We start from the raw sequence: 56,376 nt of genomic DNA on the forward strand, positions 1-56,376 counted from the left end.
CAAAGAGGGCAGACTTAGAAGCAAACTTCTTCGTCGCCAGCGGCGCACCGCCCTCGTTCGTGGGCCGTATATAGTCGGACCTCCCTCGACGCGTCAACACCGATTTCGAACTTTTTTGAATTTTTTGCGACGAATTTTCCGGCTGCGTTTTTCGGTAGCCGACTGCCCTTGCGGCAGCCCTTAGGTCATCCACAACGAGGCCCTATTGCCGCCGCATTGAGGCGTGAAACCAGCCCATATAAGGAAGGCGCGCGCGTATGTGTGAGGCGCCCCCACGACAGACGACAAGAGCGCCGTGCGCAGAACGCATGATTGGGGATATCGGCCCCGGCATGCCGTTTCGTTGACTTCAACCGCCGTGACAGGCAAATGTCATGGCCGCAACGAGAACGACAAGCCGTTCGCCCGGGGAAGAAGCAGCCTTTCTGGATGCCAGACACGGAAGATGTCATAGCCGAACTCGGCAACGAGCCGCCGCTGATCGCGGACGGCCGCAGCGGTCCGCCGGACCGCCGCGAGGTCTCGGCCCGCTGGCTGTCGGGCACATTCCTTACCGGCGTTACATCGAGCGTGTTGATGGGCGTGGCGTTGTTCGCCGCCCTTGACGGGCGCCAGCAACTGGCGACCCCGCCGGAAATCGCCGAGCTCATCGGTCTTGCCAGCGGCGGCGACGATTCCGGCGAGCAGGCAAAGACCACAAGGCTGGTAGCACCCCGCCAGATCGCCCGCGCAAAGGACCGGCGGCGCATGGAAGTGTCGATGGTCACCAAGGTCGGCGACCGCGACGTTATCCACACCATGCCCTTCGTGCAGATCAAGATGGCCTTGGCCGCCGGCCACACCACCAACCGCCCCTACCCGCCGTTCGACCCGATGCAGGTGTTCGGCGACGACAGCGACGACAATGCGCAGCCGGCAACAGCCACCGCGGTCGCCGGGCAGATCTACGGCGCCAAAGTCGAAAGCGAGATGAGCCTGAAGACGGTCGATTTCCCGATCGAGACGGCATCCTTCGACGAAAAGAGCGATCTTTCCGCCGACGAGGTTGAAAAGGTAGTGCGGGACGCCGGCAACGGCTTGAGCGACGGCGCCGTCCAGGTGGCCGCGCTGCACTATATCGATCCGCAGCGATTCGGCGATGCCTTCGCCGAATCGATGGCCGGCTCCTATGACGTGAAGATCACGCAGGAAAATGTTTCGGTGGCGCCGCGCGCCACGCCCGACGATCAGACGCCGGCCTTCGCCGAGGAAATCATTCCCTTCACCAAGGATACCGATATCGCCGAGGCCTATGCCGATTCGGGCTACACCGGCGACGACGCCACCGGCATGGCGGAGGCGATCGGCAAGCTCTTGAACGCCCCGGCGCTGAAGGCCGGAACGGTGCTGCGCGTTGGCCTCGAGGTGCGCGGCGACATAGCCAAGGTCGTGCGCACCAGCGTCTACGACAAGACGACGCACATCGTCACCATAGCGCTCGACGACCGTGGCCAGTATGTGCCGGCGCAGGAGCCGGAGGCCAATCCCGAGCTTTTGACGGCGTTCGACGATTCGCAGCCCATTGTGGTGCGCGGCAACCTGCCAAATGTCTATGACGGCATCTACCGCGCCGCCTATTCCTACGGCATGTCGAAAGCGATGACGCAGAAGCTGATCAAGCTTCTCGCCTCCGACGTCGACTTCCAGTCGCGGATTTCACCGGCCGACCGCCTCGAGGTCCTGTTCTCGCAGCCTGATGGCGACGACCAGACCTCCGACGATTCCGAGCTTCTTTATGTATCGGCGACCTTCGGCGGCCAGACGCGCAATTTCTACCGCTTCCAGATGCAGGACGGCGGCACTGACTATTTCGACGAAAATGGTTCGAGCGCCGAGCAGTTCCTGCTGCGCAATCCGCTGCCCGCCGGCAAATTCCGTTCCGGCTTCGGCGCGCGCCGGCATCCGATTCTGGGCTATGTGCGCATGCATACCGGCGTCGACTGGGCGGCGCCCATCGGCACGCCGATCATCGCCGCCGGCAACGGCGTCGTCGAAAAGGTCGGCTGGGCCGGCGGCTACGGCAAGCAGATCATCATCCGCCACGCCAATGGCTACGAGACCTCATACAATCACCAGAGCGCTTTCGCCAAAGGCATCGAGCCGGGAGTGCGCGTGCGCCAGGGCCAGACGATCGGCTATCTCGGCCAGACCGGCCTCGCCACCGGGCCGCATCTTCACTACGAGCTGATCGTCAATGGCACCAAGGTCGACCCGATGCGTGTGCGTCTGCCGGTCGGCAAGGTGCTGAAAGGCGACGATCTCGTTGCCTTCAAGCGCGAGCGCGAGCGCATCGACGATCTCCTGAAGCAGGAAGACGGCAACTCGCTGAAGGTCGCCAGCGCCAAGACTGATTCGCAGCTTCCGAACTAGGCGTGGACTCATAGGCGCGTAGCCAAATGGCGCGTAGCCAAATCCGAATGGCTGCGAGGCTTGATGAACGCAAGGCAGTTGGCCGCGAGTTTGTCATATCGCGTGGCGACCGCCGACATTGCTTGATCCGGTTGAAGAACCGCTCGACCAGATTGCGTGCCCGGTAAAGATAGGGGCCAAAGCAGATGGGGTTCTTTGCGGTTGCGTTTTGGTGGAATGTTGGCCATGCCCCGCGCTCCCCGGCAAATTCTCTGATCCAATCTGCATCGTCTCCACGATCAGCGAGCAACAGAGCCCCTGATTTCAGATCAGATAGCAGCTCGGTGACGAGCCGGTTATCATGAGCCTCACCGGTCGTCGGTTCGAGGCGAACGGGCAATCCGCCAGTGTCGACGCACTTAGCCCTTTGTGGCGGGTACAGGCGGCACCGGCAGAATGATTTCGGAGGCGACCTTCCAGTCCTTCCCGACGCGAAGCCAATTGATGATCATTAGAAACGGTCTGGCTGTTCCGTCCTGCCCCGCATAAGAGACCGCGATGTTCATCGGCACATAGGACTCTGCGACGTCGCGCGTCAGGCCGACAACCTTGAGCTTCGAATAATCCGGCTCGAGCACGACCGGACCGGAGCTACCGATATCATGCAGCTTTTGATCAACCGCCTCGTTGCCCCAAAAGCCGGCCCAGTTTCCCTCGGATTGGATCGCGCTCTTAGCCACCAATAAAGTCGAGGGCGATTGCCAGAACATCCCATGCAGAGCCTTGAAATCGTGGTTGTTGGCCAGTTCCATCAGCCTGCCGAACCTCGATTTTATCGCACTGAGGGTCGCAGCATCCAACGGCTCTTTCCTGACGGCGGGAGCTGCTGCGACGGCTCCGATAGAAAAAGCTGAGGCAGCGAGGGCGACAAGAAGTGTCTTGTACATGCGGGAATTTCCCTTCCAACGTCTGGCTCGCGTCATGATAACGCCCTTCGCGTTCCGCGATTGATATGACTTACCCGCTTCGATCGACCGAAGACGTCCTCAGGACGATTTAGCTCGCGCATTCGCGCAGCAAGGCTATGATTTTCGTATCGAGAGCTCGAGCGACGGCAAGAGCTTCCGAACTGCCATAATGCAGCAGATAACCCTCCGTTTTGTCATAAGAGACGTGCACCCCGTCGGTACGCTCATCAATAAGCACTGTGACTGGAGCGTAGGATCCAGCCTCGGGCACGTGCTTGACCATTTCTTTCATGATGAGTGGATTGCCGACCACAAACCGCATGATGTTAGGCGTCTTGGATCCGGTTTCGCGACGCAGAATATCGCCCAGGTCGAATTGCGCGAAGAGCATAAGGTCCGTTCGGCCGAGGCTGCGTTGTACAACGCGCTCCAAATCCGGGAAGGAATTGGTCGCTCTCGTCTCTTTGAAAAATTCGACTATGTCAGGCTGTCCGACCGCGGACTTGAAGGCGGCCACAACAACGTCGAATGGTTTTGAGCTCGTGAGGCTGAAACGTTCCACCTCGACTTTGGCGATTGTCATTTTATCCTCTGTAACAACTCTCATTGATAAGGGTGCGTCTGATGGCGTCGGAACGCGCCTGGATCATGCAGTCGCGGGCTGCGCTTCTAGGAAGGTCCGGACGTGGCTGACGAACATCTCGTGGTGCTGAAACAGGGAGCCGTGCCCTGAATCGGGATAGAGGATTAGCTGCGCGTTGCTGAGTTGCTTGAACATTGCGTAGGCGTTGCTCGCGGGCAGCATGGTGTCGCGGCTGCCGCTGACCACAAGAGTGGGCTGGCGGATGGCGCGCAGAACGGCGTGCCCGGGATCAGGCGTGGCGCACCAGGTGATCAGAGCCTTGGCCTGCGGATCGGTGACCGCGCTGCCGTTGTCGGTGTCCCGATCGTCCTGACGCACCTTCGTCCTCTTCAGAAAAGCCAAGCCGGAGGACTGGCTGGCGGGTGAGTTCGTGAAGAACAGCGGCAGACGGGGGTCCGGCGCATCGGTTCGGGAAAACGCGTCCTGCAGAACCGCTAACAGGTGTTCCTCTCCGCCTTTCGGCGCAGTACCGACGAGTATGAGCTTGCGGACCAGTTGTCCGTGCTCGGCGGCGATCTGCTGAGCGACGCAGCCGCCGAGAGAAAAGCCGAGCAGGTCCACTTCGAAGAGACCGAGCAAGTCGACGAAATCGACAGCGTCTCGCGCCATCGCCGCGACGTTGTCGGGCGTTTGACCGGTCGAGCGGCCGACCCCTGCATCGTCAAACGCGATCACGGGGCGATCAGCGGCCAGAGCGTTGACGACGGCGGGATCCCACGCATCGATGTTGCCCGAGAAGTGCTGCAGAAGAATCAGCGGAGTTCCGGTCGCGGGGCCGAGACGGCGATAAGCGAAGCGAATTCCGTTGCCTTCGATGTAACGGGTCGGCGCCGTTTCGAGTGTGGCGGCGTCCTGGCCTGTGATGTCGAGTTGAGTCATGTCATCCTCCGGATGCTTGGCATAAAATGATCGAGTGAGGGATCGTCGTAGCGCCGCGACCGAGGCCTTCTCCAGGATGTCGCCGGCGCTTCGCCGCGTTTGCGCCATCGCGGTCCGAGGCGTTCCAGATTCCTCTGAGCGAGCGTGCACGCTCCCGGCGCGGAAGCGCCGGGAGCGGTATCGTCACTTCGCGAGCGTTGCCTTTGCGATGACCTCGGCGACTTCCTTCGCATGGACGACGAGCGAGGCATGGCTGCCGGCGACTTCCGTCGTCTGAGCCTTCATCCTGGCTGCGAACGACTTCTGGGCATCGGGCGCGATGACCTTGTCCTTCGTCGTGATGACATCGAACGTCGGCTTGTCACGCCAGGCTGCAATGGTCACGGGAGCCTCGAACGCAGCGAGACTCAATGGTATCTGCGCGTTGGCCAGGTGCTCGGCGATCTCGGGCGGAAGATCAGCCGCGACCGCCGATGGAAACACCTTCGGGTCAATGTACAAATTGCCCTTCGCGTCGGGATGGATCGCGTTGCCGCCTTCAGTCGGCGGGCCGGCTTTTGACAGCGATGCCAGGGATTCGCCGACATCGGGCGCGAAGGCGGAGACGTAGACCAGCGCCGAAATCTTGGGATCGTCGCCGGCTTGCGTGATCACCACGCCGCCCCAGGAGTGGCCGACCAGAACGGTCTTGCCGGCCTGCTTCGCGAGCGCCTGTTTGGTGGCATCGACGTCGGCGTTGAGCGAGGTGAGCGGATTTTCGACAAGCGTGACGTTGTAGCCTTTTTTCGTGAGGATATCGGCGACGGGCTGCCAGCTCGTCTGGTCCACGAAAGCGCCGTGCACGAGCACGATGTTGTGGGCTGCTCCCTTGGGCAGTTCGGCAGAATTGGCTGAACCGACCAATGTCGATCCGGCCAGGAGTGCGGCGGCTGAGAAGAGGATATTTCGCATTGAATGGTCCTTTGCGTATCGGACGGAATGAGGTCCGTAGGGGAATGGGCAGGCGTTTCCACAAGGTCGCGGTTCCTCCATCTGCCGTTGGCGAGATGGTTGCCGCACGTGACGTCGGCCCGCCGCGGCATGAAGTAATCTGCAGGCATTCCGGACGGTAGGGATCAATCGTCCGCATGTTGTGTCCGATCGTCCACCGGTCTAATCTGGGCCGCATGGATATCCTTGCCCAGGTGCTCGATCGTGTTCGTCTCGGCGGGACGCTGCTGTATCACTTCGAGCTCGGCCATCCCTGGAATCTGGAGCTGCCGGCGCGCCCTTACGCTTTGTTTCACTATCTCAGCCGGGGCTCGGCGACGCTTGCGCTCGAACAGGGAGAGGAAATCCAGATGACCGAGGGCGATTTCGTCGTCATCACACGCGGCGAGCCCCATGTGTTCTATTCGGATCGCCGGGCCGAGCCTTTGCGGATCGTGGATATCGATCGAGCGTCGTCGCGGTTTGGCGTCATTCGTCACGGCAGCCGCGCAAAGCCGCTCTCGACCATGATCTGCGGCAATTTCACGGTATCCCGGCCGATGTTCGGCAGCGTGCTGGAGCTGCTTCCGCCCGTGCTCCTGCTGAAGCCGACGGCGGACGGTGGCTGGCTCGAAGCCATCCTGCGCCGCATGGTCAGCGAGTCCGCGCTCGAGCTTCCCGGCCAACGCGTCGCGCTTTCACGACTGACGGAAGTGCTCTTTGTCGAGGCGCTCCGAAGCTGGATCGCGTCCCTCGGTCCCGGACAGGGCGGCTGGCTCGGGGCTATATCTGATCGGCATATCGGACCGGCGCTCAAGCTGATTCACGAAAGCCCGGAGCGGCCCTGGACCCTGAGCGACCTTGGCCGCCGCGTCGGGCTCGGCCGCTCGGCATTTGCGGCGCGTTTTACGAAGCTCGTCGGCCAGTCCATGCAACGTTATGTGATCGAACGCCGGATGGCGGAGGCGGCGTTCCTGCTAGAAACCAGCGATGAGTCCATCGCACGGATTGCGAACCGGGTCGGCTACGAGACAGCGGCGGCGTTTTCGAAGCTGTTTCATCGATATAACGAACAGTCTCCAGGCCGTTACCGGGCCGCTCGACGCGCCGGCGGAGGCCGCGCGCGGTCGGACGAAGTACAAGTATCCGATTGACCTCGAACAAGCGCCTTCGCCATGTCTGCAACTTGCCGACATTGTTGCAAAAGTCGAAAATCGAACGACCCTAAAAATCTCGCGAGGTCGGTTGTTGGACCTGCCCGCTGCTGCATCGCTTTTCAGGCTACCACGAAGATCCGTGAGCGATTTTAGGTGAAACGATACGGTCCCTCATATCGTCGCGCGGCTCTGGGATTTTTCCTTCGCCACCCCAAAAAAGACTTTTGCAACAATATCTGCCCTGAGCGGCTCTTCGTCTCAGATGCTGTGATGACAGCCGGATAGCGGATATGGGTCAAGCCGCGCTCGCGAGCCTCGATTTTATGAGTACACACCCTAATCCGCTGCCTGCTGGGGCCAGGGCGATGCCTGCCCGGATGCGGTGAACCAGGCGATGACCGACGATAAAACGCAAAGCAGCGCCGTGACCGCGGCGACCACAGCAAAAGCCCAATCGCTTGCCGCAATCCTCGCCGCATCGACATTGGCAGCGAGCCCGGACGCCGGCGGTTCGCCAAAGCCGGGAATTCCGGAGACGCCGCCGGTCATCCGCGCATAGACGATTGCAGCCAGCGATCCCATCGCCGCCACCGCGATCAGGCCGCCAACGCGAGAGACGGCATTGTTGATGCCGGACGCCGCACCCGTGTCCTTGTCCTCGACCGATGTCATGACTGCCGTCGACAGCGGCGACACGACCAGCGCCATGCCGAGCCCCATCAGCCCCATCAGCGGAAAGATGCCGGTCCAGAAATTGTGGATCCCGGCATAGGTGAGCAGCGCGAGGCCGCCAAAGCCGATGGCCACGACAAGGCTGCCGCCGGCGATCGGCAGGCGCGGCCCGATCCGGTCCGACCATTGCCCGACCGGTCCTGACAGCAACGCGATCAATACCGATAGCGGCAGGAAGATGAAACCGGCCTCGGCCGAACTCAGCCCCCAGCCGGCGATCAGCAGCATCGGCAGGTAGAACAGATTGGCCGACAGCGCGAAATAAAGGAAGAACGTCGCCAGGTTGGCGCCGGCGAAAGCCTTGATGCCAAACAGGCTGAGATCGATCATCGGCTCGCGCTGCCAGCGCTCATAGAGGACGAAGACGACAAGCAGGACCGCCCCGGCGACGATCGCCGGGACCGGTATCAGCCCGCCGCCCTCGGCGTTCATCGCCGTCAGCCCGTAGGCCAGCGCTCCGAAAGCGAGCGTCGCCAGCCCGGCGCCGCCGAGATCGAGGCTGCGCTTTTCGGTCGGCTGGTCGGCCGGGACCTTGGCCAAAAGCAGATAGATGGAAACCAGCCCGAGCGGCAGGTTGATGGCGAAGATCGCACGCCAGATGCCGTTGCCGAAGGCCGACAGCACAAAGCCGCCCAGCACCGGGCCAAGCGCCGTCGTCAGCGCCGAGGCCGCCGCCCAGATGCCGATCGCCCGGCCGCGCTCCTTTTTCGGATAGGATTTGGCGATGATGGCAAGGCTGCCCGGCACCATGATCGCCGCACCGATGCCCTGGATGGCGCGGAAGGCGATCAGCACGGTGGGATTGGGCGCCAGGGCGCAGGCAAGCGACGCGGCGACGAACAGCGCGATCCCGGTCACGAAGGCACGCCGCAGGCCAAACCGGTCGCCGGCAGCACCGCCCGCCAGAATCAGCGCCGAAAGCGTCAGCGCATAGGCGTTGGAGATCCACTGCGCCTGCGCCAGGCTGGCGCCGAGATCGACGCGTAACGCGGGCATTGCAATCGCCAGGACCGAACCGTCGATGAAGCCGAGCGCCGAAGCCAGGATCGCCGCGATCAGCACATACCGGCGTTGAGATTGCGGACAGAACGTGCCGTTCTGAGCGGATCCGGTCAGCGGGATAGCGGCAGCTTCGCCTGGAGATTTCATGACAGCCTGCTTAAACCTCCAATGCTTCCGCAACAACCGGCCAGCACCTTGCAGTGTTTGAACCCAGTTTCGAGCTGGCCGCATGGGCAGGGTGACATCTGCCCGGATGCAAACGGCACATGGCATGTTAACGTTCCGCAGAGAGCCGCCAGGCAAAGGGGACGCCCGCATGAAACGACCGCTTGAACCGTCGGCCGAATCGCGCGGACGCATCGTCGGCATCACCGACGGCGTCTTCGCCATCGCGCTTACGCTCATCGTGCTGGAGATCAGGGTGCCATCGCATGAGGCGGTCCATTCCGAAGGCGAATTGCTTTCGGCAATCCTGGCGCTGGCGCCGCGCTTCCTGACCTACGCGCTGAGCTTCTTGACGCTGACCATCTTCTGGTTCGGCCAGCAGGCGCAGCATGGGCTGATCGCAAAGTCGGACCGGCGGCTGGCGACGCTGAACCTCTGCTTTCTAGCCTTCATCGCGCTATTGCCGTTCTCCACCGACCTTCTGGCCGATTTCCTCGAATTCAGGCTTGCGGTACTTGTCTACTGGCTGAACCTTTTGATGCTCGGCCTCACCTTGCTTGCCAGCTGGCGTTACGCCGAGAAAAACGGCTTCCTGGCCGAAGGCGTCGATGCGCAAACGACGCGTACTGTCTACCTGCGCATCGTCAAGGCGCAGATCCTATGGACGATCGGCGCGGCGCTCTGTCTCATCAGCCCGCTGCTCAGCGTCGGCTTCATCCTGGTTGTGCAGCTCGTCTACGTCACCGCGCCACGCAGCTCACTGCTGCGCCACATAGTCGGCTGACGAGCCGCCGACGAACTCAACCGTGACGCCCGGCGACACCAGTTTGGCAAGCTCTCGCGCATCCCAATTGGTCAGGCGCACGCAGCCATGGCTCTCGGTCTTGCCGATCTTGGAGGGATCGGGCGTGCCGTGGATGCCGTAGGTCGGCTTATCGAGCGCGATCCACACCGAGCCGACCGGACCGTTCGGCCCCGGCGGGATCGTGAGAATCTTGTCGTTCTGGCCCTGCTTGAAATTGATGTTCGGGTTGTAGGTGTAGTTCGGATCGAGCGCGACGCGCGAGACTGCGTGAATGCCGGTCGGCGAAGGCGTGTCGGCCGAGCCGATGGTCGCCGGATAGGCCGCGACCAGCTTGCCGCCCGCATCATAGGCGTAGACTTCCTTCTTGGTCTTGTCGGCGACAATGCGCGCCACCGACGTCGACACCAGCTTGCCGAAATTGGCGACCTTGATCATCGTGCCGGGGCGATTGAAGTCGACCCCTTTGTTGATCGACTTCAGATAGGTCTCGTCCATGTGGAAGCGCTCGGCCAGCGCCTCGGTGACCGAGGTGTAGCACATGCAGTCGAGCCTGGCCTTCTGGCTGTAGTCCTCGGGGATCGAGGCGAGATAGTGGCCGGCCGCATCCTCCGGCGTGATCGTGTAGGAGGCAAGGGCGTCGCCGCCGGACTGGGCAAGCGCCGCCTGGATGCCGACTTGATCGGTCGATTTCAAACTGGTGCCGTTGATCTCGTTGTAGGCGGCCAGCGCCTTGTCGACATTCGAGCCGAAGCGCCCGTCGATCACGCCCGGCGAGGCGCCGCCGCGGTCGAGCAGCACCTGCAGCGCGGCGACGTCCTGGCGCACCCCGAGCGACAGCGATGGATCGACGGTGGCCTTGCCGCCGGTGTCCGGCGACGGCTGGGCGTCGGGATTGGTCTGCAGCACTTCGCCCTGGCCCGGCTGCTCCGGGTCGATCGACGCCTCGTTCAGCGGCTGGCGCTTGATGGTGTTGGACTTCGGCGCCTCCGGATAGGTGGTCGCATAGCCTTCATCGTTGTTGGGCGCCGGCGGATAGGCATCGACGGAATTGTCGTCGTTGGGGTCGTATTCATCGACCGGTGGCGGGATGACGCGGCCGTTCTCCTCCAGCTGCCGGCGGCGGAAGCGGGCCATGTCCTCGGGATTGTCGAGATAGTAGCGGTCGTCGTCCTCGGCCGGCGCGCGGCCGAGTTCCTGCATGCGCATCTGCCGGCGAAGCGCGCGGCGATCGAGCCTGCTGCCTGGCGGCTGGATGGCGATGACCTTGCCGGTATCTGCATCGACCAGGACGCGGTTGCCCCTGGCGTCGTAGTAGATGTCGATATTGCCTTCCTGAGCCAGCATCAGCGCGCCGCGCTCGGTCGGGCGCGCGCTTTGCGCGCCATCAACGCTCGGCGTGGCGTACGCACTGGAAGACACCAGCCCGGCCGCGAGTGCCGAAAGGGAAAAGATCAAGCGCAGCATGCGGGTCAAGCTCTCCGGTCGACTGGGCTTCTGGCGGGCGAACCCTTCGCCAGCAAACCAGTTACCCAAGTTAAGGTTCCAACATGAACCGGGCATGAAGATGGCGGTTTTCCGGTGCCTTGAGGAATATCAGCTGATGCGTGTCGCGCAAAAGTGTGCAGCGGTTTTGCGATAACGACATGCATGAAAACAAAGCCTTAAAAGCGCGTCGCCTGAATCCGCTTCAGCGCGACGCGCTTTAGCCTTTGGCAAGCCCCAATTCGTTACGTGCCTGTCTGGTCAGCTTGAGGACGACCAGGCGATGGCTCTCGCGCAGATAGTCCTCGAGCGCCGCATCATCCATGCTTTGGCTTGTCTGACGCTGGATCCATTTCATGCCGCGCGAAGCAAGATAAGGCGCCGGCCGGCAGCCCGGCTGATCCTTCAGCACGTCATAGGCCATCTCGGAACATTTGAAGGTGACGAAAAGCTGGCCGCCCTCGTTCCAGCCGCCAATGGCAAACACCTTGCCGCCGACCTTCCAGACATGGGCCCCGCCCCACTGGACCACATGCGTCGCAGCGGGCAGCGAGGCGCAGAAGCCGTTATAGTCGTCGAGCTTCATCGAGTTCTTCCCAGCCGTTCGAATCGGCAGCCGATTATGCGCGGTCGCCGGGAATAACAAAGCGCGCCGCACCAGTCCGATGCGACGCGCCCTTTCGTTTCAACTTGCCCGGGGTCAGGCGGCGGCTTCCGTCGCTACCACCGTCGGCTTCGAGCGGAAGTTCAACCGGTCGGAACCCGCGGTGACCTTGACGGTCGAACCGTCGAGGATCTCGCCGAGCAGGATCTTCTCCGCCAGCGGGTCCTGCAGCTCCTTCTGCATCACCCGCTTCAGCGGCCTGGCGCCATATGCCGGATCGTAGCCCTTCGAGGCCAGCCACTCGATCGCGTCGTGATCGAGCGACAGCACGATCTTGCGGTCGACGAGCAGGTTCTCCAGCCGCTTGAGCTGGATCTCGACGATGCGGTCCATGTCCTGCCGGCGCAGGCGGTGGAACAGGATCACCTCGTCGACGCGGTTGAGGAACTCCGGCCGGAACGAGGCCTTCACCACGGCCATCACCTCGTCGCGCACGGCATCGACATCCTGGTCGTCGCTGAGATTGACCAGATATTCGGCGCCGAGGTTGGACGTCATGATGATCAGCGTGTTGCGGAAGTCGACCGTGCGGCCCTGGCCATCGGTCAGCCTTCCGTCGTCGAGCACCTGCAGCAGCACGTTGAACACGTCCGGATGCGCCTTCTCGATCTCGTCGAACAGCACGACCTGATAGGGCCGGCGCCGCACCGCTTCGGTCAGCGCGCCGCCTTCCTCATAGCCGACATAGCCGGGAGGCGCACCGATCAGCCGGGCGACGGAGTGCTTTTCCATGAACTCCGACATGTCGATGCGCACCAGCGCCGTCTCGTCGTCGAACAGGAAGCTGGCCAGCGCCTTGGTGAGCTCGGTCTTGCCGACACCGGTCGGTCCGAGGAACATGAACGAGCCGATCGGCCGGTTCGGATCCTGCAGCCCGGCGCGGGCGCGGCGCACGGCCTTGGACACCGCCTGCACGGCTTCGCCCTGGCCCACGACGCGCTTGCCGATCTCGTCTTCCATGCGCAAGAGCTTCTCGCGCTGCCCTTCCAGCATCTTGTCGACCGGAATGCCGGTCCAGCGCGACACGACATGCGCGACATGGTCGGGTGTGACCACCTCTTCCACCATGCCGGTCTTGCCGTCCTGCGACTCGGCTTCCTTGAGCTTCTTCTCGAGCTCCGGGATCTTGCCATAGGCAAGCTCGCCGGCGCGCTGGAACTCGCCCTTGCGCTGCGCGATCGCCAGTTCGTTGCGCGTCTCGTCGAGCTGCTTCTTCAGGTCGGCGGCAAGGCCAAGCTTCTGCTTCTCGGCCTGCCACTTCGTGGTCAGTTCGCTCGATTCCTCCTCGAGGTCGGCGAGTTCCTTCTCCAGCCGGGCAAGCCGATCCTTCGAAGCCTCGTCCTTCTCGACCTTCAGCGCCTCGCGCTCGATCTTGAGCTGCATGATGCGGCGGTCGATCTCGTCCAGCGCCTCGGGCTTGGAATCGACCTGCATGCGCAGCCTGGACGCCGCCTCGTCAACCAGGTCGATTGCCTTGTCCGGCAGGAAGCGGTCGGCGATGTAGCGGTTGGAAAGCGTCGCCGCCGATACAAGCGCGGAATCGGAGATGCGCACCTTGTGGTGCTGCTCGTACTTCTCCTTCAGGCCGCGCAGGATCGAAACCGTGTCTTCCACCGTCGGCTCATCGACGAAGACGGGCTGGAAACGCCGGGCAAGCGCGGCATCCTTTTCGACATGCTTGCGGTATTCGTCGAGCGTGGTCGCGCCGACGCAGTGCAGTTCGCCGCGCGCCAGCGCGGGCTTCAACAGGTTCGACGCGTCCATCGCGCCATCCGCCTTGCCGGCGCCGACCAGCGTGTGCATCTCGTCGATGAACAGGATGATGTTGCCGTTGGCCGAGGTGACCTCGTTGAGCACGGCCTTCAGCCGCTCCTCGAACTCGCCGCGATATTTGGCGCCGGCAATCAGCGCGCCCATGTCGAGCGCCATCAACTGCTTGTCCTTCAGCGATTCCGGCACGTCGCCATTGACGATGCGCAGCGCCAGGCCCTCGGCGATCGCGGTCTTGCCGACGCCCGGCTCGCCGATCAGCACGGGGTTGTTCTTGGTGCGCCGCGACAGCACCTGGATGGTGCGGCGGATCTCGTCGTCGCGGCCGATGACCGGATCGAGCTTGCCGGCGCGGGCGTCGGCGGTCAGGTCGCGCGCGTATTTCTTCAGCGCGTCATAGCTCTGCTCGGCACTGGCCGAGTCGGCTGTGCGACCCTTGCGGATATCGTTGATGACCTGGTTAAGCGCCTGAGCGGTGACGCCCGCCTTGGACAGGATGTCGGCGGTCTTGGCCGACTTCTCCATGACCAGCGCTTGCAGCAGCCGCTCGACGGTGACGAAGCTGTCGCCGGCCTTCTTGGCGAGGTCCTCGGCGGTCGAAAACACCTTGGCAAGAGGCTGGGCCAGGTAGAGCTGGCCATTGCCGCCCTCGACCTTGGGCATGGCTTCGAGCGCCGCCTCGACGCCAAGCTTGACGTCGCGGACATTGCCGCCGGCGCGCTCGATCAGGGATGCGGCAAGGCCCTCGTCGTCGTCGACGAGCACCTTCAGCATATGTTCGGGCGTGAATTGCTGGTGGTTGCGCGAGAGCGCCATGGTCTGCGCGGACTGGATGAAGCCGCGCACGCGCTCCGAGTATTTCTCAAGATTCATTCTCTGTCTCCTTCCATCACCGGCCCGCCTTGCGGCACCGGATCAGATTGCGGTGACGGGCCCGCCCATAAGAGCCGAACCCTGTTTCCTGGCGAGATATGGTGCGCGGGCGGCAGGCTCTCAAGACGTCTGGCTAGCGCAATTCCAGGAAAAGTGTGATGCGGTTTTCCGTTCGGAATTGCGTAAAGCAAAAAAGAGAGAGCAGTTCGCCGTTTTCGTGAAACGGTGAAACGCTCTATCGGCACGCCATATTATTCCATCGCCCGCAAAAACAAAAACGGCGGAGAATGCTCTCCGCCGTTTGCAATATCCGAATGGCCTCTGGATCAGTTGTTCGCGTCGGCGGCAACGGGCTCGCCTGCTTCGCTGGCAACCGGCGCCGGCTCGCCGGCGGCAGGCTCGCTCGCCGGCCTTGCCTCTTCGGCCGGCCTGGCGCTGGCCTCGTCGCCATTGTTCATCGCGCTATGCGCTTCGGCTGACTTTTCGGCGCTCGAGCTTTCGGGGCTCGCACCTTCTGGCTGACCCTCCTGCTCGCCACTGCTCGCCTGGTCGGCATAACTGCCGCGCGGGCGGCGCGGCCGACGCGGCCGGCGACCGCCGCCATTGTCCATGGCGGCTTCGTTGAGCTCGGCCTGGGCGGCAAGGGCTGCCGGCGAAAAGCTGTCGAACTGCGGCGCCTGCTCGGCCTGTGAACCAGTCTCGCCGGCTGCCTCAGGCTGCGCCTCATTGCGGCGGTTCTGGTCGAACTGCTGGCCGCCCTGCTCGCCGCGCTGGCCGTTTTCGCCGCGCTGGCCGTTCTGGCCAAAGCCGCCGTTGCGGCGGTCGCGATTGCGGTCGCGGCCATTGTTGTCGCGCTGCCCCCCATCCCGCTGGCCACTGTCGCGGCGATTGTTGTTGTCGCGGCCGCTTTCCTGGTTGTAGGCGAGTTCGGCCGGCGTGCCTTCGATCACCGGCTGCGGTCCGGAGCCGTTCGCCGCGGCCGGCGCCTCGGCGCCATTGCCGCCGTTATTGTCGAACTCTTCGCGATCCTCGTCGAGATCGTCATCGAAGTCGTCGCGGTTCTGCTGGACATTCTGGATCGGCATCTGCGCCTGCGCGGCGGCAATGATGCGATTGTAGTGCTCGGCGTGCTGGAGATAGTTCTCCGCCATCACCCTGTCGCCGGAGCTTTGCGCGTCACGGGCGAGCGTGGCGTATTTCTCGGCGATCTGCTGAGCCGACCCGCGGATCTTCACGTCCGGGCCGTTGCTCTCGTAAGTGCGGGTCAGGGGATTCGGCCCCTTGCGGTTGTTGTTGTTGTTGCCACCGCCGCCATTGTTGTTGCGACCGCGCATGCGCCTGTTCTGCTGTTGTGGCCTCATTAGACTCTCTTCATAGTGAATTTTCGAAAAACTCTTCACGAACGGAGGCGCTCATGCAGCCAGCCGTTTCGTTTCTTCACCGGCGTTCGCCCGCATCAATTGCGTTGGCGCCACGTGCCATCCTGTTCCGGTTACATCACTTGCCAGATGATTCCCGCACGAAGCTTGGCGTCGTTTGCGCAAGAAGGCAGCTATTTCCAAGGAAAACCGAATCGCTGGGAGCACTGCCTGCTTCGTCTCATCCGGTTGAGCCGGACCCTAACTGCATTCCCCGGTGTTGCCAAGCGGTTTTTTCGCACTGCATCAGGGCTTTCAACGCTCGAACACCAGAACCCTGTCATTGCCGCCGAGGTCGCGATGTGTCCCGGTTAACACATAGCCGGCTGCCGCGAATATTCCGCTGACCTCGTTTTTCTGCGTGTAGCCGATCTCGACCGCTACCTTGGCTTGCGCTTCCAGAAATGCAGCCGCTTCGGCGGCGATGACCCTGTACGGGTCCAAACCGTCCGTGCCGCCATCAAGGGCCGGGCGCGGGTCGAAATCGCGGACCTCGTCCTGCAGATTTCCAATGTCTCCGCTGCGTATATAGGGAGGGTTCGAGGCAATTACATGGTAACGGCCCAAAACTTTTTCGAACCAGTTGGAATGCAAGGCTTTGAAGCGCTCGCCGAACCCCAGGTCCCGGGCGTTTCCGGCCGCGGTCGCCAATGCATCGGGCGAAATATCGACGCCTGTCGCAGTCGCGGCCGGAACGGCGCCGAGCAGGGCCAGCGCGATGGCGCCGGTGCCCGTGCCGAGATCGAGAATACGGCATTCCCCGAGCCTTTCGGCCGTTGCCCGGGCGAAGGGCAGGACGGCGTCGACCAGCGTCTCGGTGTCCGGCCGGGGCTCCAGCGTCTCCGGCGAAAGCGACAGGCGCAAACCGTAGAATTCGCGGTAGCCGAGGATACGGTGTACCGGCTCGCCTGCGATGCGACGCCTGAGGGCCGCTTCGATGGCCGAAAGCGCCGCGGAACCCACCTTTTGCTCCGCTTCGGCAATGGCCTGGGTGCGGGTCGTGCCGGAGAAATGCTCGACGATCAGCCGGGAATCGAGCGCCGGATCGGCAATGCCGGCGGCGGCCAGGCGCCTGCGCGCCGCCCTGAGCAGCGGCCCGAGCGCCGCGGGCAGTTGGTCAGCCATCGAGGCTCATATCGGCAAGCAGCTTCGACTGATGGTCGGCGATCAGCGCGTCGACCACCTCGTCGAGCTCGCCCATCATCACCCGGTCGAGCTTGTAGAGCGTGAGGTTGATGCGGTGGTCGGTGACGCGCCCTTGCGGGAAATTATAGGTGCGGATGCGCTCCGACCGGTCGCCCGAGCCGACCTGCGACTTTCGCGACGACGAGCGTTCCTCGTCGGCCCGGCTGCGCTCCAGGTCGTAGAGCCGCGCGCGCAGGATCTGCATGGCGCGTGCCCGGTTCTGGTGTTGCGACTTTTCCGCCTGCACCACCATGATGCCGGTCGGCAAATGGGTGATGCGAACCGCCGAATCGGTGGTGTTGACGTGCTGGCCGCCCGAACCCGAGGCCCGCATCGTGTCGATGCGGATATCCTCGGCCCGGATCTCGATATCGACCTCCTCGGCCTCCGGCAGCACCGCCACCGTAGCCGCCGAGGTGTGGATGCGTCCGCCGGCCTCGGTTTCCGGGACACGCTGGACGCGGTGCACGCCGGATTCGAACTTCAGATGCGCGAACACGCCCTTGCCCGACACCGAGGCGATGATTTCCTTATAGCCGCCGACCTCGCCGTCGCTCGCCGACACCGTCTCGAAGCGCCAGCCGCGCGAGGCGGCATAACGCTCATACATGCGGAACAGATCGCCGGCGAACAAGGCCGCCTCGTCGCCGCCGGTGCCGGCGCGGATTTCGAGGATGGCGTTCCTCTCGTCGGCCGCATCCTTGGGCAGAAGCAGTATCTGGATGTCCTTCTGCAGCGCTGCGATGCGGCTCTCGACTTCCGGCAGGTCCGCCTCGGCCAGCGCGCGCATATCGGCATCGGTCGCCTTGTCGGCAAGCATCGACTCGAGGTCCGCCTGTTCCTGCTCGGCGGCGCGCAACGCCCGGATCTTGCCCACCATCTCCTGGATGTCGGCATATTCCGAAGCCATCTTCACATATTGATCGGCGGCGGGACCGGCCGACATCTGCGCTTCGAGCATGTCGAAACGCTTGACGACTTGATCCATACGGTCGCGGGGCAGGTTGATCATGGTCTTGGAACTTCAATGAAATTCACGTCAGGGGCGGTCGAAAATAGCGAGTTTCGAGAACCGGAGCGGAATGTACATTTAGGTACATGAGCACCGGCCTGCGCCGGCCATAGCCTTAATTCAACTGCCACGCCACTCATGAATGCTTCGGCCAGCGAAGGCCGGAAGCGCAGAAAATCGCCATTTGCAGACCGCCCTCACGTGAATCTAGAGCGGAATCGAACGATCGTCGGCAAAGGCCTGCAGCAGCGCCCGCATCGGCGTCCCCTGGGCGGGCGCCATCAGATTGTCCCTGAAGAAGGCCTGCAGCTCCTGCAGCGGAAGTTCGGTCAGCATCGCCTTGACCGGGCCGATCGAGGCCGGCGACATCGAGATCGAACGGAAGCCGAGGCCGATCAGCGCCATCGCCGAGATCGGCTTGCCGGCCAGCTCGCCGCAAAGCGTCACCGGCGTGTGATTGCGGGCGCCGGCATCGGCGATCGTCTTCAGCACCCGCAGGAACGGCGCCGAAAGCGTGTCGAAGCGGTCGGCAAGCTGCGTATTGCCGCGGTCGACCGCCATGACGAACTGGAAGAGGTCGTTGGAGCCGACCGAGACGAAATCCACCGCCTTCATCAATTCGTCGAGCTGGAACAGGAGGGAGGGCACTTCCAGCATCGCGCCGAGCTTGAGGCTGGTGGGCAGGTGGTGCGCGAAGCGCGACAAATGCCGGACCTCGCGGTCGATGATCTCGCGCGCCTGCGCGACTTCCGACAGCTCGGTGACCATGGGCAGCATCAGCTTCAGCTCGCGGCCACCGCTGGCTTTGAGCAGCGCCCGGATCTGCGTCCTGAGCAGGCCAGGCCGATCGAGCGTCAGCCGGATCGCCCGCCAGCCCAGCGCCGGGTTCTCTTCCTGGATCGCGCCCTTGAAGTAAGGCAGCACCTTGTCGCCGCCGATGTCGATGGTGCGGAAAGTGACCGGTTTGCCGCGCGCGGCGTCGAGCACATCACGATAGAGCCGCTCCTGCGCCTCGGCGCGCGGGAAGGTCGAGGCAACCATGAACTGCAGCTCGGTGCGGAACAGGCCGATGCCGGCGGCGCCCGACTCGGTAAGCTGCGGCAGGTCGACGGCAAGGCCCGCATTCATCAGGAGATCGACCGGAATCCCGTCCCTGGTCAGCGACGGCTTCTTGCGCAGCTCACGGTAGACTTCCTGCCGTCGGGCCCGGAACCGGACCTTTTCGGCATAGGCGGCTTCCAGGTCGGATTGCGGCCTGAGATGGATGGTGCCTTCCTCGCCGTCGACGATGATGGCGTCGCCGTTTTCCGCCATGGAAACGGCGCCCTTCACCTGTCCGGCGACCGGAATGCCCATGGCGCGCGCGACGATCACGACATGGCTGGTGGCGGCGCCGTCCTCGAGCACCAGGCCGCGCAGCTTGTCGCGCGGATAGTCGAGCAGCTCGGCCGCGCCCATCGAGCGGGCGACGATGATGGCGTCCTTGGGCAGCGCGGCCGCGACATCCTCCGGCCCGCGCCCCATCAGCTGGCGCAACAGCCGGTTGGCGAGATCGTCGAAATCGCTCATCCGCTCGCGCAGATAGGGATCGGTCATGTGCAGCATGCGCGCGCGCATGTCGCTTTGAACCTTTTCGACCGCGGCTTCCGCCGTCAGGCCGTTGCGGATCGCCTCTTCCAGTCGACGCACCCAACCACTGTCATTGGCGAACATGCGGTAGGCTTCGAGCACCTCGCGGTGCTCGCCCTCGAAGGCGACCTCGCGCCGCTCCAGCATGTCGTCGATGGAGAGGCGCAGCGAGCCGAGCGAGGACTGCAGCCGGCGCACCTCCTCCTCGCTGTCCTCGTTGAACAGGTTGGTGACGACGATGCGCGGCTCGTGCAGCACGACATGGCCGAGACCGACGCCATCGTTGAAGGAGACGCCGGTGAAGCTCGCCGGGCGGCGTAGGTCGAGCTCCAGCCCCGGCTTGGTGAGGCGGGCAAGATCGCCGGTGGCGATCATCTCGGCGATCACCATCGCCGTCGTTTCAAGCGCTTCGACCTCGTCGTCGCGATAGTGGCGCATGGTCTTGTTCTGCACCACCAGCACGCCCAGCGTGCGCCCTGCCCTCAGCACCGGCACGCCGAGGAAGGAATTGTAGATCTCTTCGCCCGTCTCCGGCAGGTAGGCGAAGGCCGGATGTTCCTGCGCGTTGGAGAGATTGAGCGGCCGCGCGCTGGCGGCGATCGTGCCGACCAGGCCCTGTCCCAGCCTGAGCTGCGCCAGGTGGACGGCGTTCGGGTTCAGACCTTCGGTGGCGTAGAGTTCGAGCACCGAGTCGGCGCGCAGCACATAGAGCGAGCAGACTTCGGCGACCATGTTGGAGGCGATGTCGCGCACGATGCGGTCGAGCCGCTCCTGCGGCTCCAGCGGCTCTTGCATGAGCTCGCGAAGCCGTTTGAGCAGAACGCGCGGGCCACTGGCCGTATCACGCATCGCGGCTTGTTCTCCAATGGCCATCTCGCCCGCCGCAGTTTCTCCCGCGGCCGGCGTTCACGCAACAACTGACTCAGTTCTTGCTATTGCTTATCCAGACCGTAGACGGAATGCAAAGTGCGAACCGCCAGTTCCGTATAGGGACCGTCGATCAGTATCGAAATTTTGATCTCGGACGTGGTGATGGCGCGGATGTTGATCGCCTTGTCGGCCAGTGCCTTGAAGGCGGTGGCGGCGACGCCGGCGTGGCTCCTCATACCGATGCCGATGACCGAGACCTTCGACATGCCGGCTTCCGACTGCACGACGTCGTAGCCGACTTCCGGCTTCAGCTTCTCCAGCACCGCAAGCGCCTTGTCGACGTCGCCGGACGGCACGGTGAAGGTCATGTCGGTGAATTTGCCGTCCTCGGAAATGTTCTGGACGATCATGTCGACATTGATGTTGGCCTCGGCCAGCGGGCCGAAGATGCCGGCGGCGACGCCTGGACGGTCGCCGACGCGGCGCAGCGAAATCTGCGCTTCGTCCTTGGCGTAGGCAATTCCGGTGACGACCTGCTGTTCCACGATCTCTTCCTCGTCGCAAATGAGCGTTCCGGGCGGATTGAGCAAATCCCCCATTCCGGGCGCATCGGGATCGTCGAAGGACGACCGCACGAAGGTACGCACCCTGTGTACCATGGCAAGCTCGACCGAGCGCACCTGCAGCACCTTGGCGCCGAGCGAAGCCATTTCGAGCATTTCCTCGAACGAAATCTTGGCGAGACGCCGGGCTTTCGGCTCGATGCGAGGGTCGGTCGTGTAGACGCCGTCGACGTCGGTATAGATGTCGCATCGGTCGGCCTTGACCGCCGCGGCGATCGCCACGGCGCTGGTGTCGGAGCCGCCGCGGCCGAGCGTCGCGATGCGATTGTCCGGGCCAATGCCCTGGAAACCGGCGATGACCGCCACCTGGCCCTCGCCGAAGCGCTTGATCAGGAAGGCGCCGTCGATATCGAGGATGCGCGCCGCGCCATGGGCATTGTCGGTCTTGATCGGGATCTGCCAGCCCTGCCAGGATCGTGCATGAATGCCCATGTTCTGCAACGTGATCGCCAACAGGCCGGCCGTGACCTGCTCGCCCGAAGCGACAACGGCGTCATATTCGCGCGCGTCGTGCATGGGCGAGGCTTCGCGGGTCCAGCCGACCAACTCGTTGGTCTTGCCGGCCATGGCCGAGACCACCACGGCGACGTCGTGGCCGGCATCGACCTCGCGTTTGACATGGCGCGCCACATTGCGGATGCGGGCGATGTCGGCGACCGAGGTTCCGCCGAATTTCATCACGATACGCGCCATGGAAGCGAAATGCCTTTGACTCAAGCCGGCTCAAGGCCGGAACGGGAGGAAACGCCAGGGTGACCAAGCGCGGAAATGCGCGGCCTCCTTAGCCAAAACAGCAAGGCTTCGCAAGCGAGCGCACTTATAGCCGGCCCGGCACAACTCATCCTGACGGATTCCTGTCGCCGGTCATGCCACAAGACTGCCGAAACGGCCCGTTGGAGATTCTCATGTCCGAGACCCTGGAAATCGTCACCTTCCACCTGAAGCCCGGCAGCGAAGCCGGCTTTGTCTCCAACAATGGGGTCATGACGGATTGGCTTGCCCGGCAGCCGGGCTTCCTAAGCCGGCAGCTCGGCAGGTGCGAGGATGGAAGCTGGGTGGACGTCGTGCGCTGGCAGAGCCTGGAACAGGCCCGGGCGGCGGCGGACCGCATCATGGCCGAGATCGGCGCCAGCGAGGCGGTTCAGGCGATCGACCCGGCCAGCGTCGACATGAGGCACGCGGCGGTCGCGCTGTCGAAAATCTAATGCATGTCGCGCAAAAGTGTGCAGCGGTTTATAACGACATGCATGAAAACAAAGCCTTAAAGCGCGTCGCCTGAATCCGCTTCAGCGCGACGCGCTTTAGCCGGCCGAGGATGCGCAACGCAGCGCGATGGCCTTCCAAAGGCCTGGATAGTCGACAATGAAGCCGGACGGCGAGACGTCCAGCACCTGGTCGTAGCCGAATTTCGGCGCGGCATAGGCGTAGCGGCTGTCGTCGAGGCGACGGTAGGTCTGGTCCAGGCGCTCAAGCCTTAGCTCCGGAAAGGCCAGATAGGCCGCCGGGGCAGGCGCCCCAGCGCCGACGGCAAGGTCGAAGCGGCGGATCGCCAGCAGGTTCGTTGCCGGCGTGAAGCCGAGGTCGACATCGACAAGCCCGGCAACCTCCGCCTGCTCCGCGCCATTCAGCGTCCATCGGCCGTCGGCCAGCCGTTCGACCTCGTAGCGCAAGGTTTGCGTGCCGAGAAAGCCGTCGACGCTTGCGGAACGCGTGCGCCAGCCGGCATCGCAATCCGCCGCATAGGCAAGGCTGCAGGGCTGGCCGTCATGGAGGAAAAGGGCATGCCCCTTGAGCCGCCAACCGCTCTGGGTCGCACAAAGCAGGCAGGCATCGTGGCCTTCAAGATCGAGACGGCGCCAGAGGATAGAGGACGGCATGATCGCGCTCCTTTTCGAACAGTCTATGCCGTCCCATTCGCGCGAAGTCACAATCCCGTTTCACCATCGGTCCGACCAAGCTGCCACGTGCTGACAGCACGAGAGCTTGGCGGCAGCTGAAAAAACCTGCCTTGACATTCCCTCCCCCGCGCCCGACTTCCTAACGTCAGCGCCGCGCGTCCTTTGGGACGCAGGACACTGTAGCACTTTGACTTGTGCATGATCCTTTCCGAAAATCGATATCGATTTTCGGGGTCATGCGCTGGAGACCCGCCTATGCCAGAGCCCCGCCGATCGACCATCGATGCCGGAGAAGTCGAGCGCTTCTCCGCCCTTGCCGCCGAATGGTGGAACCCGAACGGCAAGTTCCGTCCGCTGCACAAGTTCAACCCGGTGCGGCTTGCCTATATCCGCGACCAGGTAGCGGCGCGTTTCGGCCGCGATCCGCGCGCGGCGCGGCCTTTCGATGGCCTGCGCTTCCTCGATATCGGCTGCGGTGGCGGTTTGCTGTGCGAGCCGATGGCCCGGCTTGGCGCCGAAGTGGTCGGCGCCGATGCTTCCGCGACCAACATCGAAGTGGCGAAGCTGCATGCGGCGGAGGCCGGCGTCAGCGTCGACTATCGCGCGACCACGGCCGAGGCGCTCGCCGATGCCGGCGAGGCCTTCGACGTCATCCTGAACATGGAGGTGGTCGAGCATGTCGCCGATGTCGACCTGTTCGTCGCCAAATGCGGCCAGATGGTCCGCCCCGGCGGCATCATGTTCGTCGCCACCATCAACCGCACGCTGAAAGCGCTTGGCCTTGCCATCATCGGCGCCGAATATGTGTTGCGCTGGCTGCCGCGCGGCACGCATCAGTTCGGCAAGCTGGTGCGGCCGGAGGAGTTGGCAAAGGCGCTGGGCGCGGCCGGTCTCACGGTGATCGACCGCACCGGCGTCATCTATCACCCGCTGGCCGACCGCTGGCAGCGCTCGAAGGACATGGACGTCAACTACATGGTGCTGGCCGAGAAAGCCTCGGTCTGATCAATGGGTCCTCAGGCTTCCAACGGCCGATAGCCACCGCGCCAATAGACCAGGGCCTGTCCGGCATCCTGCGTCCTCACCGCCTCGACCGAACCGATGACGATCGAATGCGTGCCGCGATCGATCATCTCGTCGAGGCTGCAGTCGAAAGCGGCCACCGCGTCGCAGAGCAGCGACGCGCCCGTCCTCAGCGTCGTCCATTCGGCGCCCTCGTAACGATCCTTGCCCTTGATGCCGCCGAAGCCGGAGAAGCGCTCGGCAACCTGCTGGTGCTGGGGCCCGAGCGAGTTGACGCCGAAATGCCGGTAGCGCTCGATGATCGGCCAGGTCGATGAGGAGCGGTTGACGCAGGCGATCACCTTCGGCGGCTCGGCCGACAGCGACACCACGGAAATGACCACGAGGCCGGTACGGTCGTCGCCGACGCCGGCGGTGATGACGCTGACATTGCCGACGATGAGTCGCATGGCGGCGCGGAAATCAGCGACGCTGACCGGACCTTCTGGCGTGGACTGACCTTCTGCCGTGGACATTGCCATCTCCTTGTCTAGGCCGCCGACTGCATCGCGGCCGGTGCGACGCGAATGCCTCTTTCTTCGAGAATAGGCAGGACCGTGTCGCGGAAATAGGGGAATTCCTCGACATAATCGACGAAGGACAAGGTCGAGCCGCGGAAGCCGGCATGGTGCAGTTGGGTGATGCCGTCGGCCACCTGCTCGGGCGTGCCGGTCAGCGGAAAACCGCCATGGCCCGCCGCCATGCGGTCGCGGATGAGCGCCAGAAGATCGTGCGGGAAGGATTGCGCGTGGGCGAATTGCAGCCGCACCAGATTGTCCACCGCCGCCCAATCGGCATTGGCGCGGCCGAAATGCTCGAGATAGTCGTTGGCTTGCTTTTCCGTCGGCCGGCACACGACATGGGCGAAGGTCAGCACATCGACGTCCCTGCCCGCCGCTTTGCCCTGCTCCTTCAGCGCCGCGAGCTCGTCCTTCGAGCGCGAGAGGTCGATCGCCGGCGTGAACAGGAAATCGGCGTTGCGGACGGCAAATTTCCGCCCCTCTTCCGAGCCGGCCGCGTTGAGGATCGGCAACGGCGATGAGGGACGCGGATCGCCGAGCACGTTCCTGAGCTTGAACCAGGTTCCGTCCCAGTCGAAGGCCTCCGTGCGGCTCCACAGGGCGCGCACGATGTCGAACCATTCCTGAGCGTAGCCGTAGCGGGTGGTGTGGTCGTCGGGCAGCGTCAGCCCAAGTGCCTCGTATTCCGGCTTGTTCCAGCCGGCGACGATGTTGAGGCCGATGCGGCCGCGGCTGATCTGGTCGATGGTGGCCAGTTGCTTGGCGACAACGACAGGATGGTTCGCCGCCGTATGGGTCGTGGCAAAGACGGTGATGTTGCCGGTGAGCGCCAGCAGCCCCGCTGCCCAGGTGATCGTCTCAAGCACGTTGCCATGAAAATTGGTTTCGCCGCCGTAACCGATCCAGCGCGCGATCGGCAGCATGAAGTCGATGCCGGCTTCATCGAGAAGGCGGGCGAGCTTGAGATTGTTGTCCCAGGAATTGTCCCAGCGCTCGGCGACCTTGGTGACGGTCATGCCGCCGGAACAGTTGGACGCGAAGGTGCCGAGAAAGAAAGGCTGTGTGCCAGGCGCGGACTTGTCGAGCATGCTCATGACGACGTTCTCCTCACATTTTTGATTATAATTTATGATAGAAAGTCTATCATTAATTCATGTGGACGCAATCGCGTGGATCGGCGCATCCTCGCGGCAAGGGAGAGGCTGATGAACGAGCGTCGCAAATCGCTGGAAACACAGGAAGAACTGCTCGACCGCGGCTGGCATCTGGCGCGCACGCCGCTCGAGATCGACGTCACCGAGGTCGAATATGCGCTGATGCGCTCCTACGAGGCATTCGGCCACTGGCAGGCGGAGTGCCTCGCCACCGTGATCGAGTTTTCGGCGAGCGGGCCGGAAAACGCGCTGCTCCACATCATCAGGATGAACGACCGGCCCAAAAGCGTCCGCGACCTCGCCCAGATGACCAATCGCGACGACATTCCCAACATCCAGTACAGCCTGCGCAAGCTGTTGAAGGGCAGGCTGATCACGCGCACCGGCAGCGGCAGGGCCGGCGTGACCTACGAGGTGACGCCGCTGGGGCATCGGGTGACGGAACGCTATGCCGATATCCGTTCGGTGCTGCTCATCGAAGCGGTGAAGCGCATTCCCGAGATGGCCGAGAAGCTCGAGGACGTCGCGCGCACGCTGGAGTTGATGACGGGCATCTATGAGCAGGCGGCGCGCGCCGCCGCCACCCATCGCCGCCGCCACCCGCGGCCGGAATCCTCCGGCAATGAGGATTAGCTCCGGGACGACGCCGGCTCGACCCGAACCGGCGCCGGCGCGCCGGCTTGGCTTTGCGCCTTGGTCGTGATGAAAACCCCGGCGGTGATGATGGCGGCGCCCAGCCAGGTCAGAAGCTGGTAATGCTCACCGAGGAAGAGCGTGCCGGCGAACAATCCAACGGCCGCCGCCACATAGCCGATCTGGCTGAGATAGACCGGCCCGCCGACCGCCTGCAGGCGGAAGAAGAAGGCAAACATCGCCGAGGCCGACACAACCTGACCGACGACGACGAGGGGCACGGCGCCGAGCGGGGCGAAGGCATGCGTGCCCAGAAGGCCGAGGATGCCAATGAGAAGCAGCGTGGCCGAGGCCAGGTGGCTGCCGACGGCAAGCTCGATCGGGCCGGTGTCTTGCGGCCAGTCGACGGTGCGGTAGATGTTGCCGGCGGCAAGGCTGACCGGGATGAGCAGTCCGATCGCAACCCAGAAATAATCGGCCGGCTGGCCGGCCTCGCCGCGCGTCAGCGCAACCATCGCCGCGCCAACGAAGCCGACGGCGATGCCGATGACGCCGAGCAGGTTGGGGCGCCTGACACCGAGCACGATCGAGAACACCAGCGTGATCACCGGCGACAGGGTGAACATGATGCCGGTGTAGCCGGCGCCGAGATGCGGGATGGCCGAGAACATCAAAAGATTGGGGATGGCATAGGAAATCGCCGCGGTGACGAAGAAATAGCGCAGCTTGTGCGGCGTCAGCCGGATGCGCTCGCCGCGCAACAGAAGCGCCAAGAGCAGCACGCCGCCGGCGCCCAGCGAAATGACGAAGGCCCAGACCATGGCCGGTACCCCGGCGGCGGTGGCGAGCTTGCCGAACGGCAGCGTCATGCCGAGCAGGCCGCCGGTCACGACCAGAAGCCAGATCGCTGAATCCCAGAGAAACCTCATTTGGTTGGTCCTGTCGCTGCGAGACCGCTTGGCGGCCATTTCTTGTTGCACTAAGATAATGCAAAGATTCTTTATATCAAGATACTTTACGGTGAGCAATATGGATCGAGCGGGCAGGGCCATGGAACAGTGGCGACGGGAGCGGCCGGATCTCGACGTGTCGCCGATGGGCGTCATCGGGCGGTTGAACGAGGCCTCGGCGCTCATTGCGCGCGACCGGCTCGCGCCGGTATTCGCCCGCTTCGGGCTGCAGTCCGGCGAATTCGACGTGTTGGCGACGCTGCGCCGTTCCGGCGCGCCCTATGCGCTGACACCGACCGAGCTTTACGAGGCGACGATGGTGACGTCAGGCGCCATGACCGCCCGCCTCGACCGCCTGGAAAAGGCCGGTCTGACCCGGCGCGCGCCGCACCCCAGCGACCGGCGCGGTGTGGTGGTGCAATTGACCGAGAAAGGGCTTGAGCTCATCAACGAAGCGCTTGCCGCCCACGTCGCCAACGAGCACGAAATCCTTGCTGGCCTGACACGCGAGGACCGGGAAATGCTGGCGAAACTTCTGGAAAAACTGATCGGAAGCCTGAGTTCGCCGTCCTAGTTCCGGTCGTCCGGAAAGCTCGGGATCGGCATGAACTCGACGCCGTCCTCGGCGAGGCTCTGCGCCTCTTCGGGGGTCGCTTCGCCGTAGATGCCGCGCGGATCGGCCTCGCCGAAATGAATCTTGCGCGCTTCCTCTGCGAATTTGTCGCCGACATAGTCGGCATTCTCGCGCACCTTCTCGGCCAGCGCCTTGAGCTGCGCCAACGCCTGCTTCTGCGCCTCGCCCATGGCCAAGGCCACCTTCTCCTGTTTGCGGGATGTGGAGACGGCGGGCGCCATCAACGCCTTCTCGACCTTGTGCGAGCCGCAGCTCGGGCAATCGACGAAGCCGCGCTTCTTCTGGGCGTCGAAATCATCATTGTTGCGGAACCACGCTTCGAACTCGTGCTCGTGTTCGCAGATCAGGGAGAAACGGATCAAGAGGCGGCACCCCTGAGACGCGGCGCTTCGCTTGTCCCGGCTTTGACGGTGAAATCCCGCGCATTTTTCAGATTGGGGATCTTGCGGCGCGCGGCCAGCGACTGGGCCGGGTCGATCTCGGCGAAGATCACACCGGGCTCGTTATGCGCGGCCTCGGCGATGATGCGCCCCCACGGATCGACGATCAGCGAATGGCCATAGGTCTCGCGCCCGTCCTCATGCAGGCCGCCCTGCGCGGCGGCGATGACATAGGCGCCGTTCTCGATGGCGCGGGCGCGCAGCAGCACATGCCAGTGCGCTTCGCCGGTCTGGCGCGTGAAGGCGGCCGGCACCGTCAGCACTTCGGCCCCGGCCATCGCCTCGGCGCGGAACAGCTGCGGAAAGCGCAGGTCGTAGCAGACGGCAAAGCCAAGCTTCGTCCCTTCGATGTCGGTCACGGCCGCTTCCGTCCCTGGCTCGTAGGACGCGGATTCGCGCCAGCTCTCGCCATTGTCGAGATCGACGTCGAACATATGGATCTTGTCATAGCCGGCAATCACGGCGCCGTCTGGCGAAAACAGGAAAGCGCGGTTGGCGAGCTTCCCGTCGGCGCGGCGAATGGCCGTCGAGCCAATATGCAGGTGAATGCCGAGCTCCTTCGCCAACCTGCGCGCGGTCGCGACGACGATGTCCTTATCCTCCGCGGTAAAAGCGGCCGCGCCGGCTTCCTTGTCGCGCACCAGCGCCCCGGTCATTTCCGGCGTCTGGACGTAGGTGGCGCCCTGGCCGGCGGCCTGGCGGACCAGGATCTCCATGTCGGCGGCGTTGCGTTCCGGGCTCGTGCCCGAACGCATCTGCACGGCGGCGGCCTTGAAACTACCCATGGTCATCTCCCGTTGGCGAGCATCGCGTCCAGCCGGCCCCGCGACTCCAGATCGTGGAGGTCGTCGCAGCCGCCGACATGCGTGTCGCCGATGAAAATCTGCGGAAAGGTGGCTCGCCCATGCGCCTTGGAAATCATTTCCTGGCGCAGCTCCGGCGAGAACGAGGCGTCGTGCTCGGTATAGGCCACCCCCTTGCGGTCGAGCAACCGCTTGGCGGCGTTGCAGTAGCCGCACATCATGCGGGTATAGATCGTCACATCAGCCATTGGCCGGCAGTCCTCATGCATGCCGTCCAGTGAGGTACGAAAGCGACATGCGGCAAACAACAAATTAAAACCTATATAGTCGCGGACTCATCGGGCCGAAAGTCCCCAGGCAGGACGCGGGCGAAAGTGAGGATGTCGACGGCTCCGGCGCCGCCCCTCTTCAGCGCCTTGGCGACCGCCCGCACCGTTGCGCCGGTGGTGTAGACATCGTCGACCACAAGCACCCGGCGCCCGGCTATCTCGATTTCGGCTTCCGGCGGGACGCGAAAGGCGGCGCGCACATTCTCCTCGCGCTCGTGCCGTTCGAGGCCGACCTGCTGGCGCGTCAGCTTCACGCGCCTGATCGCGGATGGCGAAAAGGGCAGCCCGCCGAGCTTTGCAACGGCCCGTCCGAGCTCCGCCGACTGGTTGAACTGGCGCCGGAAGAAGCGTCGCCAGTGCAACGGCACCGGCACGACCAGGTCGGCCTCCGCAGCCAGCTCCGCGCCGGCGCGCATCATCCAGTTCGCCATCCAGGGCGCGAGGTCGGTTCGATCCTGATATTTCAGCCCCTGCACCATCTGCCGCGCGACGCCTGAATAGACGACGGCCGCCCGCGCCCTCTCGAAGGGCGGAGGATCGGCGATCGCCTCGGCGGACAGAAACCCCTCCCCCATGTCGTGGGTGAAGGGCGTGCCCATCACCGGGCACCAGGGCTTCTCCAGCAGCCTCAGCTTCGGCCAGCAGGCGCCGCACAGCACGCCAGGCTGCGACACATGGCGACGGCAGCCGGCGCAAACCGGCGGAAACAACAGGCGCGCCGGCCAGGCCAGTGCCTGCCGGGCCATATCCTGGACCGCTATGGTCTTGATCTTGTGCACCGGATCGGCCACGTGATTGGAACCCGGCGCACCTTAACACCACTCCGGCATGCGCGGACAACAGGAAGCTTTTCGTTGCAGCCCTTGATCGACACCGAGCTCTGGCTCGCGCGCAAGCGCAGGGCTCTCGCCCGCCCCGTCGAAGGCGCCGATTTCCTGATGCGGCGCGCCGCGGAAGACCTTGCCGAACGGCTGGGTGCCGTCGAACGCCGCTTCGGCAAGGCGGCCGCGCTGTTTTGTCAGACGTCGGCGGCGGCGGACGTGCTCACCGGCAGCGGCAAGGTCGGCGAGGTCGTACGCGTCGAGATGGACGAAGCGCTTCTGGCCGGCGGCCCCGGCCTGGTGGCGCCGCCGGAGACCGTGCCGTTCGAGGAAGGCAGCCTCGACCTCGCCGTCTCCCTGCTCTCGCTGCACGCCGTGAACGACATTCCCGGCGTGCTCGCGCAAATCCGCCGGGCGCTGAGACCGGACGGGCTGTTCCTCGGCGCTCTCGCCGGCGCGGGCACATTGGCGGAATTACGCGAGAGCATGCTTGCGGCCGAGACGGAGCTTTACGGCGGCGCGAGCCCGCGCATCCTTCCTTTCACCGACGTGCGCGACGCGGGCGCGCTGCTGCAGCGCGCCGGCCTGGCATTGCCGGTCGCCGATGTCGAAACGGTCGCGGTGCGCTACGATACGCTGTTCGATCTCGCGGCCGATCTCCGCGCCATGGGCGAAACCAACGTTCTCATCGATCGCAGCCGCCGGTCGGCCGGCAACCGCTTGTTTGCCCGCGCGGCCGAAATCTATGCCGAGCGATTCGCGGATCCGGACGGCCGTATCCGCGCAAGTTTTTCGATTGTTTGGATGTCCGGCTGGGCGCCAGACGCCTCGCAGCAAAAGCCGCTCAGACCCGGATCGGCCAAGGTCTCGCTAAAGGCTGTCCTGGAGAACCCGCCTAAGACTTGAGCGCGCCGTCGTCAGTGAGCGAAGGCGTTGGCCAGCTTGCTGTTATTGTCGGTGAACAGCCATACGAGCCCATCGGCCGCCTGTTTGACCCCGGCGATGATGGCGAGCGACAACACCACGACGATCAGGCCATACTCGACGGCCGTGGCGCCAGTTTCATCTTCAATGAATTGCTGCAGCAGGTTTTTCATGATCATCGATCCCTCATGCAGAAACTCTAATGTCTTACCCGTTAAGAAAGGTTAACGGCAAAAGCTTAACAGCGAGTGAAACGCCGCCGTGCCGCGAAATCATTAACCAAGTCAGCACTCGCCGCTGCGGCTGCCGTCATTGCGGATGACACAGATTGAACTGGGCAAAGGCTGCAGCACGCTGCGGCGCAGCGTATATGTATTGGGACGATGACCGATCGATCCGGTCGCCGTCATGTCGAGCCCGCCGGGGAAGCCGTCGCGAGCGCTCTGCGGCCGGGTCTGGCTGTCCAGGAAAGGCGTTGCGATCAGCGCCAGCGCCACCGCGGCCGAGCCGAAGAGAAGCGTGATCCGCAGGATGCCCATGCCGGCGTCCACCGCGCGGAAGCCGCGGTCGGGCCGGATCGAGTCCCAGTCTCTTTCGAGGCTCATGCCATGTTTCCCAGTCATCGACGATATCGCCGCGCGAAACGGCCTCGTGCAATTTTTCACATCGAGATAAATCTTCCATTAACGCTGGCTAAAGCAGCTCCCGGGAAACGTGCGGAAACATTCACCGTCTCCGGGAAACGGTGAGCTGTCGCAAGGGCGAACCGCGAAACTACAGAAGGTCGATGAGGAACTGGATCAGCGGCGCGTCGGCCGGCGGCATCGGATAGTCGCGCATCTGACGGGGCCTGACCCATTTGAGTCCCTGCCCTTCTTTGGGCTGCGCGATCCCGCGGAAGCGGCGGCAGACATAAAGCGGCATCAGGAGATGGAAATCGTCATAGGAGTGGCTGGCGAAGGTGAGCGGCGCCAGGCACGGAATCTCCGTCTCGATGCCGAGTTCCTCATGCAATTCGCGCACCAGGCATTCCTCCGGCGTCTCGCCGGGCTCGACCTTGCCGCCTGGAAACTCCCACAGGCCGGCAAGCTGCTTTCCTTCCGGACGCTGCGCCAGGAGCACGCGCCGGTCGGTGTCGACCAGCGCGCAGGCGGCGACCAGCAGCAGACGCTTTCCGGTTGGCTTGCTCTCGCTCATGCGCCCGGCGGCCGTCGATAATGGTAGCGATAGACTTCCTCGAAGCCGAGCGACCGGTAGAGCGAGAGCGCCGGCCCGTTGCTGGCCTCGACCTGCAGCCAGGCTTCGCGCGCGCCGCGCAGCCGGGCCCATTTCAGCGCCGACAGGATGAGATTGCGGCCATGGCCCTTCTTGCGCGCCGATTCTTCGGTGGCGACCTCGAACAGACCCGCGAGATCACCGTCATGCACGCAGATCAGCGTCGCCAGCGGCTCGTTGCCCTCCTCGAGCGCGAACAGCCCCGCTTCCGGCTGGATCGCGCCGATGACCTCGGACAGGCCGGGCCGCAGCGAGGCGTCCGAGCCGCTCGTCCTCAGCGACGCGCCGATGAAGCGGCTGATGTCCTTGAGCGGAATCTGGTCCATGGCCGCGCCGAGCCCGACCTCCTTCAGCGGCAGCCGCATGACCAGGGATTCGTCGAACCTGTTCCAGCCGGCCTTGTCGAGATGCGTGGACAGAACCAGTCCCGACAGCGGCGACATGCGAAAGGTCAGCGGCCGGCCATAGGCGTCGAAGCGCCGCGCGGCGCGGCCGATGCGCTCTTCGATGGCGTGCGTGTCGCCCGGATCGAGCGGATTGACCGAGTTCAGGCGCTTGGCGGGGTGTCCTGCCGTGAGCCGTACCACCCAGGTCCCGTCATAATGGACGGCGGCCGCCGGCCAGGCGCGAAAGCCCGCCGCCTCGTAGCGGCGCACGACCGCCAGCACGCTTGCCGGATGCCCGGACACCGGCGCCATCAGCTCCGGTAATCGCCATTGATGGCGACATATTCCTTGGTGAGGTCGCAGGTCCACACCGTCGCCTTGCCGCGGCCGATGCCGAGATCGGCGCGAATGCGGATATCGTCGCGCTTCATATAGGCCGAGGTCGCTTCCTCCGAATAGCTCGGATCGCGTTCGCCCTCATGCGCGAGCCGATTGTCGCCAAACCAGATCGACAGCCGGTCGCGGTCGGCCGGTTCGCCGGCCTTGCCGACCGCCATGACGACGCGGCCCCAATTGGCGTCCTCGCCGGCGACGGCCGTCTTGACCAGCGGCGAATTGGCGATCGAAAGCGCGATGCGCTTGGCCGAGCGGGCGGACTTCGCGCCGGTGACCGTGACCTCGACCTGCTTGCGCGCGCCCTCGCCGTCGCGCACCACCTGCAGCGCCAACGACTTCAGCACCTTGCCGAGCGCCCGGCGGAAGGCGCCAAGCCGCGCATCCTTGGGATCGCTGATCGCCGGCGCGCCGCGGGCGGCGGCCTTGCCGGTGGCGAAGATGAGCAGCGTGTCGCTGGTCGAGGTGTCGCTGTCGACGGTCACCGCATTGAAGGTCTTGGCCGTGCCGCGCGAAAGCAGGTCCTGCAGTGCGGGGGCGGCGATCGGCGCGTCGGTGACGATGAAGGAAAGCATCGTCGCCATGTCGGGCGCGATCATGCCGGCGCCCTTGGCGATGCCGTTGATGGTGACGTCGGCGTCGCCGAGCTTGACCGTCGCAGTCGCCACCTTCGGATAGGTATCCGTGGTCATGATCGCCTTGGCCGCCTCGGTCCATAGATCCGGCTTGCCGTCCTTGACCAGGCCGGCGAGCAGATGGCTGAATTTGGTGGTGTCGAGCGGCTCGCCGATGACGCCGGTCGAGGCCAGGAAAACCTCGCTCTGCGAGCATCCGGCGGCCTTCGCCGCCGCCTCGCCGGTCAGCGCGGTCGAAGCCTTGCCCTTCTTGCCGGTGAAGGCGTTGGCGTTGCCGGAATTGACCACCAGGACGCGCGCCTTGCCGTCAGGCAGGTTCTGACGGCAGAAGTCGACCGGCGCCGACGGGCATTTCGACCTGGTGAACACGCCGGCGACAGCCGTGCCCGGATCGAAGACCATGGCCAAGAGGTCGGTTCTGTTCTTGTATTTGATGCCGGCTTCGGCGGTCGCGATGCGCACACCCTCGATGACCGGCATCTTCGGATACTTCTTCGGTGCGAGCGGCGAAATCGTAGCGGACATCGGAACCCCGGAGCGGCAAGAACGCGAAAGGAAGGCCGGTTTGCCCGATAGCGCGCGTCGGCGCAAGGGGCGTTCTGGCCGCGCCTTCCCGGCCTGGCCGGCGGCTTGGCAGTTGGAAACGCGTCGTTTCGTTTCGTCGCCGAAGCCAATATGATCGGCGCCAGATTCACCGGCTAAGGAAGACCTCGATGGACGAAGCCGCCGCTCGCGGGCGCAAGTCGATCGGCGCGAAACGCAATCCCGAGAGCGCCGATGCCATCGTCAAGGCCGCCGAGGCGGTGTTGCGCGAAGCGGGCTATGCCGGCTTCTCGATCGAGGCCGTCGCCCGGCGGGCGCGGGCGGGAAAGCCGACCATCTATCGCTGGTGGCCAAGCAAGGCGGCGCTGCTGATCGAGGTCTACCAGCGGCAGAAGCGCGTCGAGACGCCCGACACCGGGAACATCGAGGACGATCTGGCCGGCTTCCTTCAGAACCTGTTCGCGCATTGGCGCGACACCCCGTCGGGCAACATCTTCCGCTCGCTGATCGCTGAGGCGCAATCGGACGAGACTGCCGCGGCCGCCCTTGCAGAATATTCGAAAGGACGCCGCAGCCATACCGGCCGGATGATCGAGCGCGCCAAGGCGCGGAGCGAGGTGGCGGCCGATGTCGATGCCGGGATCGTCGCCGATCTGATCGCTTCCTTCGCCTGGCGGCATCTTCTGGCCGGACGGCTCGACGAGGACGACGCGCTGATCCGCGCCGCCATACGCTACATCACGCGGGGTATAATGAACGCTTGACCCCCGAAAGCGAAAGGGCGCCCGAAGGCGCCCTTTTAGAATTATCCAGCCGCAAGCGGATTACTTGCCGGCTTCCAGCGTGTCGATGTCCTTCTTGAGCTTCTCGTCCGGGATCTCGACCTTGGCGGCCGCGCGCAGCTCCTTGACCATGGCGAAATACTTGTCGCGGATCACCGCCTGCTTGGCCTGATCCTTGACGTCGTCGAAGGCCGGCGGCTGCTTGGTGCGCTTGTCCTCGACCTTGATGACGTGCCAGCCGAACTGCGACTGCACCGGCTCCTTCGAATATTTGCCGACGTCGAGCGCGAAGGCCGCCTTGTCGAACTCCGGCACCATCTGCCCCGGGCCGAACCAGCCGAGGTCGCCGCCACTGGTCTTGCCGCTCGGATCGCTGGTGTGTTCGTTGGCGAGCTTCTGGAAGTCGGCGCCGCCGTCGAGCTGCTTGATGATCGCCTCGGCCTCTTCCTTCGTCTTCACGAGGATGTGACGGGCGTGGATTTCGTTGACCGGCGGCGTGTTGGCGATCTCCTGGTCGTAGCGGGCGCGCACTTCGGCGTCCGTCACCTTGTCGACCACTTCCTTCTCGACCACCTCGCCATGCAGGGCGCGCGCCTGCAGGAACGCCATGCGGCGCTGGAAGTCGGCGTCCTTGTCGAGGCCGCTGTCGACCGCCTTCTTGGCCATGACGCGGATTTCGATCGCGGCCGAAAGGGCAGCCGCGCGGCGCTGTTCGGGCGGCATCTGCGCGAACTGTTGCGACAGTTCGCCTTCGGCGAGCTGAAGATCGGCCTCGGTCAGCTTCTCGCCATTGACGGTGGCGACCACGGCATTGGGATCGACCGGAGCCGCCGCCGGCGCTGTGGCGTCTTGGGCGGGCTTGGTCTCCTGCGCCATCAGCGGCGACAGGCTAAGAACCGAGAGCCCGAAGACCAGACCGAGGCTGGCGAGCGAGGCGCGGCGGAACGACAGGGACATCAAGATAACTCCAATGGGGATTGCCAATAAGGACCGCGTGAGCGGAAGGGTTCCAAATCAGTCGGATTGTGGCGGAATTTGGCGCTGCCCATAGGGCTAACGCGGCGTTGACATCGATTGAGCCCCCTCTTATCTGTCCATCGACTTGGCGTCCAGAACCGTTTTCCGGGCGCTTTTTGCGTTTGTCCGCATTCACGCGGATTTGATGGGCCCGCCAGGCGCCTGTCGCAAACGGCTAAATTGCTATCGAAAGGACCATTGGATGGTCAGTCTCGGCGGTCTCGCCCGTAAGGTTTTCGGTTCTTCCAACGACCGCCGTGTCAAGTCGACCCGGCCCAGGGTCGAAGCCATCAACGCCATGGAAAACGAGATGCGGGCGCTTTCCGACGCCGAGCTCTCGGGCCGCACTGAAAAATTCCGCCAGGATCTCGCCAACGGCGCCGCGCTCGACGACCTGCTGGTTCCAGCCTTCGCCACGGTGCGCGAGGCGGCCCGCCGCGTGCTTGGCATGCGTCCCTTTGACGTACAATTGATCGGCGGCATGGTGCTTCACAATGGCGGCATCGCCGAGATGCGCACCGGCGAGGGCAAGACGCTGGTCGCCACTTTGCCGGTCTATCTCAATGCGCTTGCCGGCCAGGGCGTCCATGTCGTCACCGTCAACGACTATCTCGCCACCCGCGACGCCGAATGGATGGGCCGCGTCTATAAATTCCTCGGCCTGACCGTCGGCATCATCGTCCACGGCCTTTCCGACGACGAGCGCCGCGAGGCTTACGCCTCCGACGTCACCTATGCCACCAACAACGAGCTCGGTTTCGACTATCTGCGCGACAACATGAAGTATGAGCGCTCGCAGATGGTGCAGCGCGGGCATGCCTACGCCATCGTCGACGAGGTCGATTCCATCCTGGTCGACGAAGCGCGCACGCCGCTGATCATTTCCGGTCCGCTCGAGGACCGCTCGGAAATGTACAACACCATCGACGCCTTCATGCTGAAGCTCGGCCCGGCCGACTACGAGGTCGACGAGAAGCAGAAGACGACGATCTTCACCGAGGACGGCACCGAGAAGCTGGAAAACATGCTGCGCGACGCCGGCCTGTTGAAAGGCGAGTCGCTCTACGACGTCGAGAACGTCGCCATCGTCCATCACGTCAACAACGCGCTGAAGGCGCATCTTCTGTTCCAGAAGGACCGCGACTACATCGTGCGCAACGGCGAGATCGTCATCATCGACGAGTTCACCGGCCGCATGATGCCGGGCCGCCGCTACTCCGAAGGCCTGCACCAGGCGCTCGAGGCCAAGGAGCATGTGCAGATCCAGCCGGAGAACCAGACGCTGGCCTCCGTCACCTTCCAGAACTATTTCCGCCTCTACAAGAAGCTTTCCGGCATGACCGGCACGGCGCTGACCGAGGCCGAGGAATTCGGCAACATCTACGGCCTCGAGGTCACCGAGATCCCGACCAACCTGCCGGTCATCCGCAAGGATGAGGACGACGAGGTCTACCGTACGGTCGAAGAGAAGTACAAGGCGATCGTCAAGGAAATCCGCGAGGCCAGCGCCAAAGGCCAGCCGACGCTGGTCGGCACCACCTCGATCGAAAAATCCGAGCAGTTGGCCGAACGCCTGCGCAAGGATGGCTTCAAGGACTTCGAAGTCCTGAACGCGCGCCACCACGAGCGCGAGGCGGCTATCGTCGCCCAGGCCGGCAAGCCCGGCGCCATCACCATCGCCACCAACATGGCCGGCCGCGGCACCGACATCAAGCTCGGCGGCAACGCCGAGATGCGCATCGCCGAAGAGCTTGGCGACATGCCGCCCGGACCCGAGCGCGAGGCTCGGGAAAAAGAGATTAACGACGACGTCGAGCGCCTGAAGGAAAAGGCGCTGGCCGCCGGCGGCCTTTACGTTCTGGCCACCGAACGCCACGAATCGCGCCGCATCGACAACCAGCTTAGAGGTCGTTCAGGAAGACAGGGCGATCCCGGCCGGTCAAAATTCTTCCTGTCGCTGCAGGACGACCTGATGCGCATCTTCGGCTCCGAGCGCATGGATGGCATGCTGCAGAAGCTCGGCCTCAAGGAAGACGAGGCGATCATCCATCCCTGGATCAACAAGGCGCTGGAGAAGGCGCAGAAGAAGGTCGAGGCGCGCAACTTCGACATCCGCAAGAACCTGTTGAAATATGACGACGTCTCGAACGACCAGCGCAAGGTGGTGTTCGAGCAGCGTATCGAACTGATGGACGGCGAAGGCCTGTCGGAGACGATCGCCGAGATGCGCGAAGGCGTCATCGAGGAGATCGTCGCCAAGAACATCCCCGAAAACGCCTATGCCGAGCAGTGGAACGTCGCCGGCCTCAAGGAGGAAGCGGCGCAGTACCTCAACCTCGACCTGCCGATCGAGGAATGGGTCAAGGAAGAGGGCATCGCCGAGGACGACATCCGCGAGCGCATCGCGGCCGCGGCCGACGCCGCCGCCAAGGAACGCGCCGATCGCTTTGGCCCCGACGTGATGAACTATGTCGAACGTTCGGTGGTGCTGCAGACGCTCGACCATCTGTGGCGCGAGCACATCGTCAATCTCGACCACCTGCGTTCGGTCGTCGGCTTCCGCGGTTACGCCCAGCGTGACCCGCTGCAGGAATATAAGGGCGAGGCCTTCGAGCTGTTCCAGGGCATGCTCGGCAACCTGCGCCAGGCCGTCACCGCGCAGCTGATGCGCGTCGAGCTGGTGCGCCAGGCGGCGGACGCGCCGCCGCCCGAAGCCCCCGAGATGTTCGGCAGCCATATCGACGGCTCCACCGGCGAGGATGATTTTCAGGGCGGCGAGACCGCGCTTCTGATGCGTCAGGACACCAACGCCGTCGTCGCGCCGGAAAACCGCGACCCGAAGAACCCCGCAAGCTGGGGCAAGGTCGGCCGCAACGAGCTCTGCCCCTGCGGCTCCGGCAAGAAGTACAAGCACTGCCACGGTACGTTCGCCTGAGCAGGTCTTCAGTCCCGGCTTTCGCCGGGACTTTTCAACGGATATGATCCCAGCCCCAGATAACTTTCGCAAGGGGCTGAACAGGTTCAAAGCCGTGTCCGGCGTGCCTGACTACTTCCAACTGCACGACCTTAACTTCAATTCATCCATAAAGCCTGCAGTCATGGTGTCGGATATCGACACGACGCGGCAAACAATTCTATCGAAGATCGCGTCCTACAACGTCGGAGGCTGGACCCCGAGCGACAACGCGGCTGCACAGATCGCATCCCATGTCTGCTTCTGCAGCGGAACGCCGGAGCGCAGGCGCTCCTCGCGGGACCGGGCTTCCGGCTCGCCTGGAACCAGGACCGGAGTACCGGGCGTGGTCGGTCGCGAGGCCTTCACATAGTTGGCGTAAGCGCGCGCTCTCTGCAGGAAATCCGGCTCTCCAAAGCGGGCCGGGTCGAGGTAGATCGACAGCATGCCGTTGCTTATGCGGCCGCGCTTGCCGCCAGGGATAGGACCGGACGTCGCGCCTCCAGCCAGGACGCCCGCCAGGATTTCGCACATGAAGGCAAGGCCGGAGCCCTTGTGCAGACCGAAAGCGACGAGAGCGCCCTCGCCATGCGCTAAGTCCCGAACGCCGCCCGGCACGATCGGTCCGTAAAGTGCCGACGGGTCCGAGGTGAACTTTCCGTCGAGCCCGACCAGCGCTCCCTCCGGCACTGGCTTGCCGCCGTTCGATGCGACCAGTACCTTGCCTTCGGCAACAAGCGACGTCGCGAAATCAAGCAGGAACATAGGTTCCTTGCCGTCCGACGGAACGCCTATGCAGATGGGATTCGTGGAAAACCGTCGATCGATCCCACCGAACGGCGCAACCAGCTCACCGCCGCCCACATTGACGAAATGCAACGAAACCAGACCGGCATCGGCGGCCCGTTCTGCCCAGTCGCCGATCCGGCCGAGATGGCTGGAGTTTCGCAGGCCGATCATCGAAACGCCCGCGGCCCTGGCTTTCTCCACGCCTGTGTCGACGGCCAACGGACCGATTGTCTGGCCGAAGCCCCAATTGCCGTCCACTGTGGCGAAGGAGGGTCCCTCCGAGACCACCGTCAGCGTCTGCCCCGGTCGGACATAACCCTGCCGCAGCCAATAGAGATAACGCGGAGTGCGTATCACGCCGTGGCTGTCATGGCCCGCTAGATTGGCCGACAGAAGGTAGTGTCCGATCCGATCCGCTTCGTCCCGCGCGCAGCCGGCGGTCGCGAAAATAGTCGCGACGAACTCTTTCAGCCGCGCGGCAGGAATGACGTAAGTCGGCTCCTCCATCACCATTGGTTTGTGCGGTACAATCAAGTTTAGATCAATCCCGAATCGCGCGCGGCCGCCGTCGCCTCGCCGCGCGAGACGGCCTCCAGCTTGTCCAGCACCGCCGACACGTGATGATCGACCGTCTTTGGCGAGATGGTCAGATGCGCGGCGATCTTCTTGTTGGAAAAGCCGCGTTCGATCAGCTGCAGCACCTCCATCTGGCGCTGCGTGAGACCGGCATGGTTGGCGCGCGTCGCCTGTCGCGGTCCTCTCGCGATGTGGCTGACGCCGCTTTCCCGCATAAGGCCGCGGACGTGCTGCGCGACCGCCCTCGCGCCAAGGTCCTCAAAAATGGCAAGTGCTTCGCGCTGCGCCGCTTCGTCGCCGAGCAGCAAGGCCATTGCCTGTTCGAAAGGCGCCCCCATTTCGGCCCATAGCGCTGCGGCGGCGCGCCAGTCGCCGGTCAGTTGCAGGCGGTGCGGCTCCGCCATGCCGTCCGTGTCGCCGGGATCGGATCCGGGCGACAACAGCTGCCGCCAGGTGGCAAGTTCGCCGAACACGGCCAGCTTCGGCGCGAGGCTTTCGGCAACCGCGATCAGGCGCAAGGCTTCCTGCCTGTCGGCTTGTCCAAGCCAGGCCAACTCAGCCAGCACCTCGGCAAACGCCACAAGGCGCTGCAGCTCCATGCCCTTGTCCAGGAACCGCCTCATCTCTTCGACGATCGGCTCGGCCGACGGGTCGCCGCGGCGGATGCGCAGCCTCGCCAGCGCCACCAGCGACGGATAGCGCACCAGCGGCGTCGTTGCGTCGTCGTCGACAACCTCATGCGCCATTGTCGCGGCGTCGTCCCAAAAGCCGCGCCGAAGCAAAAGCTGCGCCTGCACGCCGCGCATGTAATCGCGCCATGTCGCGAGATCGTTCTCGACACAATAGCCAATGCCGCGATCCAGGAACGACGCCGCCTCTTTGAAGTTGAGGCTATTCATCTCGACGCAGGCGCAGTTCGTGAAGGCGCGCGCCGCATGCTCCTGGAAGTTGCCCGACAGTGCAATCCCAAGGCTGCGAGCGAGATCGCGCCGCCCTTTGGCAAAATCCAGCCATTGTCCGGCGGCGCCGACATTGTTCAGCGCATGACAGACAATGTCCGCCCGGTTGAGCCGCTCCGCCAGTTCGGCCGCCTTGCCGCCGAGCGAAAGCGTGTCCTCGAGCCGCTCGGCCAGCATCGCCAGTTGCGAGAGGTTCGAGTAGGCCATCGCCAGTTCGGCGCTGTCGGGCGCGGTCTCCAGAAGCTCCACGGCCTGCTCGCCGAAACGGTCCGCTGCCTCGCGATCGCCGAGCAGATAGGCAAAGCGCGACAGGCACCTGAGGCTGTCGCCTTCCTTGAGCCGATCGCCCAGCGCCTGGCGCAGCTGGCGCGCCCGGTCCTGCGCTTCCATCGCCGCGTCGATGCGGCCGATCAGGTGGCACTCGAAGGCATGGCCTTCATAAAGCTCCGCCCGCTTCTCGATCGGCAGGATATCCGCGTGGCGCAGGGCGACCTCGTAGTAACCCGCCGCATCGCGATGGGCGCCGACGCGGGAAGCCTCGCGCGCGGCGACCGGCGTCAGCTCGCGCACCACGTCCAGGCTTTGCGCCTCCACGGCATGATGCACCAGCCTTGCGGTGGCGACTTGCGGATTTTCCCGCAACGCTGCCAGGGCGCGCTCGTTGTACTCCCGCCTCTTGCTGGGCGTCAGCGCCATCTCGATCGCCGTGCGGGCGATCTCGTGGCGGAAGGCATAGCCGTCGCCGAAATCCTCGAGCAGACCGTTGGCGACGCATTCGGCAAGCTGGCCGGCGGCTGCAATTCCGCAAAGGCCGCTCAGCGCCCAGGCGTCGGCGCGGCGCGGGAACACCGAGACCGCGTCGAGCATCGAGCGGGCGCCGGAGGAGAGCCGCTCGGCGCGCGCGAGCACCGCGTCGCGCACGCTGACCGGCAGCAGGCCGTCTTTCTCGCCGGCCAGCAACTCCGTCACGAAGAAGGCATTGCCTGCCGTGGCGCGGTAGATGGCGCCGCCGTCGCGGCCGGCGGCCTCGGCGAGCGACAGGACGGCCGTCTCGCTGAGCAAGGGGACCTCGATACGATGGATGTTGCCGGCCGGGATTTCGCCGAGCGCCCGGCGCACCCGCATCTGCCCCTCGCTGCGGTCGGTGCGCGCCGTGATCAGAAGCAGGATGTGGGTGCTCGCGATACGCCGGCCCAGGAAGCGCACGAAATCCAGCGTCGCATCATCCGCCCAGTGCAGATCCTCGATGACCAGGACGCTTGGACCCTTCGTCTCGAAAACGTCGAGCGCGTCGGAAAAGAACGGCAGCCTTTGCCCCTGACGGGCATCGATCGCCTGCGGCAACTCCCATCCCGCCTCGCGCGCAAGATCGTAGAGCGCGCCGAGCGGGTCGGGAATCGAGAGGTCCTCGCAGGCACCGCGCAACAGCTTCACGGCTGCCGTCATCCGCTCCGTGAACGCCTCGACCAGCGTCGTCTTGCCGGCGCCGGCTTCGCCGGACAGCGCCACGACGCGGCCGTGGCCTCGCACGGTGCCGGCCAGCACGGCCTCCAGTTGGTTCAGTTGCGTCTGTCTTTCCAGAAGCATCGTCACTCTCGCGAATGGGATTGTTGGCGCGGCGGATGCCGCTGGATAGTCGGTACGAAGGTGTGGAAATGTGACCTTCCACACATTCCAGTGCCTGCTTCCACATAGAACGCTCCAAAGATAGGGAATCGTCCCGTCAAATATGGGGAAAGGTGCCGATGCGCGCCTTCCGCGAAGGTGATTTCTGCTGGGTCGCGCTTGAACCGAGCGCAACTCACCAATGAAAGGAACCCTATCGTGCCTCGTTACCTGATTGAACGTACCTTCCCCGATGGGCTTCACGTGCCGATGAACGACGCCGGCGCGACCGCGATGGGCGGCGTCATCGCCCGCAACGCCGAGAAAGGCGTAACCTGGGTGCAATCCTTCGTCTCGCCGGACAAGTCGAAGAGCTTCTGCATCTATGACGCGCCCTCGCCGGAGGCGATCCGCAGCACCGCCCAGAAGAATGCGCTTCCCGTCGACAAGATCACGGAGGTGCGGGTCCTTGACCCCTACTTTTATCGCTGATCGGGCAGATGAACGACAAAACGATGAGACGATCGTCCTTGTCGATGGCGAACCTGTTGTCATGCCGGACAACGAGAGAGTATCCGCCGCGGCGGATACTCTCGCACCGCGGCGCGGCTTCATACAGCGGCTCGTATCGGCACTGTTTTCGCCTGTGCGAAACAGGCGCCGCCGGCCTCTCCCGCAGGACCACCATCTGAGGCGCGACATCGGCCTCCGTGAGCGGGAATTGCCGCGCGAATACTGGGAATATTGGTGGCATCACTGATGTTCCACAGGCCCTGGCGGGACCCTCGCGGTCTCGCCCTTCGAATGACACGCGCGCCAAGCGTCACAGGCGCGGCCTTGAAAAAGACCGGCCCTGCCGTTGCGCGCGCGCTTAACGGAATTGGAGAGAGAACAATGAGCATCCCCAGCCTGACCAGATATTTCATCGGCGCATCGGTCCTGGCCGTCATGGCGGCAAGCGCCGCCCACGCCAAGACAGTCAATCCGCTTGCCGAAAAGGTGCGCGCGGCCAACAGCCGCTTCGAGAACGTCGCGGCGGCGACCGCGGAAGGCTATGCGCCGATCCCTTGCGCCAGCGGCATCACCGGCGGCGCCATGGGCATCCACTACGTCAATGCGACCTACCTCAAGGACGACGCCGTCGACGTCGCCAAGCCGGAGGCGGTGATGTACGAGCCGATGGCCGACGGCACGCTGAAGCTGGTCGCCGTCGAATATATCACTTCGAAGGGTCCGGCCTCGCTCGAAGGCCAGTTGTTCAACTTCAACAGCGCCCCCAACCGCTACGGCCTCGGCCCGTTCTACGAGTTGCACGTCTGGGCCTGGAAGCAGAACCCGACCGGCGCCTTCGCCGACATGAACCCGAATGTGTCCTGCGACGCCATGACGGGGATGTAAGCAGCGCCCTTGCCTTCTCCCCGTTTCACGGGGAGAAGGCGGCCCGAAGGGCCGGATGAGGGCAGCGCCGGCGATTGCGATTGGCCGCATTTCGCAGCTAGTGACCTGAAATTAGTGCCAAAACGGCAACAAAGTACGAGACCGCAATCATGGCGTAGGCAATCTGGAGAAAGGTCATTCCGTCACCCTTAATTCGAGAATGACCTCGCAGATATTCCCAAAAATCTTGTCCCGCCACGGGAAAATTCAGCGCGAATCCCGTAAGAGATGTCTGCTTATTTGCTGTCATGCCCGCGTAGCTTTTTAGCTTTCTACGGTTTGCGCACTTCAGCGCAAATTTCCGAAAGCCCGCGCTGCCCTCATCCGCCTGCCGGCACCTTCTCCTCGTGAACGGGGAGGAGAAGGAAGCACCCCACCCACCCTTTCTTAAGGTGTTTCGGATAGATCGGAACGCTGGAAAGAGGCGGAAAACGGAGAGTTCTGGGTGCGCTTTTCCGCGGCGACGACTGCCGGGCGGTTCCTGCCGCAGCGCTGGGCGCTGCGCATGCGTCCGTTGCTTGGCCGCATCGACGCCGTGCTGTTCACCGCCGACGAACGCGGCGAAGCCGGGCGCATGTCGCTGATCGCCTTTTCGATCCGTATCATCAGCGCCTTCATCGCCTTTGTCAGCCAGGTGCTGATGGCGCGCTGGATGGGCTCGTTCGAATACGGCATCTCGGTGCTGGTCTGGGTGACGATGGTCATCGTCGGCAACCTCGCCTGCCTCGGCTTCCACACCTCGGTCATTCGTTTCATTCCCGAATATCGCGAGCGCGGCATGCTGGCCGAACTGCGCGGCATCGTGCTCGCCAGCCGCCTGTTCGTGCTCGTCGCCTCGACGCTGATCGCGGGCCTCGGCGCCCTTGGCGTGTGGCTCGCCTCGGACTGGATCGAGAACTATTACGTCATCCCCTTCATCCTCGGCGTCATCTGCCTGCCGATGATCGCGCTCGGCGATCTCTTGCAGGGGCTGGCGCGCGCCAATTCCTGGGCGCTGCTGGCGCTCTCGCCCACCTATCTGGTGCGGCCGGTGCTGATCCTGGCGTTCATGGCGCTGATGCTTGGCCTGCACTACGTGCCCGACGCCAAGACCGCGATCTTCGCCTCGATCGCCGCCACCTATGTCACGACGCTCGGCCAGCTGATGGCCGTCACCTCGCGCATGGAGAAAAAGATACCGGCCGGGCCGATGGCGGTGCATTTCGGCCAGTGGATCCTCGTTTCGCTGCCGATCTTCCTGGTCGAGAGCTTCTTCTTCCTGCTCACCAATGCCGACGTGCTGATGGTCGGCGCCTATATGAACCCCAACGATGTCGCCGTCTATTTCGCCACGGTGAAGACGCTGGCGCTGGTGCATTTCGTCTATTTCGCGGTCAAGGCCGGCGTTGCCCAGCGCTACGCGCAGTTCACCCATGGCGAACCGGACAAGCTCGCCGCCTTCGCTCGCGAGACCGTGTCCTGGACCTTCTGGCCCTCGTTGCTGATGGCGCTCATGGTGCTGGCGCTGGGCGAGCCGATGCTGATGCTGTTCGGTCCCGAATTCACTGCCGGCTACCCGCTGCTCTTCCTGCTGGTGCTGGGCGTCGTGGCGCGCGCCGCCGTCGGCCCCTGCGAAAGCCTGCTCACCATGAGCGGCAACCAGAACATCTGCGCCGCCGTCTATGCCATGACGCTTGCCCTGAACATCGGCCTCAACGTGCTGTTGATCCCGCTGTTCGGCCTCTGGGGCGCGGCAATCGCCACCAGTCTCGCCATGGTCTTCGAGGCCAGTGCGCTGTCCTTCACCGTCTGGCGCAAGCTCGGCATCGTGATGGCGATCTTCGTGCCAACAAACAAGGAAGTCGCCTGATGGCCGCCGTCCCGTTGCTCGAAGAGACCAGCGGCGGCACCGCCGGCGCCATGGTCTCCAACCTTGCCGGCCTGGCGCGCGAGGTCGACCCCGCCCATATCGAGCTCTTCGCCAGCAACCGGCCGGAGCGCAAGCTCGCCATCTACCCGGCCTCGGCCGGCTTCGACCTTGTCGAGGAACTCGACTATCTCAGCGCCCGCACGATCGAGCCGAACGTCTTCTTCAACCCGCGCTTCCTGGCGCCGGCGATGCCCCGGCTGGAAGACCGCGAGGTGCGGCTTGCCGTCATCCGAGACGGCGACGAATACCGCAACCGGCTGCGGCTTCTGGTGCCGTTCTCGGTCGAGCGGCCGGCGATCCCGCTCGGCGTCCCGGTGATGCGCACATGGTCGAGCCCGTTCGGCCCGCTCGGCACGCCGCTGGTCGACCGCGACGATCCGGTCGGCGTCATCGAGGATTTCTTCTCGATGCTGTCGAGGCCGCATCTCAAGCTGCCCAAGGTCTTCGTGCTGCCAGACATGAGGCTCGACGGCCCGGTGGCGAGCCTCATGACCTCCTTTGCCGACAGCCGCGGCCTGACCCTGGTGACCACCGGCAAGGTCGAGCGCCCGGTGCTTGAAAGCGATGCCGACGGCGAGGACTACCTCAAGGCCTCGCTGCGCGCGCACCATTATCGCGAATTCCGCCGGCTGAGGCGGCGCCTCGCCGATCAAGGCAAGCTCGAGCACATCGTGGCACGCGGGCAGGACGAGATACGCCACGCCATCGAAAGCTTCCTGACGCTTGAAGCGGCCGGCTGGAAAGGCCGCGAGCGCACCGCGATGGCGATCGACCGTTACCGCGCCGCCTTCGCCCGCGAAGCCGTGCACAGGCTGGCCGAGCAGGACATGTGCCGCATCCATCTGCTGACGCTCGACGGCCGCACCGTCGCCTGCCTGGTCGTCTTCGTCGAGGCCGGCGTCGCCTACACCTGGAAGACGGCCTATGACGAGGCGCTTTCCGCCTATTCGCCGGGCACGCTGCTGATGATCGAGGTGACCAAGCAGCATCTCGACGATCCCAACATCGTCATGACCGATTCCTGCGCGGTTCCGGACCACCCGGTGATGAGCCGCCTGTGGAGCGAGCGCAAGCCGATGGGCACGCTGGTGGTCGGGCTGACGCCGGATGCCGACCGGCTGGCCCGTCAAGCGGCCTCGCAACTGCATCTCTACCGTGAGACCCGCAACATGGCGCGCATCCTGCGCAACCGCATGCGGAGCCTTTTGAAAAGGCGCTAGATCAACGGCGGGACACAAGCTATGGGTCCGCGCGGCGAACTCGGGCCGGCCTACACGAAACCATCCAGATGATCAGAAGTCGTTTGCGTCACACCAGTTTCCGTGCGGCCGTGCTGCTGATTGCGCTCATGCCTGCCCGGGCCTGGGCCGATACCTGCCCGGAGGATTGCTCCGATCCGCTGCCTCCCCCGGTCAGCATCTACAGCCAGACCACGGGCGGCTATCTGAGCCCCGCTACGGCCGGCGCACTGCCGCGCGTCTATGTGCCGAACCGCTCCTCCAACAGCGTCTCGGTGATCGACACCGTCACCTTGAAGGAGGTCGGCCGGTTCCCGGTCGGCAGCAAGCCGCAGCACGTCGTGCCGTCCTGGGATCTCAAGACGCTGTGGGTCGCCAACAACGGCACCGGCAGGAACGGCAGCCTGACGCCGATCGACCCGATGACGGCCAAGCCCGGCCAGCAGATCCCGGTCGACGACCCCTATAATCTCTACTTCATGCCGGACGGCAGCGCGGCAATCGTCGTCGACGAGGCGATGAAGCGGCTCGATTTCCGCGACCCGCACACCATGGCGCTGAAATCGAGCCTGCCGACGCCGACCTGCCCCGGCATCAACCATGCCGATTTCTCGGTCGACAGCTCCTACGCGATCTTCACTTGCGAATATGGCGATGGCGGCCTGGCCAAGATCGACCTGAAGAACCAGAAGGTGCTCGGCCACCTCGACCTCTCCAAGATGGGCATGCCGCAGGACATCCGCCTCTCGCCCGACGGCAAGGTTTTCTACGTCGCCGACATGATGAATGATGGCGTGTTCCTGATCGACGGCGACAGTTTTCGCGAAATCGGCTTCATCCCCACCGGCATCGGCACGCATGGCTTCGTCGTCAGCCGCGACGGCAAGCGCCTTTATGTCTCGAACCGCGGCTCGCACAAGATGGAACAGGGCAAGGCCAACGGCCCGGGCAGCGTGACGGTGATCGACTTCGCCACCCGCGCCGTGGTCGCGCAATGGCCGATCCCGGGTGGCGGCAGCCCCGACATGGGCAATGTCAGCGCCGACGGCAAGCAATTATGGCTCTCCGGCCGCTTCGACAGCAACGTCTATATGATCGACACCACCAGCGGCGGCGTGACGAAAATACGCGTCGGCGTCGAGCCGCATGGGCTGACGGTGTGGCCACAGCCGGGGCGCTACTCGCAGGGACACACGGGGAATATGCGGTAGCAGCCAGCTCCAACACGGCAGTTCAGGCCGGGCTGCGCCGATGCCCGATCGGCATGAGATTGCTGGTGAGCCCACCGGGCCGGACGAGCTCCTGCGGGATGCCCAGCCAGGGATGCCGCCGACATGGCGTCGAAATGGCGACTGTTGCGTCCGACCGATCAGGGTGCCCATCGAACTGACCAAGGCTGGCAATCCGGCGATCCCAACTTCGTGATGTCCTTGTGTCTGCACAAATGGCACATCGTCATACAACTGAAATCCGGCGCGCCTAGCGGGTTCCTCGCCGCATCGCCGGCACATCTCCCGCCACTTCCTACATCGAGGAAAGACCATGCTTTTTCGTGCCATTATCGCGCCACTGGGCATCTCACTGTCCATGACATCATCCAGCTTCGCCGCCGACCTTGTCGAAGCACCCCCGCCGGCAGCACCGACCTGGACTCTGGGGATTGAGGGAAGTCCCGAGTTCTACGCCATCGACAATGGCAGCAACAAAGCGCGATCGCTCGCCGACACCTACTTCAAGTTCAGCGTCTCGCACAATTTCGCCGACAATTTCGTCGGCGGGATATTCATCCAGCCGACCTTCAAGACCGGTGGAAAGACACAATATTACGGCGAGGCGAGTCTCGGCTACAAGATCAAGCTGACGGACGCCTTCACCCTCACTCCCAGCGTTGCCCTCGGCTACACTTGGCATGACACCGGCATCGTCAAGGACGCCGACGCAAATGCGCAGATCCCCTACTACGCCTTGTATCTCGCCGGAGATTGGAAACTGTCCAAGCAATGGACGTGGAATGTCTTCAACTTCCGCTACCGCAACGCCTTCAACACCACCTGGGAAACGCCGAAGCTGGCCACAGGCGTGACCTACAACATCGACTCCACCAATGCGGTCTATGCCAACCTCGGCTATTCGTGGAAAAAGGCCGATACGACGTCGGCGCCTTACGACGATCTCGCCGGCGACAAGCTCAACATCGCGATCGGCTACAAGCACTCGCTCTGATCGCTAGAGCAATTCCAGGAAAAGTGTGTAGCGGTTTTTCGTCCGGAATTGCGTGAAAACAACAAAGGCGCAGGCTGGCCGTCGTCGGCCTGCGCCCCACGCCCGCAATGCAGCTCTTGCGGCTCTGAGGCCACCTCTAGAAAGTCCCAGGACCGCGATGCGCTCCCAATAGGCCGGAGACCCGGCAGGGGAAACGTGGCGCGTGCTGATAATCGGATTGGGCGCGCAAATCTTGCCAAAATATTCCGACCCCCATCAGCCTGTCATCCAACCGTCATGCTGCCCACCTACACATCCACAAATCCGGATGGATGGATGTATGGACAAGACTACTGCTCTGCTGGCGCTGGCCGCGCTTGGTCAGGACACAAGGTTAGAGACTTTCCGGCTGCTCGTGCAAGCGGGTGCCGAAGGCGTTCCAGCCGGCGAGATCGCATCGCAGCTTGGAACGGTGCAGAACACCATGTCTGCGCATCTGAAGGTCCTCGACCGCGCCGGGCTTGTTCGCGCCGAACGGGAGGGGCGGATCATCCGGTATGTCGTCGACATGAACGCCTTTCGCGATCTGCTGGCCTACCTGATGGAAGACTGCTGCAGGGGCGCCCCGGAGCTTTGCCGGCCGGTCATCCAGGCGGTGACCTGTAAGTGCTAACGATCTCAATGGAGGCTCGGCACCGTGTCAGCTGACCTGCCGCGACGGCTCGCTGCCGAAGGACTTGGAACTGCGATGCTGGTCGCCACCGTGGTCGGTTCCGGGATCATGGCCGACCGGCTGACCCATGATGTGGCGCTCGCCTTGCTCTGCAACACCTTGCCGACCGGCGCGATACTGATCGTGTTGATCACCATCCTCGGTCCGATTTCCGGTGCGCATTTCAACCCAGCGGTCACACTCGTGTTCAGCCTGAGGCACCAAATGGCCCGCGATGTGGCCCTGACCTACGTGGCAGCCCAGCTCGCGGGAGGCATACTCGGCACACTGACGGCTCATGCCATGTTTGACATGCCGCTCTTCAGTCTCTCGACCACGGTGCGCTCGGGGTCTGGTCTGTGGATCGCTGAGGCGGTTGCGACCTTCGGCCTCGTCTTCACCATCCTTGCCGGTCTCCGCTTTCGCTCTGATGCCATCCCGTGGCTGGTTGGCCTCTACATCGTGGCCGCCTACTGGTTCACTGCCTCGACATCGTTCGCAAACCCGGCCGTGGCCGTGGCCCGCGCCCTCTCCAATACCTTCGCGGGCATCCGGCCGCTCGATGTCCCGGCCTTCATCGCCGCCCAGCTTGCCGGGGCTCTGGTGGCAATGGCGCTTGCCGGCTGGCTGCTTGCGGAACCCCAAGCCATCACCAATGAGGAACCCGCCGAATGACCATCACGATCTATCACAACCCCCAGTGCGGCACCTCGCGAAACACGCTGGCCATGATCAGGCAGAGCGGCGAAGAGCCCGAGATCATCGAATACCTCAAGACGCCTCCCTCACGTGCAAAGCTGGTTGAGCTGATCGCAGCCATGGGGATCACTACCCGTGCGCTGCTTCGGGAGAAGGGAACGCCCTATGAGGAGCTTGGGCTCGCGGACCCGAAGTGGTCAGACGACGATCTGATCGACGCCATGCTCAACCATCCGATCCTGATCAACCGCCCAATCGTGGTGACCCCGCTGGGCGCGGTCCTTGCGCGACCTTCTGAGGCGGTCCTCCCGATTTTGCCCAATCCCGACATCGGCCCCTTCACCAAGGAAGACGGCGAGGTCGTTCTCGACGCGACCGGTAAACGGGTCGTTTGATCATATTTCGATCTTTGTCGAAATAGGTATTGACCTGTGCCGGCGGCGGGTGCAGTGTTATTTCCATGAAACTCGAACAAGCAGCAAAACAGCTCGAAGCCATCGGCAACCCGACACGGCTCAAGCTCTATCGCACACTGGTCAGAGCCGGCGAAGCAGGCCGGCCCGTGGGGTACTTGCAGGACAGCCTTGGCATCGCGGCTTCGACGCTGTCCCACCATCTGCATCGCCTCATTCTGACCGGCCTCGTGACGCAGGAGCGGCAGGCAACGACCCTGATCTGTCGGGCCAACTACCCTATCATGAGGGAGCTGATCGGCTTCCTGGCTGACGAGTGCTGCGCTGACGCCGCTTGCGGTGCCGTCGATGGCGAAGCAGCGGCATAGCGCATATTTTTTTGTTTCATATTTCGATGATCCCGGAAGGATGGAAACAATGCCGATGAATGACCATGACGATCTCCCTGTTGCCGTCATCGGAGCCGGCCCGGTCGGCTTGGCGGCTGCAGTTCAGCTCGTTCAGCGTGGGCTCCCCGTGAAGGTCTACGAGGCCGGCGCGGAAGTCGCCACCAATCTCCGCGACTGGGGTCATGTTCGGGTGTTCACGCCTTGGCGCTACTGTGTGGATCGGACGGCGGTAAGGCTTCTTGAGCGCTATGGCTGGACGATGCCCGATCCTGAGGCGTTCCCAACCGCTGACGAGCTGATTGCGCACTACCTTGAACCGCTCGCAAGGCTGCCTGAACTCTCAACGTCTATCGAGACCAACGCCAACGTGGTCGGCATCTCCCGCTGGGGTGCGGACAAGGTATTGAGCAAGGATCGACAGGCAAGGCCCTTCATGTTGGTCGTGAAGACCGCCGACGGGATCAGGCGCGACCGCGCGCGCGCCGTCGTTGATGCGTCCGGGACATGGCAGACGCCAAACCCACTTGGGGGCGGTGGTATCACGGCGGAGGGTGAAGCGGAGTTCGCTGACAAGATCGCTTACGGCATCCCCGACATTCTCGGCCGCGACCGCAACCTCTATGCCGGTCGCACGACGCTGGTTGCTGGCTCCGGCCTTTCGGCCGCCAACGCTCTGCTGGAACTCGATAGACTGGCTGCTGACGAGCCGGGCACCGCTTCTCTCTGGGTGACACGCAGTACCGATCTTGTTCGCATCTACGGCGGTGGAGACGCCGACCAGCTTCCCGCTCGTGGCGAACTGGGTGCCGATGCTCGCGAGCTGGTGGAAAGTGGCGGCACAACGATGGTCACCGGCTTCGCAACGCTGGCCATCCGCGGCTCAAACGGCCGCCTGACCGTCGAAGGTCAAACGCGGGACGGCTTACAAGTGCTGGGGCCTGTTGACCGTATCATCGCCGCGACCGGCCAGCGGCCCGATCTCTCCCTCACGCGCGAACTTAGGCTGGACCTTGACCCGTGGCTTGAGAGCGTCAAGGCGCTGGGGCCTCTGATCGACCCCAACGAGCACTCCTGCGGCGACGTTCCCCCGCACGGCCATCGCGAACTGAGCCATCCCGAGCCCGACTTCTACACCGTCGGCGTCAAGAGCTATGGCCGCGCTCCGACCTTCTTGCTGCTGACCGGGTATGAACAGGTACGGTCGGTCGCGGCAGCCCTCGCTGGCGAGATGGCGGCTGCGGATGCCGTGCAACTGGTGCTACCCGAAACAGGCGTCTGCACCGTCCCTCCCTCAACCATACGCGCGACGGGTGGCGGGTGTTGTGGTGGCCCAGCTCCTTCCGAGGCTGACGCCTGTTGTGTCGCCGACGCTGAAGCGAAAGCCGCTGGCAAGAGCGGCTGCGGTTGCAACGCAGCAGCATGAACGAAACAAACCGCGATGGAGCGCAGTCGGCGAACGATCATAACCGTCCTTGGACTGACCCAGATCATGGCTTGGGGGTCCACCTACTACTTGCCGGCGGTCATCGCACCGAAGGTAGCCGCCGACACTGGCTGGCCGTTGACTTGGGTCGTTGGCGGATTGTCGCTCGGCTTGCTCGTCGCCGGCTTGATCTCGCCTCATGTCGGCTCATCCATTGAACGGCACGGCGGCCGAAACGTGCTTGCGTTCAGCGCGTGCTCGATCGGCGTCGGCCAGATCGGGCTTGCGGCCGCCCCAAACCTCGTCGCCTACATCGCGGCATGGGTCGTTGTGGGACTTGGCATGGGGGCAGGCTTGTACGACGCCGCCTTCGGCACCCTCGGGCGGCTCTATGGGCACGGCGCGCGCTCCGCTATCACAACCCTCTCGTTGTTCGGCGGGTTCGCCAGCACCATCTGTTGGCCGATCTCGGCCTTGCTGATTGGCGAGACGGGCTGGCGCGGCACCTGCCTCGTCTATGCCTCGGCGCAGTTGTTGTTCGCCCTCCCCCTCTATCTCGCAATGCTGCCGCGTGGGGTGTCTCCGCCGAGCGTCCCGGACCGGCCGGGAAAGACACAGGGTGCGGTCCCTTCTGCGGCGACCTCAGTTCCGATCATGGTCCTCCTGGCTGCCACGCTGACGTTGGCGGCGGTCATTTCGTCGACGGTGTCAGTTCATCTGCTCACCATCTTGCAGGCCGGCGGCATGGCGCTCGCCGCCGCCGTTGGGCTCGGGGCACTCGTCGGCCCCGCTCAAGTGTCGGCGCGTGCTGTCGAGATGTTTATCGCCCGCTACCATCATCCCATCTGGACCAAGTTCGCGTCCGTGACATTCGTCGCCATCGGCATTGGTGCGCTCTGGGTCGGGGTTCCGGTTGTGGCTGTGGCGCTTGCCTTCTACGGGGCTGGTATCGGCCTCGAAACGATAGCGCGGGGCACGCTGCCGCTGGCTCTGTTTGGCCCTGCGGGATACGCGAGGCTCATGGGACGTCTCGCTATGCCCAGCTTGATCGCTCAGGCAGCAGCGCCGTCCGTGGGAGCGTTGTTGTTGGAGCAAGTCGGCCCTCATGGCACCCTTGCAGCTCTCGCCACTTTGGCGTTGCTGAACGTCGGGCTCGCCTGCAGCTTGGGCTGGCTGATCTTCCGTCGTCGAACACTGCAGGTTCAGATGCAGTAATGCATAGCGACCGGCCGGGTTGTCACTCCCAGCGTTGCGCTCGGCTACACTTGGCATGACACCGGCATCGTCAAGGACGCCGACGCGAACGACGATCTCGCCGGCGACAAGCTCAACATCGCGATCGGCTACAAGCACTCGCTCTGACCGCCAAGCGCAGGCTGGCCGTCGTCGGCTGCGCCACAGTCGTCAAAACCCGAAAAGATTGGAGAAGGATGGCCTGCCAACTCGCAGAGCGAAGATGGCCTGCCATCCGAAGCTCGCAGAGCGAAGGATGGTGCCCCTAGCCGGGATCGAACCAGCACTCCTTGCGGAACTCGATTTTGAGTCGAGCGCGTCTACCAATTCCGCCATAGGGGCTCAGGCCGGGCGGCCTGGATGGGCGCGGACTATACGGGCGGATGGGTGTTCGTCAACTGGCCTGTTGCCGATTTACCAGTGGTAGCCGCGCCCGGACCGCGCCTTACGGTTCCGTAAGGGCGCCGCCATTGTGCGGCGCGTAAAATCTTTCTAGAGAAACGAAACTTATCGCGTCTGGCTGGAAACGCCGGCTGCGGCGCTTTGGGTCCTTGTTTCGTGCATGCCGGTGCCCGAAAACCACTCCGCCGTTCGGAACCAAATCAGGAGAGCCGATGCTTCGCGGACTTTACGACTGGACCCTGTCGCTGGCGGCGCGCAAATCCGCCGAATGGTGGCTGGCCTTCATCGCCTTCGTCGAAAGCTCCGTGTTCTTCATACCGGCCGACGTGCTGTTCCTGCCCATGGCGTTGGCGGCGCCCAAACGCGCCTATCGCTACGCGTTGACGGCTACTGTTGCGTCCGTGCTGGGCGGCATAGCCGGCTGGCTGATCGGCTACTATGCCTACGACACGATAGCACGCCCGATCCTGGAGCATTTCGGCGGCCTATCCACGTTCGAGAAATGGCAGTCGTCCGGCGCCGGGCTGATGCTGGTGCTGCTCGTCACATCCGGCGCCGCGCACCTGCCGCCGATCAAGGTGGTCACCATTCTGGCCGGGGCGCTTCACGTCAATCTTTTGGTCTTCATCGTCTCGGCGATCGTGGCGCGCGGCGCCCGTTTCCTGCTGCTTGCCTGGCTGCTGCGCCGCTATGGCGAAGAGATCAGGGAGTTCATCGAAAAGCGTTTGGGATTGATTGTCGGCGCCGGCGCCGCTGCCCTGATTTTGCTCTATATCCTCGTCAGATACGCCCACGGATAGCGACGCAACAACGGATCTCCATCGATGACAGCGACCATGATTGCCGACACCGGACGCCAGCGCACGCGCGCGGCGCTCTTTCTTGCCGTCGCCATGGCGGCGACCGTCGGCTCGGCGCTGGCCTTCCAATATATCGGCGGCTACATCCCCTGCCACCTCTGCCTCGAGCAGCGCACCCCCTACTATATCGGCGTGCCGCTGAT

53 protein-coding genes, 1 tRNA gene and 1 pseudogene (1 of these 55 only partly in view) are annotated in these 56,376 nt (G+C 64.0%); 24 read left to right on the forward strand and 31 right to left on the reverse strand.

Annotation, left to right across the window (positions count from 1 at the left end; all coding sequences use genetic code 11):
* Positions 1-429: 429 nt before the first annotated feature.
* Complete coding sequence (locus FJ424_RS28055) at positions 430-2,409, forward strand: M23 family metallopeptidase (protein WP_140658898.1); 1,980 nt, start codon at positions 430-432, stop codon at positions 2,407-2,409.
* 28 nt (positions 2,410-2,437) lie between these two features.
* Here FJ424_RS28055 and FJ424_RS28060 read toward each other — a convergent pair.
* The 5 genes and pseudogenes from FJ424_RS28060 to FJ424_RS28080 all read right to left on the reverse strand — a co-directional run.
* Positions 2,438-2,803, reverse strand: a pseudogene (locus FJ424_RS28060) (IS5 family transposase); the annotation flags it as partial.
* 4 nt (positions 2,804-2,807) lie between these two features.
* Positions 2,808-3,335: a hypothetical protein gene (locus tag FJ424_RS28065; protein ID WP_140658897.1), complete on the reverse strand. Its 528-nt coding sequence runs from the start codon at positions 3,333-3,335 to the stop codon at positions 2,808-2,810.
* 109 nt (positions 3,336-3,444) lie between these two features.
* Positions 3,445-3,939, reverse strand: coding sequence for a DUF302 domain-containing protein (locus FJ424_RS28070; RefSeq protein ID WP_140658896.1), 495 nt, complete (start codon positions 3,937-3,939; stop codon positions 3,445-3,447).
* Between the two features lie 63 nt (positions 3,940-4,002).
* Positions 4,003-4,878: an alpha/beta hydrolase gene (locus tag FJ424_RS28075; protein ID WP_140658895.1), complete on the reverse strand. Its 876-nt coding sequence runs from the start codon at positions 4,876-4,878 to the stop codon at positions 4,003-4,005.
* Between the two features lie 183 nt (positions 4,879-5,061).
* Entirely contained in the window at positions 5,062-5,829 is a 768-nt protein-coding gene (locus FJ424_RS28080) for an alpha/beta hydrolase (RefSeq protein WP_140658894.1), read from the reverse strand.
* A gap of 215 nt (positions 5,830-6,044) precedes the next feature.
* Between FJ424_RS28080 and FJ424_RS28085 the strand changes: the two genes are divergently transcribed.
* Positions 6,045-7,001, forward strand: coding sequence for an AraC family transcriptional regulator (locus tag FJ424_RS28085; RefSeq protein ID WP_181182172.1), 957 nt, complete (start codon positions 6,045-6,047; stop codon positions 6,999-7,001).
* A 339-nt stretch (positions 7,002-7,340) separates the two neighbouring features.
* Here FJ424_RS28085 and FJ424_RS28090 read toward each other — a convergent pair whose 3' ends face one another.
* Positions 7,341-8,885: an MFS transporter gene (locus tag FJ424_RS28090; RefSeq protein WP_140658892.1), complete on the reverse strand. Its 1,545-nt coding sequence runs from the start codon at positions 8,883-8,885 to the stop codon at positions 7,341-7,343.
* A gap of 169 nt (positions 8,886-9,054) precedes the next feature.
* On the opposite strand from FJ424_RS28090, the gene FJ424_RS28095 reads away from it, so the two are divergent.
* Positions 9,055-9,687: a TMEM175 family protein gene (locus FJ424_RS28095; RefSeq protein ID WP_140658891.1), complete on the forward strand. Its 633-nt coding sequence runs from the start codon at positions 9,055-9,057 to the stop codon at positions 9,685-9,687.
* Here the strand turns inward: FJ424_RS28095 and FJ424_RS28100 are convergent.
* From FJ424_RS28100 to FJ424_RS28135, 8 genes are all read right to left on the reverse strand, one after another.
* The gene (locus FJ424_RS28100) at positions 9,661-11,172 is read right to left on the reverse strand and encodes a L,D-transpeptidase family protein (protein WP_140658890.1); all 1,512 of its coding nucleotides are present in this window, start codon (positions 11,170-11,172) and stop codon (positions 9,661-9,663) included. The two genes, FJ424_RS28095 and FJ424_RS28100, sit on opposite strands and share 27 nt — an antisense overlap.
* A gap of 238 nt (positions 11,173-11,410) precedes the next feature.
* Positions 11,411-11,776 carry an MmcQ/YjbR family DNA-binding protein gene (locus FJ424_RS28105; RefSeq protein WP_140645273.1) on the reverse strand — a complete coding sequence of 122 codons (366 nt, stop codon included), beginning with the start codon at positions 11,774-11,776 and terminating at the stop codon, positions 11,411-11,413.
* A 114-nt stretch (positions 11,777-11,890) separates the two neighbouring features.
* Positions 11,891-14,497 (reverse strand): ATP-dependent chaperone ClpB, encoded by a 2,607-nt coding sequence (gene clpB / locus FJ424_RS28110; protein WP_140658889.1) that lies wholly within the window; start codon positions 14,495-14,497, stop codon positions 11,891-11,893.
* Positions 14,498-14,823: 326 nt separating this feature from the next.
* On the reverse strand, positions 14,824-15,831 hold the full coding sequence (locus FJ424_RS28115; protein ID WP_140658888.1) for a DUF4167 domain-containing protein: 1,008 nt from the start codon (positions 15,829-15,831) through the stop codon (positions 14,824-14,826).
* A gap of 339 nt (positions 15,832-16,170) precedes the next feature.
* Entirely contained in the window at positions 16,171-17,040 is an 870-nt protein-coding gene (gene prmC / locus FJ424_RS28120; RefSeq protein WP_140658887.1) for a peptide chain release factor N(5)-glutamine methyltransferase, read from the reverse strand.
* A complete protein-coding gene (gene prfA / locus FJ424_RS28125; protein ID WP_140658886.1) occupies positions 17,033-18,112 on the reverse strand; it encodes a peptide chain release factor 1 in 1,080 nt (359 codons plus the stop codon). Before prfA ends, prmC begins: the two co-directional genes overlap by 8 nt.
* A 207-nt stretch (positions 18,113-18,319) precedes the next feature.
* On the reverse strand, positions 18,320-20,590 hold the full coding sequence (ptsP, locus tag FJ424_RS28130; RefSeq protein ID WP_140645253.1) for a phosphoenolpyruvate--protein phosphotransferase: 2,271 nt from the start codon (positions 20,588-20,590) through the stop codon (positions 18,320-18,322).
* A gap of 83 nt (positions 20,591-20,673) precedes the next feature.
* Positions 20,674-21,927, reverse strand: coding sequence for an aspartate kinase (locus FJ424_RS28135; protein WP_140645252.1), 1,254 nt, complete (start codon positions 21,925-21,927; stop codon positions 20,674-20,676).
* A gap of 212 nt (positions 21,928-22,139) precedes the next feature.
* Here FJ424_RS28135 and FJ424_RS28140 point away from each other — a divergent pair, with 212 nt between their 5' ends.
* Positions 22,140-22,439 (forward strand): hypothetical protein, encoded by a 300-nt coding sequence (locus tag FJ424_RS28140; protein ID WP_140658885.1) that lies wholly within the window; start codon positions 22,140-22,142, stop codon positions 22,437-22,439.
* A 96-nt stretch (positions 22,440-22,535) separates the two neighbouring features.
* Here FJ424_RS28140 and FJ424_RS28145 read toward each other — a convergent pair whose 3' ends face one another.
* A complete protein-coding gene (locus tag FJ424_RS28145) occupies positions 22,536-23,111 on the reverse strand; it encodes a putative glycolipid-binding domain-containing protein (protein WP_140658884.1) in 576 nt (191 codons plus the stop codon).
* Positions 23,112-23,387: 276 nt separating this feature from the next.
* Between FJ424_RS28145 and ubiG the strand changes: the two genes are divergently transcribed.
* Positions 23,388-24,137 carry a bifunctional 2-polyprenyl-6-hydroxyphenol methylase/3-demethylubiquinol 3-O-methyltransferase UbiG gene (gene ubiG, locus FJ424_RS28150; protein ID WP_140658883.1) on the forward strand — a complete coding sequence of 250 codons (750 nt, stop codon included), beginning with the start codon at positions 23,388-23,390 and terminating at the stop codon, positions 24,135-24,137.
* Between the two features lie 11 nt (positions 24,138-24,148).
* Here the strand turns inward: ubiG and FJ424_RS28155 are convergent, their stop codons facing one another.
* Positions 24,149-24,670, reverse strand: a complete 522-nt coding sequence (locus FJ424_RS28155) for a flavin reductase family protein (protein ID WP_140658882.1) — start codon at positions 24,668-24,670, stop codon at positions 24,149-24,151.
* A gap of 14 nt (positions 24,671-24,684) precedes the next feature.
* Entirely contained in the window at positions 24,685-25,809 is a 1,125-nt protein-coding gene (locus FJ424_RS28160; RefSeq protein ID WP_140658881.1) for an LLM class flavin-dependent oxidoreductase, read from the reverse strand.
* A gap of 111 nt (positions 25,810-25,920) precedes the next feature.
* Between FJ424_RS28160 and FJ424_RS28165 the strand changes: the two genes are divergently transcribed.
* Complete coding sequence (locus FJ424_RS28165) at positions 25,921-26,502, forward strand: winged helix DNA-binding protein (RefSeq protein ID WP_140658880.1); 582 nt, start codon at positions 25,921-25,923, stop codon at positions 26,500-26,502.
* Here the strand turns inward: FJ424_RS28165 and FJ424_RS28170 are convergent.
* Positions 26,499-27,431 carry a DMT family transporter gene (locus tag FJ424_RS28170; RefSeq protein WP_140658879.1) on the reverse strand — a complete coding sequence of 311 codons (933 nt, stop codon included), beginning with the start codon at positions 27,429-27,431 and terminating at the stop codon, positions 26,499-26,501. The two genes, FJ424_RS28165 and FJ424_RS28170, sit on opposite strands and share 4 nt — an antisense overlap.
* 100 nt (positions 27,432-27,531) lie before the next feature.
* Between FJ424_RS28170 and FJ424_RS28175 the strand changes: the two genes are divergently transcribed.
* Entirely contained in the window at positions 27,532-28,026 is a 495-nt protein-coding gene (locus FJ424_RS28175) for a MarR family transcriptional regulator (RefSeq protein ID WP_140658878.1), read from the forward strand.
* Here the strand turns inward: FJ424_RS28175 and FJ424_RS28180 are convergent.
* The 4 genes from FJ424_RS28180 to FJ424_RS28195 all read right to left on the reverse strand — a co-directional run bounded on the left by FJ424_RS28180 (position 28,023) and on the right by FJ424_RS28195 (position 30,449).
* A complete protein-coding gene (locus FJ424_RS28180) occupies positions 28,023-28,448 on the reverse strand; it encodes a DUF1178 family protein (protein ID WP_140658877.1) in 426 nt (141 codons plus the stop codon). The two genes, FJ424_RS28175 and FJ424_RS28180, sit on opposite strands and share 4 nt — an antisense overlap.
* Positions 28,445-29,311: a carbon-nitrogen hydrolase family protein gene (locus tag FJ424_RS28185; protein WP_140658876.1), complete on the reverse strand. Its 867-nt coding sequence runs from the start codon at positions 29,309-29,311 to the stop codon at positions 28,445-28,447. Before FJ424_RS28185 ends, FJ424_RS28180 begins: the two co-directional genes overlap by 4 nt.
* A 2-nt stretch (positions 29,312-29,313) precedes the next feature.
* Positions 29,314-29,577, reverse strand: a complete 264-nt coding sequence (gene grxC, locus FJ424_RS28190) for a glutaredoxin 3 (protein WP_140645242.1) — start codon at positions 29,575-29,577, stop codon at positions 29,314-29,316.
* A 71-nt stretch (positions 29,578-29,648) separates the two neighbouring features.
* A complete protein-coding gene (locus FJ424_RS28195) occupies positions 29,649-30,449 on the reverse strand; it encodes a ComF family protein (RefSeq protein WP_140658875.1) in 801 nt (266 codons plus the stop codon).
* 63 nt (positions 30,450-30,512) lie between these two features.
* Here FJ424_RS28195 and FJ424_RS28200 point away from each other — a divergent pair, with 63 nt between their 5' ends.
* Entirely contained in the window at positions 30,513-31,385 is an 873-nt protein-coding gene (locus FJ424_RS28200; RefSeq protein ID WP_140658874.1) for a methyltransferase domain-containing protein, read from the forward strand.
* Between the two features lie 11 nt (positions 31,386-31,396).
* Here FJ424_RS28200 and FJ424_RS28205 read toward each other — a convergent pair whose 3' ends face one another.
* The 5 genes from FJ424_RS28205 to argJ all read right to left on the reverse strand — a co-directional run bounded on the left by FJ424_RS28205 (position 31,397) and on the right by argJ (position 34,617).
* Complete coding sequence (locus FJ424_RS28205) at positions 31,397-31,576, reverse strand: Flp family type IVb pilin (RefSeq protein WP_140543577.1); 180 nt, start codon at positions 31,574-31,576, stop codon at positions 31,397-31,399.
* A 111-nt stretch (positions 31,577-31,687) separates the two neighbouring features.
* A complete protein-coding gene (locus tag FJ424_RS28210) occupies positions 31,688-32,008 on the reverse strand; it encodes a hypothetical protein (RefSeq protein WP_140645239.1) in 321 nt (106 codons plus the stop codon).
* Positions 32,009-32,177: 169 nt separating this feature from the next.
* A complete protein-coding gene (locus FJ424_RS28215; protein ID WP_140645238.1) occupies positions 32,178-32,600 on the reverse strand; it encodes a (deoxy)nucleoside triphosphate pyrophosphohydrolase in 423 nt (140 codons plus the stop codon).
* Entirely contained in the window at positions 32,597-33,376 is a 780-nt protein-coding gene (locus tag FJ424_RS28220) for a GNAT family N-acetyltransferase (protein ID WP_181182171.1), read from the reverse strand. Before FJ424_RS28220 ends, FJ424_RS28215 begins: the two co-directional genes overlap by 4 nt.
* A complete protein-coding gene (gene argJ, locus FJ424_RS28225) occupies positions 33,376-34,617 on the reverse strand; it encodes a bifunctional glutamate N-acetyltransferase/amino-acid acetyltransferase ArgJ (protein ID WP_140658873.1) in 1,242 nt (413 codons plus the stop codon). Before argJ ends, FJ424_RS28220 begins: the two co-directional genes overlap by 1 nt.
* 188 nt (positions 34,618-34,805) lie before the next feature.
* Here argJ and FJ424_RS28230 point away from each other — a divergent pair, with 188 nt between their 5' ends.
* Positions 34,806-35,399, forward strand: a complete 594-nt coding sequence (locus tag FJ424_RS28230) for a TetR/AcrR family transcriptional regulator (RefSeq protein ID WP_140658872.1) — start codon at positions 34,806-34,808, stop codon at positions 35,397-35,399.
* A 60-nt stretch (positions 35,400-35,459) separates the two neighbouring features.
* Here the strand turns inward: FJ424_RS28230 and FJ424_RS28235 are convergent, their stop codons facing one another.
* Entirely contained in the window at positions 35,460-36,374 is a 915-nt protein-coding gene (locus tag FJ424_RS28235; RefSeq protein ID WP_140658871.1) for a peptidylprolyl isomerase, read from the reverse strand.
* A gap of 262 nt (positions 36,375-36,636) precedes the next feature.
* Between FJ424_RS28235 and secA the strand changes: the two genes are divergently transcribed.
* Positions 36,637-39,369: a preprotein translocase subunit SecA gene (secA, locus tag FJ424_RS28240; RefSeq protein ID WP_140658870.1), complete on the forward strand. Its 2,733-nt coding sequence runs from the start codon at positions 36,637-36,639 to the stop codon at positions 39,367-39,369.
* Between the two features lie 216 nt (positions 39,370-39,585).
* Here the strand turns inward: secA and FJ424_RS28245 are convergent, their stop codons facing one another.
* Positions 39,586-40,689, reverse strand: a complete 1,104-nt coding sequence (locus tag FJ424_RS28245; protein WP_246677366.1) for a malate/lactate/ureidoglycolate dehydrogenase — start codon at positions 40,687-40,689, stop codon at positions 39,586-39,588.
* A gap of 23 nt (positions 40,690-40,712) precedes the next feature.
* Positions 40,713-43,298, reverse strand: a complete 2,586-nt coding sequence (locus FJ424_RS28250; RefSeq protein ID WP_140658869.1) for an AAA family ATPase — start codon at positions 43,296-43,298, stop codon at positions 40,713-40,715.
* Between the two features lie 237 nt (positions 43,299-43,535).
* Between FJ424_RS28250 and FJ424_RS28255 the strand changes: the two genes are divergently transcribed.
* The 12 genes from FJ424_RS28255 to FJ424_RS28310 all read left to right on the forward strand — a co-directional run bounded on the left by FJ424_RS28255 (position 43,536) and on the right by FJ424_RS28310 (position 54,953).
* Positions 43,536-43,808: a DUF4242 domain-containing protein gene (locus FJ424_RS28255; protein WP_140658868.1), complete on the forward strand. Its 273-nt coding sequence runs from the start codon at positions 43,536-43,538 to the stop codon at positions 43,806-43,808.
* Between the two features lie 402 nt (positions 43,809-44,210).
* Positions 44,211-44,714, forward strand: coding sequence for a hypothetical protein (locus tag FJ424_RS28260; RefSeq protein WP_140658867.1), 504 nt, complete (start codon positions 44,211-44,213; stop codon positions 44,712-44,714).
* Positions 44,715-45,198: 484 nt separating this feature from the next.
* A complete protein-coding gene (locus tag FJ424_RS28265) occupies positions 45,199-46,602 on the forward strand; it encodes a lipopolysaccharide biosynthesis protein (protein WP_140658866.1) in 1,404 nt (467 codons plus the stop codon).
* Positions 46,602-47,882 (forward strand): GNAT family N-acetyltransferase, encoded by a 1,281-nt coding sequence (locus tag FJ424_RS28270; protein ID WP_140658865.1) that lies wholly within the window; start codon positions 46,602-46,604, stop codon positions 47,880-47,882. The genes FJ424_RS28265 and FJ424_RS28270 overlap by 1 nt, the downstream gene beginning before the upstream one ends.
* 68 nt (positions 47,883-47,950) lie before the next feature.
* On the forward strand, positions 47,951-49,111 hold the full coding sequence (locus FJ424_RS28275; protein WP_140658864.1) for a YncE family protein: 1,161 nt from the start codon (positions 47,951-47,953) through the stop codon (positions 49,109-49,111).
* 331 nt (positions 49,112-49,442) lie between these two features.
* Complete coding sequence (locus FJ424_RS28280) at positions 49,443-50,123, forward strand: hypothetical protein (protein ID WP_140658863.1); 681 nt, start codon at positions 49,443-49,445, stop codon at positions 50,121-50,123.
* Positions 50,124-50,442: 319 nt separating this feature from the next.
* The gene (locus tag FJ424_RS28285) at positions 50,443-50,775 is read left to right on the forward strand and encodes a helix-turn-helix transcriptional regulator (RefSeq protein ID WP_140645227.1); all 333 of its coding nucleotides are present in this window, start codon (positions 50,443-50,445) and stop codon (positions 50,773-50,775) included.
* A 24-nt stretch (positions 50,776-50,799) separates the two neighbouring features.
* Positions 50,800-51,489, forward strand: coding sequence for an MIP/aquaporin family protein (locus tag FJ424_RS28290; protein WP_140658862.1), 690 nt, complete (start codon positions 50,800-50,802; stop codon positions 51,487-51,489).
* Complete coding sequence (gene arsC / locus FJ424_RS28295) at positions 51,486-51,908, forward strand: arsenate reductase (glutaredoxin) (protein WP_140658861.1); 423 nt, start codon at positions 51,486-51,488, stop codon at positions 51,906-51,908. The genes FJ424_RS28290 and arsC overlap by 4 nt, the downstream gene beginning before the upstream one ends.
* Positions 51,909-51,973: 65 nt before the next feature.
* A complete protein-coding gene (locus tag FJ424_RS28300) occupies positions 51,974-52,294 on the forward strand; it encodes a metalloregulator ArsR/SmtB family transcription factor (protein ID WP_140658860.1) in 321 nt (106 codons plus the stop codon).
* A gap of 55 nt (positions 52,295-52,349) precedes the next feature.
* Positions 52,350-53,738: an NAD(P)-binding protein gene (locus tag FJ424_RS28305; protein WP_140658900.1), complete on the forward strand. Its 1,389-nt coding sequence runs from the start codon at positions 52,350-52,352 to the stop codon at positions 53,736-53,738.
* A gap of 15 nt (positions 53,739-53,753) precedes the next feature.
* The gene (locus tag FJ424_RS28310) at positions 53,754-54,953 is read left to right on the forward strand and encodes an MFS transporter (RefSeq protein ID WP_140658859.1); all 1,200 of its coding nucleotides are present in this window, start codon (positions 53,754-53,756) and stop codon (positions 54,951-54,953) included.
* A 275-nt stretch (positions 54,954-55,228) separates the two neighbouring features.
* Here the strand turns inward: FJ424_RS28310 and FJ424_RS28315 are convergent.
* A tRNA-Leu gene (locus FJ424_RS28315) sits at positions 55,229-55,313 on the reverse strand.
* Between the two features lie 272 nt (positions 55,314-55,585).
* Here FJ424_RS28315 and FJ424_RS28320 point away from each other — a divergent pair.
* Both FJ424_RS28320 and FJ424_RS28325 read left to right on the forward strand, forming a co-directional pair.
* Entirely contained in the window at positions 55,586-56,173 is a 588-nt protein-coding gene (locus tag FJ424_RS28320; protein WP_140658858.1) for a YqaA family protein, read from the forward strand.
* Between the two features lie 24 nt (positions 56,174-56,197).
* On the forward strand, positions 56,198-56,376 hold the 5' portion of the coding sequence (locus FJ424_RS28325) for a disulfide bond formation protein B (protein WP_140658857.1). 340 nt of this gene lie beyond the right edge of the window; only the first 179 of its 519 coding nucleotides appear in the window; its start codon is at positions 56,198-56,200; its stop codon lies beyond the right edge, outside the window.

Origin of the sequence: Mesorhizobium sp. B3-1-8, assembly GCF_006439495.1 — a bacterium.
Lineage (GTDB): Bacteria > Pseudomonadota > Alphaproteobacteria > Rhizobiales > Rhizobiaceae > Mesorhizobium.

Bases quoted from the DNA above. Each gene is read 5' to 3' on its own strand.
- FJ424_RS28245 (WP_246677366.1), bottom strand. From the start codon at position 40,689: ATGGTGATGGAGGAGCCGACTTACGTCATTCCTGCCGCGCGGCTGAAA.
- FJ424_RS28055 (WP_140658898.1), top strand. From the start codon at position 430: ATGCCAGACACGGAAGATGTCATAGCCGAACTCGGCAACGAGCCGCCG.
- FJ424_RS28065 (WP_140658897.1), bottom strand. From the start codon at position 3,335: ATGTACAAGACACTTCTTGTCGCCCTCGCTGCCTCAGCTTTTTCTATC.
- FJ424_RS28210 (WP_140645239.1), bottom strand. From the start codon at position 32,008: ATGAGCCTCGAAAGAGACTGGGACTCGATCCGGCCCGACCGCGGCTTC.
- FJ424_RS28140 (WP_140658885.1), top strand. From the start codon at position 22,140: ATGTCCGAGACCCTGGAAATCGTCACCTTCCACCTGAAGCCCGGCAGC.
- FJ424_RS28250 (WP_140658869.1), bottom strand. From the start codon at position 43,298: ATGCTTCTGGAAAGACAGACGCAACTGAACCAACTGGAGGCCGTGCTG.
- FJ424_RS28300 (WP_140658860.1), top strand. From the start codon at position 51,974: ATGAAACTCGAACAAGCAGCAAAACAGCTCGAAGCCATCGGCAACCCG.
- FJ424_RS28320 (WP_140658858.1), top strand. From the start codon at position 55,586: ATGCTTCGCGGACTTTACGACTGGACCCTGTCGCTGGCGGCGCGCAAA.
- FJ424_RS28135 (WP_140645252.1), bottom strand. From the start codon at position 21,927: ATGGCGCGTATCGTGATGAAATTCGGCGGAACCTCGGTCGCCGACATC.
- FJ424_RS28285 (WP_140645227.1), top strand. From the start codon at position 50,443: ATGGACAAGACTACTGCTCTGCTGGCGCTGGCCGCGCTTGGTCAGGAC.
- FJ424_RS28235 (WP_140658871.1), bottom strand. From the start codon at position 36,374: ATGTCCCTGTCGTTCCGCCGCGCCTCGCTCGCCAGCCTCGGTCTGGTC.
- FJ424_RS28280 (WP_140658863.1), top strand. From the start codon at position 49,443: ATGCTTTTTCGTGCCATTATCGCGCCACTGGGCATCTCACTGTCCATG.
- FJ424_RS28170 (WP_140658879.1), bottom strand. From the start codon at position 27,431: ATGAGGTTTCTCTGGGATTCAGCGATCTGGCTTCTGGTCGTGACCGGC.
- FJ424_RS28215 (WP_140645238.1), bottom strand. From the start codon at position 32,600: ATGAGCGAGAGCAAGCCAACCGGAAAGCGTCTGCTGCTGGTCGCCGCC.
- FJ424_RS28185 (WP_140658876.1), bottom strand. From the start codon at position 29,311: ATGGGTAGTTTCAAGGCCGCCGCCGTGCAGATGCGTTCGGGCACGAGC.
- FJ424_RS28095 (WP_140658891.1), top strand. From the start codon at position 9,055: ATGAAACGACCGCTTGAACCGTCGGCCGAATCGCGCGGACGCATCGTC.
- ptsP (WP_140645253.1), bottom strand. From the start codon at position 20,590: ATGCGTGATACGGCCAGTGGCCCGCGCGTTCTGCTCAAACGGCTTCGC.
- FJ424_RS28145 (WP_140658884.1), bottom strand. From the start codon at position 23,111: ATGCCGTCCTCTATCCTCTGGCGCCGTCTCGATCTTGAAGGCCACGAT.
- FJ424_RS28085 (WP_181182172.1), top strand. From the start codon at position 6,045: ATGGATATCCTTGCCCAGGTGCTCGATCGTGTTCGTCTCGGCGGGACG.
- grxC (WP_140645242.1), bottom strand. From the start codon at position 29,577: ATGGCTGATGTGACGATCTATACCCGCATGATGTGCGGCTACTGCAAC.
- clpB (WP_140658889.1), bottom strand. From the start codon at position 14,497: ATGAATCTTGAGAAATACTCGGAGCGCGTGCGCGGCTTCATCCAGTCC.
- FJ424_RS28175 (WP_140658878.1), top strand. From the start codon at position 27,532: ATGGATCGAGCGGGCAGGGCCATGGAACAGTGGCGACGGGAGCGGCCG.
- FJ424_RS28270 (WP_140658865.1), top strand. From the start codon at position 46,602: ATGGCCGCCGTCCCGTTGCTCGAAGAGACCAGCGGCGGCACCGCCGGC.
- FJ424_RS28105 (WP_140645273.1), bottom strand. From the start codon at position 11,776: ATGAAGCTCGACGACTATAACGGCTTCTGCGCCTCGCTGCCCGCTGCG.
- secA (WP_140658870.1), top strand. From the start codon at position 36,637: ATGGTCAGTCTCGGCGGTCTCGCCCGTAAGGTTTTCGGTTCTTCCAAC.
- FJ424_RS28155 (WP_140658882.1), bottom strand. From the start codon at position 24,670: ATGTCCACGGCAGAAGGTCAGTCCACGCCAGAAGGTCCGGTCAGCGTC.
- FJ424_RS28115 (WP_140658888.1), bottom strand. From the start codon at position 15,831: ATGCGCGGTCGCAACAACAATGGCGGCGGTGGCAACAACAACAACAAC.
- arsC (WP_140658861.1), top strand. From the start codon at position 51,486: ATGACCATCACGATCTATCACAACCCCCAGTGCGGCACCTCGCGAAAC.
- FJ424_RS28310 (WP_140658859.1), top strand. From the start codon at position 53,754: ATGGAGCGCAGTCGGCGAACGATCATAACCGTCCTTGGACTGACCCAG.
- FJ424_RS28275 (WP_140658864.1), top strand. From the start codon at position 47,951: ATGATCAGAAGTCGTTTGCGTCACACCAGTTTCCGTGCGGCCGTGCTG.
- FJ424_RS28100 (WP_140658890.1), bottom strand. From the start codon at position 11,172: ATGCTGCGCTTGATCTTTTCCCTTTCGGCACTCGCGGCCGGGCTGGTG.
- FJ424_RS28220 (WP_181182171.1), bottom strand. From the start codon at position 33,376: ATGGCGCCGGTGTCCGGGCATCCGGCAAGCGTGCTGGCGGTCGTGCGC.
- FJ424_RS28070 (WP_140658896.1), bottom strand. From the start codon at position 3,939: ATGACAATCGCCAAAGTCGAGGTGGAACGTTTCAGCCTCACGAGCTCA.
- prfA (WP_140658886.1), bottom strand. From the start codon at position 18,112: ATGATCAACCTGCCCCGCGACCGTATGGATCAAGTCGTCAAGCGTTTC.
- ubiG (WP_140658883.1), top strand. From the start codon at position 23,388: ATGCCAGAGCCCCGCCGATCGACCATCGATGCCGGAGAAGTCGAGCGC.
- FJ424_RS28160 (WP_140658881.1), bottom strand. From the start codon at position 25,809: ATGAGCATGCTCGACAAGTCCGCGCCTGGCACACAGCCTTTCTTTCTC.
- FJ424_RS28165 (WP_140658880.1), top strand. From the start codon at position 25,921: ATGAACGAGCGTCGCAAATCGCTGGAAACACAGGAAGAACTGCTCGAC.
- prmC (WP_140658887.1), bottom strand. From the start codon at position 17,040: ATGGCTGACCAACTGCCCGCGGCGCTCGGGCCGCTGCTCAGGGCGGCG.
- argJ (WP_140658873.1), bottom strand. From the start codon at position 34,617: ATGTCCGCTACGATTTCGCCGCTCGCACCGAAGAAGTATCCGAAGATG.
- FJ424_RS28305 (WP_140658900.1), top strand. From the start codon at position 52,350: ATGAATGACCATGACGATCTCCCTGTTGCCGTCATCGGAGCCGGCCCG.
- FJ424_RS28075 (WP_140658895.1), bottom strand. From the start codon at position 4,878: ATGACTCAACTCGACATCACAGGCCAGGACGCCGCCACACTCGAAACG.
- FJ424_RS28230 (WP_140658872.1), top strand. From the start codon at position 34,806: ATGGACGAAGCCGCCGCTCGCGGGCGCAAGTCGATCGGCGCGAAACGC.
- FJ424_RS28260 (WP_140658867.1), top strand. From the start codon at position 44,211: ATGAGCATCCCCAGCCTGACCAGATATTTCATCGGCGCATCGGTCCTG.
- FJ424_RS28090 (WP_140658892.1), bottom strand. From the start codon at position 8,885: ATGAAATCTCCAGGCGAAGCTGCCGCTATCCCGCTGACCGGATCCGCT.
- FJ424_RS28080 (WP_140658894.1), bottom strand. From the start codon at position 5,829: ATGCGAAATATCCTCTTCTCAGCCGCCGCACTCCTGGCCGGATCGACA.
- FJ424_RS28205 (WP_140543577.1), bottom strand. From the start codon at position 31,576: ATGAAAAACCTGCTGCAGCAATTCATTGAAGATGAAACTGGCGCCACG.